Here is a 56,566-nt window from a genome sequence, read left to right as displayed (position 1 = left end):
ACCTGCTGTCCGGACCGTGGCGCGACACCCTCAACGCGGCGACGATGCTCGGGCAGTCGAAGACCGCGATCCAGGCCGAGATCGACGCGGCCTGCGAGCTCATCGACTTCCTGCGGTTCAACGTGTACTTCGGGCAGCGGATCCTGCAGGACCAGCCGAACTCGTCGGCGGGTGTCTGGAACCGGTTCGACCACCGGCCGCTGGAGGGCTTCGTCTACGCGATCACGCCGTTCAACTTCACCGCGATCGCCGGCAACCTGCCCACCGCGCCGGCCCTCATGGGCAACACCGTCGTGTGGAAGCCCTCGCCGACGCAGCAGTTCGCGGCGCACTTCACGATGCGCCTGTTCGAGGCGGCCGGCCTGCCGCCCGGCGTGATCAACCTGGTCACCGGCGACGGCCTGGCCGTGTCCGAGGTCGCCCTGGCCGACGCCGACCTGGCCGGCATCCACTTCACCGGCTCGACCGCGGTGTTCCGCACGCTCAACAAGACCGTCGCCGGGAACCTCGAGCGGTACCGCTCCTACCCGCGCATCGTGGGCGAGACCGGCGGCAAGGACTTCGTCGTCGCGCATCCGTCCGCCGACCCGAAGGCGCTGGTCACGGCCCTGATCCGGGGCGCGTTCGAGTACCAGGGGCAGAAGTGCTCCGCGGCCTCCCGCGCGTACGTGCCGAGCAGCCTGTGGAAGGTGATCAAGGACGACCTCGTCGCCACCGCCGACGGGCTCGCATACGGCGACGTGACCGACCTGTCCAACTTCGGCGGCGCCGTCATCGACCGGCGGGCCTTCGAGCGGATCGCCGGCGCCCTCGACCGGATCAAGAACTCGCCGTCGTGCACGGTCGTCGCCGGCGGCACGACCGACGACGCGGAGGGCTTCTTCGTCCGCCCGACGATCGTCGAGAGCACCGACCCCACGCACGAGGTCTTCACGACGGAGTACTTCGGCCCGGTCCTCGGCGTGCACGTGTACCCCGACGCCGACTACGACGCCGTCGTCGCCCAGGCCGAGTCGGTCGCGCCCTACGCGCTCACCGGCTCGATCTTCGCCACCGACCGGCAGGCGATCGAGCGGGCCGCGCACACGCTGCGCTTCGCCGCCGGCAACTTCTACGTCAACGACAAGCCGACCGGGGCCGTCGTCGGCCAGCAGCCGTTCGGCGGTGCGCGGGCCTCGGGCACCAACGACAAGGCCGGCTCCTGGCACAACCTGCTGCGCTGGACGTCGCCGCGCACGATCAAGGAGACGTTCGTGCCGCCGACCGACCACCGCTACCCGCACATGGGCTAGTCCCCCCGCGGCCGGGCGACCGCGACGATCTTGTCGAGCGTGAAGGCACGATCGTCGCGGCGCAGCCGGCAGAAGGCCTCGATCACCGAGCCGGCGAGCTCGGCGTTCTCGATGACGCGGTCGGACGTGCGCCCGGCCGCGTCGACGTACCGGATCCAGACCGGCGTGCCGTGCTCCACCGCGTCGGCGAGCAGCCGCGCCTGGTCGGACCGCAGCTGGGGCGCCTTCTCCTGGATCTGCTCCAGCGGTGCGGCATTTCGCGGCAGCGGTACCGAGAGCCGGCGCGCCAGCTCGCCCGCGTCCACGACCGGCCGGCTCCGGCGCACGCTGACCGCGTCGTCGCCGATCAGGGCCGCGTAGCCGGCGGACCGCAGCGCCGCGACCGTGTCCACAGTGGACCTCGTCGAGCCGGCCACGGTCGGGGCGAGCCGGACCAGGCGCAGCGCGGCGACGACCTCGTCGAGCAGCGCGGCGTCGTCGCTGAGCACGACGCTGCCGACGGTCCGCACGCGCAGGTCGGCGGCCGGCTCGGGCAGGAGCCGGGCGGCCACCTCGGCGACCCGGCCCTCGGCCAGGGCCCGGCCGAGCGGGCTGATCCCGCCGAGCGCGCCGACGCCCAGCACCTCGGCCTCGGCGAGGACGCCGGCCACGGTGTCGCCGAGGTCGTCCGCCGCGCGGGAGGGCAGCGGCGCGGTCCAGCGCACCAGCGGCGCGAGCGCGGCCGGGTCGGGCACCGCGGTGTCCGGCGGGAGGTCGTTCAGCACCCGGACCACCACCTGCCGCAGCGCCGGGCCGGTCCACCAGGCGTCGAGCAGCCGGGCGAGCCGCTCGGCGGGCGGCGCGCCGCCGAACCCGGCGTAGGCGGCGGTCGGCCGCAGCCGCAGGCCGTCGGGCCCGAGCAGGCCGGCGGCCAGCACCAGCTCGGCGTGCAGCGGGCCGACGCCGAGGCGGGTCAGCTCGCGGGCCGCGACGCCGCCGTCGGACCGCTGCGCGAGGGGGCGCTCGGCGGCCTCGTCGAGCAGCGCCGAGACGCGCTCCAGCAGCCCCTGCGCGGCCTCGGCGGCGGCGGCCCGGATCGCCGTGCGATCGGCGGGTGCCAGCGGTGGACCGGGCGGTACCGGCTCGAACGGCTCCTCGGGCGCCCGCCGCGCGGTGGCGTCGACCATCAGGTGCTCCGGCGTCCACAGCCGGTCGCCGTCCGGCCAGACCAGCGCGCGCTGGGCGAGCACCCGCAGCGTGGCGTCGAGGGCCGTGTCGTCGGGTGCGCGCTCCAGCGCCGCCGCCAGTGCCGTCCGGTCGGCCGGGACGCCCAGCCGGGCCAGGGCCTCGATCACCTGCAGGGCCGGCAGCGGCAGCCGGGCCACCACCTCGTCGAGCCCGGCGCGGGCCGAGAGCCGGGCCGCGAGCTGGGTCAGGTCGGCGGGGGCGGGCGGGGTCAGCGCGTCGGGACGCCGCCGGAGCACCTCCGCGAGCTCGTCCGCGTCCAGTTCCCGCAGCCAGGCAACCAGTGCGCCTCTCGTCACGACAGGTGACCCTATAGCAGCCAGGCCGAGCTGCGGTTCCTCAGGATGACTCCCTTCTTTGTGCCAACGGCCCGGCCCGGGCGGCCGGTCGCATCGACGTGGGCCTAACGTCGCAGCTGAGGGGGAGGGACGGCCATGAAGACGGTCACCGGCGCAAAGACGGTTCTCGGCAACCGCTACCGGCTCGAGTCGGAGGTCGCCCGCGGCGCCATCGGTGCGGTCTGGCGGGCGTTCGACGAGGAGACGAAGGAGTACGTGGCGGTCAAGCTGCTGCGGACGGAGGCGGCCGAGGTGCCCGAGCTCGTCGACGGCTTCCTCGGCGAGGCGGAGCTGCTCGCCGGGCTCGACCATCCGTCCGTGATCAGGGTCAGGAACCTGATCACCGGCAACGGGGTCATGGCCATCGCCATGGAGCTCGTCCCCGGCCCCGACCTGCGCCGCCGGCTGCGCGCCGAGGGCCCGCTGCCCCCGGCCGTCGCCGCCGAGGTCGTCGCCCAGGTGGCCGACGCGCTCGCCTACGTCCACGGCGCCGGGATCGTCCACGGCGACGTCAAGCCCGGCAACCTGCTGGTGCCGCTCGACGGCGGGCCGGTGCGCCTCGCCGACTTCGGCGTCGCCCGGCGCCTCGACAAGCCGGCCGGCCCGACCCACGCGACGCCCGAGTACGTCGCGCCGGAGGTCGTCGCCGGCGGCTCGCCCAGCCCCGCCTCCGACGTGTACGCGCTCGGCGTGGTGCTCTTCGAGCTGATCTGCGGCCGCAGCCCGTACCGTGGGGGCTCCCCGAACGACGTCCTGCGCCGGCACGCCGACTGCGTCCCGGTGCCGCCGCCCGGGATGCCGGCCGCGCTCTGGCCGATCATCGAGGGGTGCATGGAGCTCGACCCGCGCATGCGCCCGGCGGCGGCCGCGATCGTCGGCCGGCTGCGGGTCGCCGAGGGTGCCCTCGACGGGTTCGAGCCGCTGCCCCGCCTGCCCGCGGAGGCCGTGACGTTCTGGCAGCGCTCGGCCGAGCAGACCGCGCCGGTGCAGTTCCCGGTGCGGCGGGTCGACTGGGTGCCGCTGCCGACCGCGCCGACGTCGCCGGCGGCCGCGTCGGTGAACCTGATGATGGCGGTGCCGATCGGGGAGCTGCCGACCGAGCCGCACGGGGTGGCCGACCTGCCTACCGAGCAGTACGCGACGCCGTCGTCGGTTGAGGAGGCGCCGACGCAGGTGCTCTCCTCGGAGCCGGTGGCGTCGGTGGCCGCACAGCCTGTGGCCTCTTCGTTGATGGCTCCTTCGCCGACGGCCGCAGAGCCTGACGCTTCAGAGTCGATGGTCTCAGAGCTGGTGGTCGAGGGGCCGGTCGCTTCCGAGGACGAGCCGCGGCTCCCCGAGCCGGGGCTGCCCCTGTGGGCCGAGCCCCCGGCAGAACACGAGCCCCTTTCGCCTCCGGTCGTCGCCGCACCGGTCATCCCCACCCAGCGGACCGCGTCGCCCGACGAGCCGCCGACCGCGCTGCGGTTCGACAACGCGCCGGTCATGGAGGAGCCGCCGACCGCGGTCGTGGCCGCTCCCGTCGCCGGCCCCGGGTCCGGGCCCGCCGAGCCGACCGCGGTCGTCGCCCTGCCTGTAGTGCCTCCTGTTGCCGACGAACCGGACGAAAAGGACTACCCCGAGTGGTTGACCGCGCCGGGGAGCGGTGAGCCGGCCACCACCGATCACCGGGAGCCTGGCCGGCGGCCGCAGCCGCGCGTGCTCGCCGCCGTCGGTGCCGGCGTGGTGCTGGTGGTGCTGCTGGTGGGCGGGTTGCTGCTGTCCGGCGCGCTGGGCGGCGGCTCGGGGCGCACCCCGGAACAGGTGAACGGGACGTCGCCCGCGCCGGCCCCCGCCGGCTCGGGCGGGCCGAGCGCCGAGCCGACGCCGGGGCCGGGCTCCGCCGAGCCGTCGGACGCGGGAGCGTCGTCGGCGCCGGGGAAGCAGCCGACGAAGCAGCCGTCCTCGGTACCGTCGCCGAACCCGTCCGGAACCGGACTCCCCGGGATCGGTGACCCGATGCCGACCTTCCCGTCGATGCCGGCGTTCCCGACCATGCCGTCGTTCGGTCGGTCCTAACTCGACAGTCGCAGCGCGACAGTTCATTGTGGATTTGCCGAAATCCTGGACTGAGCCCGCGAAAAGTGACAGCGTAGGGTTCATGGCGGATTCTGGAGTCAACGCGACGGCGGCTGCCCTGCTGGGGCTGCTGCACGAGGGGCCGATGACGGGGGGCCAGTTGATGGCGGCGGCGCAGCGCCGCCTCGGCGCCTACTGGTCGATGACGCGCAGCCAGGTCTACCGTGAGCTTCCCGCGCTCGCCGACTCGGGTTATGTCAAGCTCGGCAAGCCGGGCGCGCGCTCCAGCCAGCCCTATGCGATCACGCCGGCCGGCAAGCGGGCGTTCGCCCGGTGGCTGGCCGAGCCGGCCGGCCGGGAGGCGCTGCGCAACCCTGTCGCGCTCCGCGTGGCGTTCGGCGCCCAGCAGTCCGCCCAGCAGCTCCAGGAGGTCTACGCGCAGGCCGCCGAGTACCACACCGCGGCCCTCGCCGAGGCCCGCGAGATGGCCAAGGAGGCGAAGAAGGCGGGCGACGACTTCTCCGCCGCGTCGCTCGAGTTCGCCGTCGGATATCACAAGGCGGCGCTCGGCTGGCTCAAGGGCGCGCCCAGCAAATAACGTTCGGCGATGCGGCGTAGTCTTTGACTGTGACTGCTCTGGACCACGCCGAATCGCTCAAGTCGCTCGATAGCACGCTGCGCAACATCGAGGCGGTGCTCGACCTTGACCGGTTGCGGAAGGAGAAGGCCGACCTCGAGCAGGAGGCCTCCGCTCCCAACCTGTGGGACGACCAGGTGGCGGCCCAGAAGGTCACGTCGCGGCTGTCCTACGTCCAGGGCGAGATCAACCGGCTGGAGCGCCTGCGCGGCCGCCTCGACGACGCCCAGGTGCTCCTCGAGCTGGCCGAGGCCGAGGCCGACGCGTCGTCACTCGCCGAGGTCGGCGAGGAGATCAACGGGCTGCGCAAGTCGATCGAGGAGCTCGAGGTCCGCACGCTGCTCTCCGGTGAGTACGACGCGCGGGAGGCCCTGGTCACCATCCGCGCCGGCGCCGGCGGGGTCGACGCCGCCGACTTCGCCGACATGCTCCTGCGGATGTATCTGCGCTGGGCCGAGCGGCACGGCTACGCGACCGACGTCTACGACACCTCCTATGCGGAGGAGGCCGGCATCAAGTCGGCCACGTTCGCGGTGAAGGCGCCCTATGCCTACGGGACGCTGTCGGTCGAGTCGGGCACCCACCGCCTGGTCCGGATCAGCCCGTTCGACAACCAGGGGCGCCGCCAGACGTCCTTCGCGGCACTCGAGGTGGTGCCCGTCGTCGAGCAGACCGATGAGGTGGAGATCCCCGACGACGATCTGCGCGTGGACGTGTACCGCTCGAGCGGCCCCGGCGGCCAGGGCGTCAACACGACCGACTCGGCCGTGCGGCTCACCCACCTGCCGACCGGCATCGTCGTGTCGTGCCAGAACGAGCGCTCGCAGATCCAGAACAAGGCGACCGCGATGGGCGTGCTGAAGGCGAAGCTGCTGGCCGTGAAGCGGGCCGAGGAGGCGGCGAAGATGGACGCGCTGCGCGGCGACGTGGCCGGCTCCTGGGGCGACCAGATGCGGTCGTACGTGCTCCACCCCTATCAGATGGTGAAGGACCTGCGCACCGAGCACGAGACCGGCAACCCGGTGGCCGTCTTCGACGGCGACCTCGACGCGTTCATCGATGCCGGGATCCGCTGGCGGAAGCAGCGCGAGCTCGACCCCACCGCATGATCGTCTGAGCGGAGTCCGTCAGTCACGGACCGTGATCGATGGCCTCTGTGAAAAAGTGAGGCGTACGTCACACTCGCGGGCGGAATCGAGCGCTGCCTTGCCGTTCGGGTCCCCCCATCGGGTCCGCAATTCCGGCAAACCGCGCGCGACGCACTTCGTGTGTTTGGCGCGGTTGTCACACCGCGTAGACTCACGTCCCGTGATTCGGCTTGACCACGTGACGAAGACGTACCCGAAGGCGTCCCGCCCCTCGCTTGACGATGTTTCCGTCAACATCGAGAAGGGCGAGTTCGTCTTCTTCATCGGACCCTCCGGCTCAGGCAAGTCCACGATCATCAAGCTGCTCCTGCACGAGGTCACGCCCAACAAGGGCAAGGTCGTCGTCAATGAGCGCGACGTGACCTCCATGCGCTCGTGGCGCATCCCGGCGTTCCGCCGGCAGATCGGCTGCGTGTTCCAGGACTTCCGGCTGCTGCCCAACCGCACCGCGTACGAGAACGTTGCCTTCGCCCTCGAGGTGATCGGCAAGTCGAAGGGCGTCGCCCGCCGTGTCGTCCCCGAGGTTCTCGAGCTCGTCGGCCTGGGTGGCAAGGAGCACCGCTACCCCCACGAGCTGTCCGGTGGTGAGCAGCAGCGTGTGGCCGTGGCCCGCGCCTTCGTCAACCGTCCGCTGATCCTTCTGGCCGACGAGCCAACGGGAAACCTCGACCCGGACACGTCGATCGAGATCATGCGTCTGCTGGACCGGATCAACCGGACCGGCACGACGGTGGTCATGGTGACCCACGACTCCAACATCGTGAACCAGATGCGCCGGCGGGTCGTCGAAATCGAAAGTGGCCGGATCGTGCGGGACCAGCCACGCGGCGTCTACGGCTGATTTAGCCCCAGACCGTCCGCACCTGTAGCTTTGCTGGGTCCGCTGGGAAGGAACCCCACCCGATGCGCGTGAGATACGTCCTGTCCGAAGTCCTGACCGGGCTCTGGCGTAACGTCACCATGACCATCGCGATGATCATCACGATGACCGTGTCGCTGACGATGCTGGGCGCCAGCCTCCTGCTCTTCTTCCAGGTCGACAAGATGGAGAACTTCTTTTACCAGCGGGTAGAGGTCTCGGTCTTCCTCAAGGTCGACGTGACCGACGAGCAGCGCACCAACCTCAAGTCTGCGATCGAGTCGAACCCGCTCGTCAAGACCGCCGAGTACGAGAGCAAGAAGCAGGCCTGGGAGAGGTTCCAGACCCAGTTCAAGGACGCTCCCGACCTGGTCAACGCGACCAAGGAGGAGTCCCTTCCGGAGTCCTTCCGGATCAAGCTCAAGGACCCGAACTCGGTCAAGCAGTTCTCCGACGAGATCCGCTCGCAGGAGGGCATCAGCGACATCGTCGACCAGAAGGAGCTGCTGACCCGGGTCTTCGACCTGCTCGGCGCGCTCCAGACGCTCGCGTTGACGGTCGCCATCGTCCAGGGCGCGGCGGCGTTGCTCCTGGTCGCCAATACGATCCAGGTGGCGGCCTACAGCAAACGGCGCGAGGTCGCGGTCATGAAACTCGTCGGCGCCTCGAACTGGTTCATCCAACTCCCGTTCGTCCTCGAAGCGGTCTTCGCCGGCATCATCGGCGCGATCCTGGGCTTCGGCACGCTGGTGGCGGCCAAGGTGTTCATCATCGACGGCTCGCTGAAAGCGTTGACCAACGTGCTGCTCCCGGTGGACTGGGGCAACATCCTGCTGATGCTGCCGCTCCTGGCCGGCGCGGGTGGCCTGGTGAGCGCCGTGACGGCCTGGGTGACGCTGCGCTTCTACGTCCGCGTCTGACACGACAGACACGCAACAGAGGGCGGGCCGGTCGACGGCCCGCCCTCTGGCGTTCCAGGAAGTTCCGGGTTGTCTCTGCTGAAATCCGGGTTGCCGGGCGCGATACGCTTCTGTGCGTCCGTACGAACCTGTGGAGGGGTCGATGCCGCGCGAAAAGGGACGCAAGGTCGTCGCGTCCAACCGGAAGGCGCGCCACGACTACGACATCCTCGAGACGTTCGAGGCGGGCATCGCGCTCACCGGCACCGAGGTGAAGTCGCTGCGGGCCGGCCGGGCGTCGCTCGTCGACGCGTTCGGCCAGCTCTCCGACGGCGAGGTGTTCCTGCACGCGATGCACATCCCGGAGTACACGATGGGGACCTGGACCAACCATCCGCCCCGCCGCATCCGGAAGCTCCTGCTCAAGCGCCAGGAGATCGACCGTGTCGGGGTGAAGGTGCGCGAGAGCGGCCTCACGCTGGTGCCGCTGTCGGTGTACTTCTCGGACGGCTGGGCCAAGGTCGAGCTCGGGCTGGCCCGCGGCAAGAAGTCCTACGACAAGCGCCAGACGCTCGCGAAACGCGACGCGGACCGGGAGATCGCTCGCGTCATGGGCCGCCGGAACAAGGGCCGCGACGAGTAGCGCATCTCCGTCATGCAAACGGTGAGTGAAGGCCATAGAGTCCGTGCGTGACCGAGATTCGGGTCGATATTGACCTGGACCACCCGCCCGCGGCGGTCTGGCGCGCACTCACCGAGGCTCGGCTCGTCACCGACTGGCTGCCCGCAAGGCGGTTCATGGTCCGCGAGAACGGGACGTTCACCTTCCACGCCGAGGGCCTCGAAGGGCTCGAGGACCCGGTCGAGGGCGAGGTCGTCACCGCCGAGGCACCCCACCGCCTGGTCATGCGGTGGGAGGCGCGCAACCTGCACACCGTCGTCGCGCTGACGATCGAGGAGCGCGGCGAGGGGAGCCGGCTGACGCTGACCCAGCGCGGATTCCTGGGCCGGCAGGGGACGCTGCGCCGGCGGGTGCTGCGCGACACGTACACCGCCCTCTTCGAGGGCCCCCTGGTCGCCACGCTGGCGAAGGGCCTGCCGGCGTCACCCCCGGTCCGGCGCAACGAGGGCGGCCCGTTCAGCCGCCTGCCGCGCCGGGCCGGCGGTGCCAGCCGGTCCGCGCCGGGACTGAGCTCGGAGGTACGGGCGACGGCCGGCCCGCGCCCCACGACGTCGATGCCGGGCTTCGCCTCGGCGGCGGTGCGGGCCCGCGGGGTGGCCGCGGTGCCGGCGGCCTCCCCGGCGCGTGGGGTCCGGGCCCGGCTGGCCGGCGTCCGGAACTGGTCCGCCGACCGCCGCAACCAGGCGGTGGCGGCGATCCTGCTACTCATCGCGGTGAGCGCCCTGCTCGTCGGCACGGCGACGCTGCCACACCCCGCCGGCCCGCCGCGCGTGGGCGGCCCGACCGAGGGCCCCGCGCAGGCCGCGATGCCGGCCGCGTCCGCCCCGTCCGTCCGGGTGACCGCCCGGCTGACCGCCGCGTACCGCTCGGAGAACCTCCAGCCCACCTCGTACCGCGTCACGATCACGATCGCCAACCCCGGCCCGGCCCAGGCGACCGACTGGACGCTCGTGGTGACCCTGCCGACCCTGAACCTGACCGTGCGCAACGTGCAGGGCGCCGTGATGACCCGCGCCGACGTGCGCACCGTCTTCACCCCGACGGAGGCGACCCGCACCGTCCCCCCGGGCGGAGCGGTCACGATGTCGTTCGAGGTGGAGGGCCCGGACGCCCGCAACGAGCCGATCAACTGCACGATCGACGACCGCCCGTGCGCCGCAACTCCGTGATCTTTGACGGTTGGGGGTGTAACATGGTGGGGCTGTGTGGTGCAGCACGCCACCACTTCCCGCGCGCGGGGGTGACTGGTTTCGACTTTGTGCGCAGCGTTAGGGGAAGCGAGCCGAGGAAGCCGACGTTGTCTCGAGAATCAGTCGTCGGAAAACAATAAGCGCCAACATGAAGCGCTCCGAGCTTACCCTCGCTGCCTAAGTAAGGGTTAAGCTCTGTCGGCCCGGGATTGCCTTCGGCCCGGTAGCCGGCATCAGCTAGAAGGCTGGCCAACCGAGTCTCGTCACGGGGCTCGCACGGCGAGGTTAATCGTGGCTGGGCCCGTCATACCAACTCGCTCGCGTGATTGGTAGGGCCGAGTAGAGGCACAGCGAGCTGCGCTCGGAGAAGTCCTAACAAAGCGACGAAGGACCCGGGTTCGATTCCCGGCACCTCCACCATGGAGGGTGTAATCGAACCCGCGCCAGCAAGAGCGGCGCGGAGGAGATCGCTCGAAGAGGCGGTGTCACCGGCAACGGTGACGCCGCCTCTTGCTATCTCGGCGAGGGGCTTGACCTGCGGTTGCAGCTCATCGGACGCCACGAACGGCCCTTCCCGGTCGGCGTCCAGGTAGAGGCGGTGGAAGAACGTCCGGTTGAGGGCCTGCCGCGCCTTCTGGGTGGCCTGGCGGTACATCTCCTGCGGATCTTCGAGCAGGTCAAGCAACTCTTGCAGTGTCTCGCGCGCCGCGCCGGTCCTCGGTATGTCGCCGAGTTGGCGTCGTAGCTTGGTCTGTTCGTCGCGGACCTTGCGGAGCGCCTCTGGGCGATCTTGTCCTGTGGCCAGTCCGGGTCACCGACGAGGTCGAGGAAGCGGTCTTCCTGGACGTCCAGCTTGGCGAGCTGCACCCTTGTCCGCTGCTGGACCTCGGCCCTGGTCGTCTCGGAGTGGTTCAGGACCTCGCCGACTCGCGTCGTGATCCTTTCGCGGAGGCCGCTCGACAGCATCACCGTGGCGTAATTGTCGATCACTGCGGTCTCGACCTTGGCGATCGGCAGGTACGGCAGGTCGCAGGTGTGTCGCTGGCGGCCCTGGCAGAAGTAGTAGAAGTACAGGCTCCCGGTGTGGCTCTTGCCCCGCATGATCATGAGCCGGCCCTGGCAACGGTGGCACCAGACGACGCCCTTGAGGTAGTGACTGTGGTTCCGCTCGCGGATGCCTCCGGCGCGCTTCCGTTCGAGCATCCGCTGTACCTCGTTGAACAGTTCCTCGCTCACGAGGGGTTCGTGGCGGCCCTGGTACTCCTGGCCCTTGTAGGACACGAAGCCTCGGTAGAAGCGGTCGCGGAGCAGGTTGCCGAGCGAGTTGATCGAAATCGGCGTCCCGGCCGGGAACCGCTTTGTCGGGCGAGTGCGGAGACCGGCGTTGGTCAGCGCCTCGATCAGCGCGTGAAATCCGTAGTCGCCAGTGGCGTACAGCTCGAACGCCGTCCTGATGAGTGGCCCGCGCTCCGGATCGACCTTCACCGTGCGCACCTCTCGGCCCTCGAACCGCTCGCGGACGTTGAGGTAGCCGATCGGCGCCTTGCTGACCAAGCCTCCGTTGATGATCTTCTGGCCCATCTTGTACGCGATGTCGGCGCCCGCCGCCCGCGACTGGTACTCGTTCACGCCGTCGAGGACCGTGGCGACCAGGTCGCCGATCGCGCTGTCCTCGGTGTAGTCCATGACCGAGATCAGTGTCGCGCCGGCCGTGCGCAGGTCCCGCTTGGTGATCGCCGCGTCGATGCTGTTGCGGTGAAGGCGGGAGCGGGCGTAGACGATCACGTAGTCGACGTCCCGCTCGGCCTTGAGTCGGGCCATCATCGCCTGGAACTCTGGCCGCCGGTCGACCGTCGTCGCCGAACGGCCGGGCTCCACGAACTCGGCGATGATCTCCGCGTCCAGCTCGGCGGCGCGGCGCTGGACCGCCGCCCGCTGCGCCGGGAGCGAGATGCCCTCGGGGTCGTAGTCGGTGTTGACCTGACCGGCCGACGACACGCGCAGGTAGGCGAACGCGCGCTTGCGGGTGGTCGTCGGCCGGTCGTGGTGCCGCGTCATGGGTCAGTCCTCCGTCTTACGTGGGTGTCGGGCTTGGTCTTGGGCCATGAGCACGATGGCTCGGATCAACAGGTCTTCATCTGGGTGCACAAGTCGTCGCCGTCTCGGCTTGCGGTGATGCGCGGGCGCCTCCTCTCCGGTGGGTCGGTGGGGTTGTCCGCGCGAACGTCCGTCCGCCGTCCGTCCGCGCGCTTACGTGCGCAGACGCGCGGGCGGACGTCCGCGCGGACGTTCATGGCGTTGCCTCGTCCGCGCCGCGCCACCGGCCTCGGGTGACCTGTTCGGCGCGGCCGTCGGTGGCTCGGGCTTGGAGCCGGTCGTACACCCACGTCCGGCCCATGCCGGTGAAGTGCATGAGTTCGGGGACGCTCAGTCCGTCGGTTGGGGCGTCGCGGAGCGCCAGGTGCAGCGTGATCTCCGGGTCGCTGACGATTTCGCCTTCGATAACCTCCCCGGCCTGCTCGGAGAGTGGGTCGAGTGCTGGCCGGTGGTCGGCGTAGCGAGCGGCGGTGGTTTGGACGTCGTCGTCGGTGACGAGGTAGCCGCGTGCGCGTCTGGGTTGGGTGTGGCCGTCTGCGAGGAGGTAGAACTTGCCGGGTGCGTCGAGGGTGTGGGCGTGCCAGCCTGTGGTGAGCATGCCTTTGTCGAGGATGAGGTCGACGTCGCGGCGTTCGCGGACTCGGAGGCAGATGCGGACGCTCATCTGCGAACGCAGCGCTCCCCCACCCATGGACTTCTGGGTCGGCCGCTGGTTGGCGGCGAGGAGCGTTGTCGCGGTGGCTCGTCCACGCCGGGCAATGGACTCCGCCGCTTCCACGGCGGTTGGAGCCTGGTCGACCAGTTCGGCGTACTCGTCCACGACGATGACGAGCGCGGGCGTCTGTGGGGTGGGTTCCCAGACGCGGTCGCCGCTGTGGCTCATGGCGTCGGCTCGGGCGTCGAGGATGCGGACGCCGTCGCGGAGCAGGGCGGCGGCTTCGGCGGGTGTGGTGGCGAGTCTGGCGAGGCAGGACGCCCACGGGCGGAGTTCCATGCCGCCTTTGAGGTCGATGCCCCAGAGGACGACGTCGGGGCAGGCGGCGAGGTTGCCGAGGATGACGTTGAGGACGCCGCTCTTGCCTGCGTCGGTGGTGCCGCCGATGAGGATGTGCTTGCGCAGCAGCGGGAGCCGGACCTTGGCGGCGTCCTCGAAGACGCCGAGGTCGATCGGGTCGTTGATCGACTGCATGGTCGGGCCGGGCCAGGGGATGGCGCCTGCGTGTGGGTCGGCGGCAAGTACTCGCATGACGAACCGTCCAGCGTGGGCCGGGTCGGCCTCGACGCGGACGGCGCCGGGGCGGGTGCCGAGGCCGGATTCGATGGCGGGTATGCGGGTGATGACGTCGGCGACGGTTTGGCCGTTGGTGAGGTGGAGGCGGGCTCGCCATCCCCAGACGTCGACCACGGCGGACATGATGCGGGAGCCGGCGAGGCCGATGTGTTCGGCGATGTCGGGCCAGGCTTGGATGATCCGGTCGACGCGGACCCGGGCTCGGCGGCGCCGGTGGGTCCACCAGGGCACGGCGAACGCGACAGTGGCGGCGGCCAGCAGCATCGGCAGCGGGTCGCTGGTCGGCCCGACGACTGTCGCTGCCGCCAGCCAAACGCCGGCCGCTGCCGTCGCGGTTCCCGCGTAGAGGCGTTCCTCGGCGCGGTCGATGTTCCACGGGATGCCGCGGGCGAGGGTCAGCGCCGCAGCGATGGCAGCGGTGAGCAGGATCCACGGCCAGGTGTCCGGGTGGCTGCTGTGCAGGATCGCGGCGCCGACGAACAGCGCGAGTGCGGTGGCGAGCGGTGCGAGTTCGGATCGGTAGCGGAACAGGGCACGCGCCGCCGCCAGGGTCAGGCTCGGCCGGTCGGCGAGCAGGAGGAGGGGCTGGCCGTGGTGGCGCTGCCAGGCGCGGTGTCTGCGGCCGTATGACCTCATCGCCGGACCTCGTCTCGGAGGTAGGTGAGTGGGTCGGGGTCGCCGTTGTGCGCCGCTGTGAGGGTGGCGTTGGCGGCGGCGAGGAGGTTGGCGAACTCGGTGCGGGCGTTGGTGAGGAGGCTTGACTGGCGTTCGATTTCGGCGAGCAGGATGGGGATGTCGGCGATGGCGGTCCAGAGTGCGACGCGGGTGCCGCGCGTGAGGGCGGCGTCCACGTGGGCGCGGACGGCGTCGCGGTCGACGGTGGGCTTGGGTGCCTCGGCCATCAGTTGGTGTGTGCCTCCTCTCGTTCGGCCGCCAGGGTTCGGCGGAGGGCGGTGGCTTTTGGGCCGGAGACGCGCAGCGCTGTTCTGAGTGAGTCGCGGGTGATCGGGCGGCCGTTGTTCGCGGTCCGGTGTTCGGCGTCGGCTTGGCGTGCGGCGGCCAGCAGCTCGTCGTCGGTCCGGGACTGGGTCCGGACCGGTTCCGGCGCTTCGGGTGCCGAGTCCTGGGCGGTCCGGACCGCGTGCAGATGAGCGGTGAGACCCAGGACGGCCGCCGGTACGGCGCCGACGACCACGACGACGGGCCAGGTGACGTCGAGGAGGTCGGCGGCTGCGGCGTGGTAGATGGCGTTGCCGATGATGCTGGTCGTGATGGCGCCGATGGCGTTTGCGCGGGCGAAGCGGATGGCGCGGCGGGGGCTGACCCCGGCCAGCCACACCCTGGCCGAGGTCATCGCGTAGGCGTCGATTGTGACGGGAAGCAGGATGGCGAGCCGTTCAGGCCAGCCGCTCAGCAGCGCCAGGCCACGGAGGCCGGTGAAGCTGGCGACGGCCGCGGACGTCGCGGCGATGAGCATGCCGGCCATGACCCATCCGTCGCGGCGTGCGGTCACAGGCCGAGCCCGGCGACGTAGTGGACCAGGGCGGTGATGACGCGGAGGATCTGCGGGCCGACGGAGGAGGTGGAGAGGAAGTAGCCGAACAGGACGCAGACGGCGATCTGCCAGGTCGAGATGCGGGTGTACCGCCAGAGCAGGTAGACGAACACGCCGAGTAGCAGCACGGCGGAGACCGAGACGGTCAGTGGTTCCTCCTTTCCTAGAGGTTGGTCTGGTTGGAGTCGGGTCCGGGCCGGTGGTGGATGCGTCGGCCGGTGTGGCGACGCTGCCAGCGCACGCGGGCGCGGCACTTGCGGCAGTAATTCGAGGTGTCCCGGTCGAGCTGCGCGCCGCAGGGGCAGCGGTCCTCACCGTCGATCGGGGCGGGCAGTGGCAACGAAGCGTCTCCTTTCGCTCGTCGCCAGACCTCCTCGACAACTCGCGAACATGTTGCACATGTTCGAGTTTAGGTGCCGTCGGGAGGTCGGTGAAGGTTCGTCATCGTTCGATGTATCGAGAATCTGCAAAATGACCGGACGTGGTCAGGGCATGGCTGGACGTGTTGAAGATGTCTCGCCTAAGGTGGTCATCTGCCGGGACGTCCTGCGACGGGGAGCCATGCCGAACGAACGCCTGCGGACCGCGATGCTGGAACGCGGCATCACGCCCACCGGCCTCGCCGACGTCCTCGAAGTCGACCCCAAGAGCGTCGAACGCTGGATCAGCGGCCGGCTCCCGTACCGTCGCCACCGCTATGCCGTCGCGGCCCACCTGGGCGTTGACGAGTCGTATCTGTGGCCGGACGCGCTGACGCGGGACCATGTCGCGAACGCGTCCGAGAGCGAGATCATCAACATCTACCCGGCTCGCTGGACGGTGCCGTCAGACCTGTGGCGGACGTTCTTCGACAACGCCGAGCGTGAGATCGGCATCCTGGCGTACAGCGGCCTGTTCATCCCGGAGGACACCGGCATCCTGCGGATCCTTCGCCGCAAAGCCTCCGACGGCGTACGGATCCGCATCCTGATCGGTGACCCGGACAGCGAAGAGGTCCGCCAGCGCGGGATCGACGAGGGCATCGACATGGACATGGGCGCCCGCTGCCGCAACGCGATCGTGCTTTACCAGCCGCTCCGCGACGTCGACGGGATCGAGTTCCGGCTGCACAGCACGATCCTCTACAACTCGATCTACCGCGCCGACGACCAGGTCCTCGTCAACACCCACATCTACGCCACGCCGGCCTCGAACGCCCCGGTGTTGCACCTGCGGCACGTCGCGGGCGGGGACATGGTCGGGACCTACGTCGAGAGCTTCGACCGGGTCTGGGCCGCCGGCACCCCACTGGATTGAGGTCCCTTTGGCTCGCCGCATCGACTACTACGACGACCCGGCCGCCCCGGCGGTCAACAGCGTTGTCCCGTCCGCGAACGTCGTCGTCGTGAACTCCTCCGGTGAGGTGCTGCTGATCCGGCGGACGGACAACGACAACTGGGCGCTGCCCGGCGGGGCGATGGACCCGGGCGAGTCGATGACCGACTGCGCGGTGCGGGAAACCCTTGAGGAGACCGGGATCCAGGTCGAGGTGACCGGCCTGGTCGGCATCTTCACCGACCCCAAGCACGTCATCCTCTACACCTCGAACGGCGAGGCCCGCCAGGAGTTCTCCATCGTGTACATCGCCCGGCCTGTTGGCGGTGTGCCGACGCCGAGCTCCGAGTCGCGCGAGGTGCACTGGGTGCCGCCCACCGACATCCCAGGGTTGCAGATGGACCGCTCGATGCGCCTGCGCATCACCCACTACCTCACCGGCGGCGAGGCGCTGCACCTTGGATAGCGACGCGATCAACGCCTTCGGCAGCGTCTTCTCCGCCCTCGGCACCGTGGGCGCCTTTCTCGTCGGGTTCGTCCTCCTGCGCCGGGAGCAGAACCGCGAGGCGGAACGCGCCGAGGACATGCGCCGCGGGCAGGCAGCCCGGATCAGCGCCTGGGTCGAGATGCACCGCAAGCCCGACGGCTCCCGGGAACTGGCGTTCCACATCCACAACGCCAGCGACATGCCGATCTACGAGGTCGAACTTCCCATGCCGGAGGGCGGCGACGCCGAGTTCGTCGGCCTGGTCCCACCGGGCCAGACGATCCGCCGCCCAGCGCCGGCGTCGTGGCTGCGCTCGTACGTCGACCCGGAACCCGTCGAGATCGAGTTCCTGGACAGCGCCGGACGCCGGTGGACACGCAACGAGCAGGGCCGACTGACGTCAGCGACCGTCGAGAGCGGCCCGCACGCGCTGAACTGAGCCCTCCAGCAGCGGCCGTGCCTCGGTAAGCGACCGGGTGACGAGGTGGCCGTCGCCGTAGCGCTGGAACGCCTCCTCTAACCGCTGGTCGAGCTTGGTCCTTTGGCCTGTCGGGCTGGTCGTCATGTCGCAGAACGTCAGCGCGTCGAGGACGAAGTCGGCCGGGCTAGGGAACTCACTCGCCAGGTCGCCCGCGAGGTCGCGGTTGCGGGCTTCGATCAGCGCGCATGAGTGGTTGGCGACCAGCCGGATCAGCCGCTCATCGGCCTGCTCGACATCACGCAGGTAGCGGGCACCGTCAAGTGGGTGAAAGCCGGCCTTGTTCAGGTCCGGCGCGTAGCCAATGTCATGCAGCCACGCGGCACAGATCAGCAGTTCAGCATCGTCCCCGACGACGTGGGCGATGTCCTCAGCGGTGTGCCCGACGCCCTGGACGTGCGCCCACCGAACCGGCAGCGGCTCGGCGAGCAGACGACTGGCGAGTTCACGAGCCCACGGCACATGTTCCACATGTCCGAGACTAAGGCCCGTCGATCACCGAGGCTTCACAAAGCGACCCTTGCCCTGCACCGACACCGTCACGTCCTGAAGGGCGGCGAGCGCCTGCCGAGCCGTCCCTCTGGCGACCCCATATAGCGCCACCAGCCCAGACTCACTCGGCAACTTCGCCCCCGCCGCGAGTTCCCCCGACTCGATCTGCGCCCGCAACTCAGCGGCGATGCGTTGATACTGCGGCTGTGCGGGCTCGCTGTGTCGACCCGGTGCGTTGACCAGCCGCCCTCGACCAGGCTGGGTGGTGATCAGCCCTTCCTCGGCGAGCTGGGCAAGCGCTCGACGCATGGTGTTCCGCGCGACGCCGTACTCGGCGACGAAAGCGGCCTCCGACGGCAGCACGTCTCCCGGCTGGAATTCACCACCGACGAGCCGGGCGCGCAGCGCCTCCGCGATGCCCTTGTAGGCACCCCAAGCCGTCGACCGCATGACGCCCTCTCTGCCGTGTCGATCGCTTGTCAGTCTCCCAGGGTGACGCCTCTTCCGGTCGCCTCGGTCAGCAGCCCAGCAAGCTGACCCGCGACGTCTGGTGCCATGGGACCGATCTCGACACGCGCGGAACCCGCCTGGTCCACCGTGGTCCGCAGGTCTGGGAACGCCCGCCCGACGTCGAAGCCAGCTTCCTCCAACGCAACCGCCAACGCATCCGCCGCCCGTTGCGCCGCCTCATGCCCTGCCATGCCGTCTCGCTTCCGTCCACCCGACATCGCACCTGGGCGGGCCGGGTGGCCAAGGCGTGCCGTTCCTCGTCGGCCTTCCCGGTACGCCCTCACCCAGAAACCGCATCCGAGGGACGTCTAGGGACTTCTTGACTAGAATCGTCTGCACTCGATGGCTAGCAGGAGGTCACCATGCGACATCCGCTCACCCGCGCACTCGCCAGCGCTGGCCTCAACGCCCTCGACGTCGCCACCCACCTCCAGGTCGACCCCAAGACCGTCGACCGCTGGTTCAACGGCCGCATCCCATACCCGCGCTACCGCAACGAGTTGTCCCGGATGACAGGCTGGTCAGTCGCCGAACTCTGGCCAGACACCGTCCCTAGAGAACCGCAGACCAGCACGAACGAAGTCCGGATGACCTACGCCAACCGCAGCCTCGTCCCGCTCGACACCTGGCGCTCCGTCTTCCGCCGGGCGACCGAGGCGATCGACATCGTCGCGTACAGCGCGTTGTTCCTGCTGGAAGACCCAGTCATCCTCCGCACCCTCGCCACGAAGGCCAAGGCCGGCGTCCCGATCCGGATCGCCCTGGGCGACGTCAACAGCCAGTACGTAGCGGCCAGAGGCGCCGAGGAGCAGATTGGCGACCTGATGGCCGCCCGCATCCGCAACGCTCTCGTCCTCATCAAGCCGCTCCAACGCCTCCCACACGTGGAAGTCCGCCTTCACGACACCGTCCTCTACGACTCGATCTACCGAGCCGACAACGATGCCCTGGTCAACCTCCACATCCACGGCGTCCCAGCTGCCCATGCCCCAGTCATGCACCTTCGGCATGAGGAGCCGGATGGCTTGACCGACAGCTACATGACCGCCATCGAGCGCGTCTGGTCTGTTGCTACCTTCTACGCCGCCTAGGCCTCTCAGCCCGTCGCGCCTGCCGCAGCTGCCGCTCACCCAAGCGGACCGCGTGGTTCGACCAAACCCGCCGAAACTCGTGCATGTGTTCACTCCCGTGAAGCTTCTCCGGGTCTAGCCCTCGCTCAACTTCTTCCATGTACGCCTCGAAGTACTCGGCGAATGAGGCAACCTCCCTGTTGGTCACCGCCGTAGCGTAGCCAGCTGCCAGATCCTCCAGAACGTGCTCACGAAGCCGTGAACTCACGATGTGCAGAGTCAGGTAGTAGGTCGCCTGCATCGCAACCGTGTACCTGATGGCCCAAGTGATGCAATCACCGCAAGCGGAGCTAGTCTCAAGATCGAGTGCATGATTCGCTTCAGGTTGGACGCCTGCTTGCGTAGTTACAGCGGACGGATTCGGATCTGTCAGCATGGTGAGTTAGCTCCCAGGATCTTGCTGGCCCAATCGTTCTGCTCCGAGGGTGTGAGCGTCTCGGAGTGCAGGCCAGAACCCAACCGCGTTGGTCCGGACGTCCTGGGACGGCCGGTACGTCCAGCGATGGTTGAACTTCGATGCCGACCAACTGGACTGGTCTGGTTGAACTGTTGCATCGGTAGGGTGTTGACCTCTGGGATCGCAGGCCCTGCCGTCGCGGTCGTCATCGAGGTGACACCTCTTATGTTGATCTAGGTGGTCAACTAGACTCAATTGCCGCCCTGCTTACCGCAAGGGAGACCGGGCGCATTGGCTGACTTCCACGCATTTCGGTGATATCGCCAGGGAGCAAATGTGGCGCAGCGGCAGGCAGTTCGTATTATTTGGTGGACTGACGTACTGTCAATTGCTCCCACCCTGGAGTCCGAAATGGGCGAGCTGTTGGTGGAGTTGTCGGAAGCCGCGCACAAAGACAGCGAGGCTGACCACGGATCAAATGGAGATTCTACTCCTTGGTTCATCCAAAATATTGAAGTGAGCGGGCATGCCGGAATTGGCGAAACTGCCGTAAATATTCCTGTTCTTCCCAAGCGGGGCGTCCTGATAGTTTCTGCGCGCAATGGCGTGGGAAAAACCAGTATTGCCGATGCGGTACGTCACGTCATGAGCAACGGGGCGCGTCGCGGATATGAGATTGCCGAAACCAACCTACATTTTCCGTCCAGGCGCATTGTGGTCACCATCTCGAACGGCAAGGACGTGGTGGATCTCGCTTGTAGTGGGGATGGACGAGTCGAATGGCGCCAAGTCGGCGTAGTCAATTCGACGGTCAACGAGAAATGGAATAAGGCATATCAGCTATACAGGCCAGTGCTATTGTATCCTGAAATCTCCCCATTTATCGAAAGGCCTGAGGACCTCCATGATTTCTTGAAAGGCGGACTTCCGCTCGACGTACTGGAGGAGCTGCAAAAAAGGGTTGACGACGTCCGTGCGCAAGGCCGAGATGCGAAGCGGGAAATTGAGGCGGCGTACTCTACAGCCCTTGCGGCGGCCGCTGCGGTTCAAGACTCAACACTATACGAATGTATCGAGACAGCCCGCGCGATACCGGAGCCTGAGGCCATTGCAACTGTTCGGGCGCTCAGCGAGCGGCCCAGTGAGTTGGCGACTAGAGCGGTGCCTATCCCGCCCAAGTGGGAAATTGATCTAGAGATCGTAGAGCAATGCTGCAGTTTGATGGGTCGCCTTCGGGTGGCGCAAGCTAAAATTCCTGATACGGCAGAGTCGCTCCATAGTGCGTTATCCCACCTTCTTTCAAAAAAGCACCCCGAGGGCATCTGTCCAATCTGTGGATCCGAAGGTGTTGAGTGGAGCGACACTGCTAGAGCGAGGCTGAACGCGCTGGACTCGGATCTTGCAGAATACCGCAAAATCAAACTATTGGTAGCGTCTAGCATGAGTAAGGTCCTAGACGTTGTTCCAACGCGCCTATCGCCTGACTTCGAGCGTGCATTCGAGAAAGCCGATCAAAGTGGTCAACTGCTCAAAGCGTGGGAGCATCTTGCTCGATCCCGGTCGAATCTAACTGTCGGCCAGGTGACCGAAGCAGAATTGCGTTCTTGGGTGAGCGAAGCGACAGCTCTAGCGGATGGCCTCGAACCCTATAGGCGGAAAGTGCAGGAAAGCCGTGACCAGTCCGTAGTTCGGCGATCTGAAGCTACTAAGAAGATTGAATCGTGGCTAGATGCCGTGGATCGGAGGGCCGGCGCCGTTAAGCGTGGTGAGACGGCAGATCGGCTAGATAAGCAGGTAGTCAAGTGGACGAAAACGACTCGCGATGAATTGTTTCGCCCAATCGCCGAAAGCGTTCAAGACATCTGGAGTCGCCTAAGCATCGATACCGATCTGGCGGTAACTGACGTGGCTCTTGCGGGCGGAACCCGTAGAGCTGGCAAGGTAAGTATCGGTCTATCAATGGGAGGAATATCGATACCGTCGACTGATCGGCCCACAAATATTCTCAGCACTGGTCAGCGAAATTCCCTGACACTTGCCACGTACTTTCCTCGCGCGATGCAACCCGATAGCCCGTTTGGCTTTCTTGTTCTGGATGATCCGGTTCACAGTTTCGACTTCGGCAGGGTCCAGTACCTGGCGTCATTACTTGCGGATCTCTCGGACGGTCGGCAAATAATTGTCTTCACGCACGATGATCGCCTTTGGCACGAGTTAAGAGCGCTCGGTATATGGGCGGAGCATATCCGGCTTGACCGTGTCTTAGGCGAGGATTCCGTTGTTCGAGTATCGGACGCGACGGCCCCGGGTCTTCGGCATCTCGATGATCTGTTAGAGACTATTAACTCACCTACAGCACGTGACCTTGCAACCAAGGAGGCGCTTTCCTCGCTCGTTCTTGCAATGTGCAGGCAGGCACTGGATGCCGAAGTTTGGACTCAGGTCGAAATTTTGGCACGACGCGCACGTGTGGACCAGCGGACGGTGGATCAACGCCGAGAGCATGCGGGCGATAGCAGGGGTCAGCTAAACCTGCTTAATAGTTATGCTGATCAGCTCGGCATTAGCCCGGTGGACTTGACGGGCTTCGAGAGAACGATCAACGCGTTAAATTCCGGTGCGCATGGGAATGCGGAGAAGTCGAACAACTGGCAAAGGAGAGAATGGATTAAGCAAACGAGGGAACTCATCGCCATGGTCCGCAAAATGAGCGAGCAGTTCTAGTGGTGGGCAGGAAATGGCCGGCGACGCCTATTAATGAAATCGAACAAGCGTGCCTTGGATGGCCGGGGGCCGCCGTAACGCGCGCCCATCTCGGTCTGTTGCTGCTACGAATTAGAATCGAGCGGGTAGCCGCAGGCATTCCCGGCACAGTGTTAAAGGACGGGGTTGGCGGCGGAAACGTAGCCAGGCGGTTGATGATCTGGGTAGGCGAACCGGGCCTTGACGCGAAAGCGCAGGATGAACGATATGGTGTTGTGCGCCGTTCCATTGCAGCCTACAAGCTACTCTCAGATATCTCGCATGGTCGAATGCGCGATCCTTTTCTCCCCGCAGCCAGTCTCGACAATCTTCAGGCGATCGTCCGCGACCTAGAAGACGCGCTAAATCGTGAGAGTGGCAAGTAGTCGAAACTTCTCAAACGTGTCAAATCGGACAAACTTTAGGCATTGCTTGCCGTTGGCGTCGGGCGCGCATACCGTCGATGTCGAGTGTGTTTGTCTACGTACAAAGAGGTGGCGCAGCGGTAAGATACCGACTGCGCCACCACAACAGTTGTCCACGCTCACCAGGGCTCTTCCGGCAAGTCGAACCTGGTGGCACGAACGGCCCGTTAGCCCGGGCCTACATGCAAGATCGCAACCGACGCGCGTGGCGCGCCGGGCGCCTCTTGCATGTACGCAACCACCGTACAGCAGTCTACGAGTCGTCCGCCAGAAGGCGCACGGACGTCTCGGGTCAGTTGCGATGGGGCCGGGCCATACGGGTCAGACCTGAGGGGGTCCTCGTATGGAAGTACCGCAGCGTGACCAGCAAGAGATCCTGAACGCTCTGACGCTCCTGTCGACTGCGTTCCCCGAGGCTCGTCCGATTCTGGCTGAGCTGGCTAGGCGGGCGAACGGCGGCCACACCTGGAGCGGGCAGAAGCTTCTCGCCCGCTCGGTCGTCAAGCAGAGGAAGGCGTGCGCGCACTTCTCTGCGGAAGCAGAGCTTCATGAAGAGACGCCGTGTGACCGGTGCAAGGAGCCGTTCGTGTCGTGGTCTCAGTAAGGAGCTGATCTCGCGCCTTGCCGCTTCCCCCGGCGAGGCACGTACCGCGCGGTCGTAGTTCGTTGCTGTCCACGACGCCTGCGCTAGTTTCAGCTCGGTGGACAGTTCAAGTAGGACAGCGTTAGCTCCACACCATGGCGTAACCGCATCCGCGCCTGCAAGAGCGGCGCGGAGGAGATCGCCATCAGAGGCGGGGTCACCGACATCGGTGGCCCCGCCTCTTGCCATCTCGGGCAGCGGCTTGACCTAGGCTTAAAGGTCGTCGGGGCAACGAACGGTCCTTTGGTCGTCGGCGTTATGTCGACTCGGTCGAAGAAGGTCCGGTTGAGCGCCTGGCGTGCCTTAGCGTCGCTTGGTGGTGCAGCTCCTGCGGATCGCTCAGCAGATCGAGAAGGTCTCGCATCTGCTCCTGCGCGTCGGCGGTGTCGGGAACCTCGTCAAGCTGCCGGGCGAGCCGGCCCGGCTCGTCGCGAATGCCGTGGAGCCGCAAGGCGATCTTGTCCTGTGGCCAGTCGGGCCGCCAAACAGATCGAGGAACCGGTCCTCTCGTGCGCAGAACTTGGCGAGTTGCGCCTTGACCGGCTGCTGGATCGCCACGCCAGTTGGCATCGAGTGACCGAGGATGGCACCAACCACATGTAGCTGGCCCCCGCGATAAGGTGCCCTGGTCAAATTACGGCGGACACGTCCGCTACTTCGACGGCTTCCTGGTCGTCGGTTTGACCGATTGTGATGGAGACGGACTTAACGAAATTTCTTGGCTCGGGCTCAAACCCGAGGTCGGCGGCCCGGAACTCTCCACCACCGGAGGCCGGGCTGGCAGATTCTCATCTTTAGTCTCCGTCCATAGTGCAATGCCCATAGAGACCGGTATAGCAACGACTCCAGCGCAGGCGCCGATGATACCCCACATCAGCATCTTCTTGTTCAGCTTGGTATTTTCCGCAGCGGGCGTCGGATCCTGATCGACCGCTGCGTTTGCGGCATTGGCCATACTGCTCGCTCGTTCAAGCGGGTCTTCGACGCCGTCCAGCAGTGAACTGATGCTGTAGTCGTTGACCAGTCCCTGCGGGACCACGGTCGGGCGGCCTGCCGCCTCTAGGTCGAGAAGATGCCTGTACGGAACCCAGATGTCAGGCTTATCGGGTACAGGGACGAGTTCCGTGCCGGTAAGTCCCGGCATTGTCCGTTCGATTGACCTGATCTGGGACCTGACTGCTGTCAGCAATCCGCGCCGGCCTCCGGCTGATCCGGACACGAGAATCGTAACGATTGCGTCCTCGCGGTCGGCTTTCACAAGGGCCCGATTGAAGTCCATTGCGAGCACGACGCCGTTTCGCCAAACCGTGCCCATGCTAATCGCATCATTCATTCGGACAATGAGTCGGCACATGATGTTGGATGGCAAGACGTCGTACTTGATGTTGAAGGCTAGTGAGTTGCTCCAGTCGCCGGTGTCGGGTTCTTCCTTAGTGAGAAGATCCGGGACAAGGAACATTCCCTCCGCTTCGTAGCAGAGTTCGAATCGCCGCATCATATCGACAATGAATAGTCGCCGATCCGCGGGATATTCTCGGGAATCCAAGATCTTGTCTATGTCATTCCAGCGCAGTAGGCCCTTTCGTTGGGCTGCCAGATGCGAGTTCAGGATCCGGTAAACTCCTCCAGTCACCCAACTTGGATTAAGGATGTGTGTGTCCGCAAGGCGTGGGTCGTCGCGGAAGCATAGTACGGTCCCCAGGTCATGAAGGAATCCGACCAGCGCCTCCTGCGGTCCACGTGACAGGATTCCTTGTTCACGACACAATTGTTCGTAGTCTTCAATTGAAATGTAGTCGCTTTCCATCTCCTCCAGCTGTTCCTTTACCTCAAAGAAGGCGCTAGGCAGGAGGTCTCGCACGTGCGGAAGATCGCGAACTGTATCGGTGAGGAGCCGGCGAAGTTCATTTATGCCGGTCGCACGCATGCATGAAGTCGTGACGATGCCGACGATGTCGGGATACTTATTTTTGAGACCGCGTTGATCAATATCGAGGATTGCTTGGTCGCCCTTATTCGCAACGATAATGATCGGCGATCCGCCCGAGAATGTTTGTATCAGCTTGAGCCAATACTCAACGCGATTCTGCTCTTCACCCTGTCGAACGTCTATAACCAGAAGATATATAGACCTGCGCGTAAGGAAGAACTGATGGGTGGCGTGCATAATCTCCTGCCCGCCAAAGTCCCACGTATTAAGAGTTGTCTCAGTGTCATCGACCATCAGCTTCCAACGTGTGATGTCGATGCCTTCTGTCTTGCTCTCGTGCGGGTCGAAGTCGTCACGTACAAGACGACGAATGAGTGAACTCTTACCAACAGAGCCTTCGCCGACAACCAGCAGCTTCGCCTCGTTCAGTGGTCGTGTATTGGTTGCAACGCGAGCGAGGTAGTCGACGATCGATGGGGCTTCATGAGGCTTCTCGAGAATCTCTGGAGGGACGGGTAGATCATTCTGCCTAAGATCCAAATACCGGAGTGCCGACAAGCGGTCGAGGCCTTGCGGGGCAACCGTAATTCCGTTATCCCGCAGATCCAGATACTGGATTTTCGCTAGTTGCAGAAGTGCGCCGGGGAATCCAACCCTGTTGCCGGCAATGAACAGGCCAACAAGATTGTGGAGCATTGGTAGGGACGGCGGCAATTGATAGAGCGCGTGGTTGCCGAGGTAGAGGTACTCAAGCTGTCTCAGTTTGGAGAAGAGCCAGTTGGGCAGAGTTGTAAGGGGTTTATATTTGTTCTCAGTTTGGCCTGGCGGTCGTCGTAGCGCGCATGCGCCGGCTATCTGAACGACAGAACTTGGCAGACCGGCCTGCCCGGTTCTACTCAAATCGAGAACTCGGAGCGTCCTGGCGGTACGTAGTGCCTCTGGTACGGAGCGAAATGGATTTCCGTTAAGATAGAGGTGCGTTAGCCACGTAAGCTTGTGAAACTCCGGAGGTAAGTCCTCGATCTGATTGTCTCCTAGATCAAGGAAGCGCAGGTTCGGAAGCTCGCATATTTGAAGTGGCATATACAGGATGTTGTTACCCGAGAGGACAAGTGCTTCGAGCTGCCGCAGCTCGACGATCCTGTCTGGCAACTGGACGATACCTGTTCCCGCTAGGCCAAGCTGTTGTAGGTTGTGTAATCCAAGGATGGCGTTGGGAAATCCCTTAAGTGGATTGGCGGCTAGATCGAGTACTTGGATCGACTTTAGGTTTCCGAACCATGGTGGTAGAACACGCAAACCTGTGCCCGCCAAAAAGACGGACCTGAGATGCCTCAGGTCCTGGATCTCCGGCGGAATTTCTCGAAGCGATATGCCTTCGAGGTTCAGTTCGCCAGTGCCTTCGGCTTGTGCGATTCGCTGGGCGATGAGTGTCAGGTCTGCATCCACAGCTCGGTGGGGTCCGGCCATGTCCTACCTCGAAGATTCTTCAGATCTGTTGGTGGGGGTGCTGCTCCAAGGGCTACTAAGGCGCCAACCTTACATGCGGGAGCAACTGCAAGTTGTTCGACAGGCCGCGGGAATCTTCGGGGGTTGCTGATGCGTCAGGGCAGTTTGATCTAGACCCATCGGATCTTCATGATCGCCCTGGCCGCTTTTGGTCGAGCTTGCCTGGCGGTGGGCCTGGACGGCTCTGCAATGTCGGACTGTCGTTGTGTGCGACGAGTCAACGCTTGGTTGTTCGCGGAATTGTCTACGTATTTGGTGTAGGATAACGATGATTGAACGATGATAATAGGGAATGTCCATATTCATGGCACTTCATCACGCTGATGATTTTTCTATTCGGGTTCAAGTAAGCGAGCGTTACCTCCACCACTGAGCGGCCCCTGCTTCGCGGCGGGGGCCGCTTGCCGTTGGTGGTTCCGGATTCCTCGCGCAGGCTTCGCCTGCTCCCCAGTGGGGGGCTTCGCCCACCCACACCCCCCGACCGTGGGTCGCGCTACGGCGGGTTCAAGTACGCAGTCGTCAGGTCCACCACAGGCGCCCCCTGCTCAGCGCGGGGGGCGCTTCGCTTTGTGGTTCCGGATGCTCCGCGCGGCCTTCGGCCGCTCCCGGTGGGGGCTTCGCCCACCCACACCCCCGGACACCCCGGCGTCGTCTACGGCAGGTTCAAGTGCGCGACGATCATCTGGCGACCTTCCCGCCGTCGCCGCTGCCCTCGTGGGTGGCTCGGCGTTGTCCAGTACGCCGTGGTTGCCGGATTGCGACCGAGGTCAGGTGAACGCCTGCCTGGCCCGGTTGGACAGATCGCTGGCGCCGACCAGGTTGCCATGCTCATCGTCGGCCCCAGGGCCGACGCAACTCTGCACATGGATCGCTGCCGCGGTGGGCGCCCCGGCGGGGCAGGCGTTCCCGGTCAGTTGGTCGCGGCGAGGATGGTGTGGCTGTCGCGGAGCAGCGCGAGGTCGAGGACGACCTGTCTGCTGGACCAGCCGTTGAGCGCGGCGCTGTGCCGGAACCGATGCTGCAGTTCAGCGGCGACGAGATCACGCATCGGCCGGGCCGCCGGCCCGATCGCGGCGAGGTGGGTGGTGATCTCCGAGCGGTGTCTCGGCCTGGCGGCCCAGAGCCGCGTGAGGGCGGGGAACGGGGTCTCGGCGTCGCCCGCGACCCGCCACAGGGCCTGGGCCGCGGCGACGTGGATGTCGTCGTTGTCGGCGTCGATGAGGGCGCGCAGCGGTGCCTCGAGGGCGGCCCCGGCCGGGCCGAGCCGGCCCGCCGCGTCGGCGGCGACCGTGGTGGCGTCCCACGGTTCGTCGAGGTGGCGGGCGAGCAACTCGACCGCCTGCCTCGCCTCGCCCGTGATCTGCCACAACGCGACGGCCGCGACGGCCTCGACGACGCCGTCGTCGCGGTCGAGCATGGCCCGCAGCGCCGGGACGGCCGCCGCCGCGTCCGGGCCGATGCGGCCGAGGGTGATGGCGGTCATCAAGTCGATCGGTCCGGCGAGCAGCTCGGGCACGGCCTCGGCGGCGGACGGGCCGAGCGCCGCGGCGACCTGGGTCAGGACCCGGCGGTGTCCGGCTGCGGCACTGTCCGTCGACTCGATGCAGCGGCGGCGGACGGTGAGCAGGAGGTCGGGCGCCGTCGTGGCGTACCGGGCCGCGAGCGGGGCGGCATTGCACGGCGGGACGTCGCGGTCGACGATCGCACGCACGGCGGGCAGTGCCCGATCGTCTTGGAGCGCGGCCAGCGCCCACACGGTCGGGCCGACGGTGGGTTCCCACTCCGGCCAGGTGACGACCCAGGGCGGAGGCCCGTCCCCGTACTGGGACTCCGGCGCGGCCGACATGACGGCGGCGACCAGTGCGTCGGCGGCGGGTGCGGCCAGCGCGTCGAGATGCTCCAGGACGATTGCGGCCCGGCCGGCCAGGCGACCGTCGGCGAGCTGTGCTCCGACGAGCGCGACGAGGTCGGTGTAGTCGCCACGCCAGTACCCCATGAGGCCCAGGGCCGGGCGCAGCGCGGCGGATCGCGCCGCCGGCGCGCCGGCCGACAGCAGGCCCGTGAGCAGCGCGACGCGGTCCTCGATCCGTTCGTCCAGGACCAGGCTGAGGTCTTCGACGAGCGCGTCCCGGCTTCCGGCCGCCGACCGCGGCCCGTCGAGGCGCGCAGGCGACACCGCATCGACCAGGTCCCACTGGCGGGACACGTTCAGGGTCGGCAGTGCCTCCGGCGGTACCGCCTGCAGGTCCGCCCGGAGCAGCTCGGCCACGGCCGGGATCAGGTCACCGGTGAGCGCTTCCGGGGCCGTGTCGATGAGATCGGCGACCGCGGTGAGCCTGCTCCCCACGTCCGCGGCGGCCAGGCCGGGCGCGGCGAGCCAGCCGGCGAACCAGGCGCCGACCGCGGCCGGGTCGACGCCGGAGACCAGACCCGCGGCGGCGAGCCGGCCCAGGCCCGCGACCGCCGCGACGAGCGCGCCGCGGACGTCGGTGTCCGGCTCGACGGCGAGCCGGGCGCGCAGCGCCGCCAGGACCACGCTCACGTCGCCGCGCCGGACGAGCAGCGTGGCCGGCACGGCACGGCGCGCGTCCGGGTCGGCGTCGTCGAGCAGACGCAGCAACAGCGGCGCGGCGTCGGCGACCGCCACCCGAGCGGCGACGAAGTCCGGGCCCGGGTCCTCGCGCCGGGTCGCGCCCCCGATGCCGGCCAGCAGCCGCAGCACGCCGGCCCGGTCCGGCACCCGGGAGTCACCCGCGAGCGCGAGCAGGAACGGGATCGCGGCGACGGTGCTGTCGAACACGTCACCACGGAGGTACACCGTCCCGCGCAGCACGTTCAGCGCGCCCGCACGTGCCTGCGGCTCCGGCCCGATCAGCTGGCGAAGAAGGTCCGGCACATCGTCGGCGGCGCCCCAGGCGTGGCCGAGGGCTCCCCAGTCGACCCCGTCCAGATCGTCCAGCTCCTTGATCACGGCGGCAGTGTGCCAAACCGGCGCAACGCCACAGCGTCGCCTGAAGATGCAGACGGCTACCGCGGGTCCTCTTCGTGCTGGTTTGCTGCCCGCGCGACGACTTCCAGCCATTCGAGCTCTTTGTCGGTCAACTCACCGCGCCCGCACTCGGCAATCATCGCCCGGGGAGCTGGTGTCAACAGCCATCGGCAGAACGTTTTGGCGTAGCTGTCGTCAGGGTTGCTCACGACGCTCGGGACCATGTCGTCGAGTTGCCAGCAGGCGCCGGGCGTGCCGACCGTCTCCCAGTACGTCAGGTATGGGCTGATGTCGAGCCCGATCGCGGCGGTGGCCTCCAGGACCCGGCTGGCGGTGTGACCACGGGTCGGCCGATGGCCCAGGACGTCGGCGAACCAGGCCCGGCAGAACGATTCGACGGCGGCGCGTTCCCGTTCGGTCAGGTCCGGCCAGCGGATGTTCAGGCCGCTGGTGATACTGAAATCCCTGATGCCTTCCAGAGGGTCGCTCGGCATGGCGCGGAGTATCGCCGGCATGAAGTGTGTCGTCAGGTCCCAGTCGTCTGACTCGTTCCACCAGTAGCGGTCGATTAACTGATCGTCCAGGTCGCGGGGAGCGGTCCGGCAGAATGCCTCGTACTCGGCCTGGTTGATGCAGTGTCCGACGCACATCTTCGGGTTGGCCGGCTTCGGCCGATGTCCGAACGCGTCGAACAACTCCTCGAAGGCGGTGCTGAGGTCGACTGACCAGCCGGTGGATGGTCCGGGCGGGTGCGGCACCCGGACACAGTACGGCTCCACCCACCCACGCCCCGAACGTAGCCGCGTTACCCGGCGCCCTGGTGGGTAGGACTACACCCGCTATGTCCCGACGGTCGTGCCTTCGGGCGACGTGGGCCTGGCCGGCCACAGTAAGGGGGTACGAACGTGCAGGAGGATCGTTTGCATCGCGAGTTGGCCGCTGCCGTGGCCGAGCTGCGGACCGCGTTCATCGAGCGGGACCGGGACAAGGTCGCAGCGCTTGTCACGGACAACCATGTCTCGATCATGTCCTATGCGCGCTTCGACGGGCGCGCACAGCTGCTCGACCACTTGGACGACTACGCCTTCCGCAGCTACCTGACGGACGACCTGACCACGACGCCACTCGGCCCCGAGGAAGCGCTCATCAGCTTCCGCAGCACGCTCGATGGCACCTACGCAGACAAGCCCGTGCCCCGCGACGTGCTCGTCGGCGAGGTCTGGCTGCGCCAGGACGGGAACTGGCGCGAGGCGACCTATCAGGAGACTCCGCTCTAGGCACCTCGCGGCCCCGAGACCCTTCGGCGAGGCTCGCGGCGCGGCGCCGACCCGGCGAATGCGGCCGGTCAACCGAGTCGGGACACCTGGTAGTGGTTGATGAGCCAGACGTCGCCGATCCGGCGCACGATCACGCAGAGGTACACCTTCACCATCGGTCGGTCGACGAAGGTGAAGTCGACGTTGAGGTAGCCGAGGACCAGATCATCGCCGAGGCGGCGGGTCTCGCGGATGTCGTACGCGGCGGTCATGCCGATGGGCTGCGATTCGTAGTAATCGGCTACGCCCTGCGGGCCGATGCTGTACGGATGCAAGCCTTGGAAGATCGCGTCGTCGGTGAAACATGACGCGACGCGCTTCGGCTCGTGAGCGTCGACGGCGGACTTCCACTGATCGAGAGCGGCTCGAAGGATCTCAACCTCGGTGCTGGTCATGGCGGTCCCCATTGCTGAGGTGGATCGACGGGCGCGGGTTCACCGCGTAGTTCCCAATGCCGGTGGTGTGAACCCGGCTGGGCAGACCCGTGTACCGGGTTACCGGGACGGCTGGCCCGGGTCATTCGGGTGTGGTGACAACGGCGTGACCGTGTCGTGCCGCCAGGCCCGCAATGGCATCGACGCAAGGACCGTTTCCAGCTGGTCCGCGTCGTCCGCGCTGAAGAGACCCCATGTACGCCACTCGCCCGGCGCCAGCGGTGGCCGCCACAGCCGCAGGAGACTTCCGGACGCCGCCAGCTCGGCCGCCCGCGCCGCCTCAAGCTTGCGCATGTCGGCGACCTCGTCGTCCGACGTGCCACCCGGCACGGTGGTCACCATGTCAACCAGGAACTCCATTGGTCGATCATCCAAGGCTGCCGCGACGGTGCTGATACGGATTCGGGCCGCGGGACATGCTTCGGGAGGGTGAAGTTCCGGCGAGTGAAGCATGCACTGCGGCGCTTTCGGCAGGCCAAGGGATTCGTCTCCGCCGTTGGCGCGGTACCAGCACTGCCTCAGGCGATCGAAGAACCGGCGACGGGCCCGCTCGCTAGGACAGGTCGGGGACGTCTCCGTCGAGCAGATCCTTGAGCGGGGCGGAGCCGTACTCGACGTAGCGGTTGCCGTCGAGGCGGAACTGGATGACGGTGTCGTCGGGCTCGACGCGCCAGAAGAGGGGGATGCCGGCTTCCGCGTACTCGACCGGCTTGAGCCAGCGGTCCATGCGTTCGGAGCCTTTGGAGACGATCTCTATCGCCAGCGCGACCTTGTCCGGGGGGAGCCAGACGATCTCATCAGCGATTGGTTCGGTCGTGACGACCAGGTCCGGGATGCGGCCGTTCAGGTCGTCGGCCGCGGTTCGGACGCCGGGTGCGACGTTGACCTGGTCCGGGTATCCGTGGGTCAGGAACCAGGTGAAGAGCAGGCCGCTGATCTTCTGGTGGCGCCACGTGCCCGGCGGCATGATGAGGAGGTTCCCCTCGCTGAGTTCGAAGCGGTGATCCGGGTCTGCCGCCGCGATACGCGTCACGTCGTCGAGCGTGAGTGGCCGGTTGGGCACTTCCGCCGTAACAACCGTCATGGTCAGCCACCTCCTGCTCTCCTCGTGCGTCATTCTACCGGCGACACCTCGTTCGCAAGCCGTCTCGCGGGGCGGTGGCCGGTTGAGCCCTCAGACCGTGGTGGGGTCCATCGGTGGCAGGGCTTGCAGGCGGGCGGCGTCCCGGCCCGGCGGTGCGCCGAACAGGCGGCGGTACTCCCGGCTGAACTGGCTGGGGCTGTCGTAGCCGACCGCGTGGCCCACCGCCGCGATGTCGTGGGAGTCCACGATCAGGCGGGTGCGCGCCTCCTGGAGGCGGATCTGCTTCTGGAACTGCAGCGGGCTCATCGCGGTGACCGCGCGGAAGTGGCGGTGGAACGAGGTGACGCTCATCCCCGCGGTCCTGGCCAGTTCGTCGATGCGCAGCGGCTCGGCGTAGCCGGTGCGGATGCGCCGGATGGCCCGAGCGACCTGGGACAGGTGACTGTCGGCGACGCCGATCTGGCGGATGGTGCCGCCCTGCGGACCGTTGACCAGGCGCCAGAGGATCTCCCGCTCGATGGGCTTGGCGAGCACGGGGATGTCCTCCGGGCGGTCGAGCAGGCGGAGCAGCCGTACGACGGGGTCCAGCAGGTCGTCCGTGGCGTCGCTGACCGCGATGCCGGACGCGTCGGCGCGGGCGGCGATCGGGGCGTCCAGCAGGAGGGCGGCGATCGCGGCCGGGTCCAGGGTCAGGCCCATGCCGAGGAACGGCCGGTCCGGGCCGGCCCGCAGGACGTGGCCGGTGACCGGGAGGTCGAGGGAGATCACCACGTACTGTCCCGGGCCGTAGTCGAACGTCTGCCCGGCGAGCATCGTGCGCTTCACGCCCTCGGCGACGATGGCGAAGGACGGCTGCGCCACCGCGCTCAGGGGCTCGGTCGGGACGCGCGACTCCATGACCACCACACCGGGCAGCCGGGTCTGCCGGTAGCCGCCGGCGGCGTGCCGGGAGAGGAGGGTCCGGAGTTCGTCGAGATGGTTCATGTCAGCCCGATAGTTCCATCATTGGCAGGATCAGGCAAGAGAAAGGAAGCCTTCGCCTACCGACCCTGCCGGCGGCGGGCTGTACTGGAGACGACGCCGAAAGAGCAGCACAGAAGGGCCAACGGAGCATGTCTCTGGATTCATACGTCAGCCTCGGCCGGTCGGGCCTGCGGGTCAGCCCATTGACGCTGGGCACCATGACCTTCGGGGAGGATCACGGCTGGGGTGCATCGGTCGAGGAGTCCGAGGTGATCCTCGCCGAATATCTGGACCGCGGCGGCAACTGCATCGACACCGCGAACATCTACACCAACGGGCACTCGGAGAAGATCATCGGCGACTGGTTCGCCGCCCGGCCCGAGCTGCGCGATCGGGTGGTCATCGGTACCAAGTTCTTCGCCAACCTGTTCGAGGGCGACCCGAACGGCGGCGGCGCCGGTCGGAAGTCGATCGTGGCCGCCCTGGAGAACTCGCTGCGCCGGCTGCGGACGGACTACATCGACATCTACTGGCTGCACAACTGGGACCGCACGGCGCCGATCGAGGAGACGCTGCGGACCCTCGACGACCTCGTCACGGCCGGGAAGATCCGTTACGTCGGCTTCTCCGACCTGCCGGCCTGGAAGGCCGCCGAGGCGCAGGTGACGGCGCGGCTGCGCGGGTGGGCGCCGGCGATCGGGCTGCAGGTCGAGTACTCCCTGCTGGAGCGCACCAGCGAGGGCGAGTTGATGCCGATGGCGCAGGAGCACGGCCTCGGCGTCATGCCGTGGAGCCCGCTGAAGAGCGGCTTCCTGTCGGGGAAGTACTCGCGCCGCCGCCCCGGCTCGATCGACACCTTGCGCGGCGGGCTGGTCGGCGGGCCGAGCGAGAAGGACTACGACGTCATTGACGTGCTGGAGCACGTTGCGCAGGAGGCTGGTGTCACTCCCGCGGCCGCGGCGCTCGCCTGGGTGCGCCAGCAGCCGGGGGTGACCTCGACGCTGATCGGTGCGCGGCGGGTGGACCAGTTCCGGGCCAACCTCGCCTCGCTGGACGTGCACCTCACCGACGCGCAGCTGGCCACGCTGAACGAGGTGTCGGAGCCGGCGCTCAACTTCCCGGCGGAGAACAACCGGCTGCTGGCGCCGTCGCTCGCCTTCGCCGGCGCGACGGTCGACGGCGTCCGTACCTCTGTGCTGCCTCTGCTGACAGCCAACTCCGCCCGGTACTGACGGATGGTTGCCCGCCTCACCGGGCTGCCCATGGCTCGATGCGGCGGTACAACTGATCGAGGTGCCAGAATGTGTGCGACCAAAGGGAGGCGCCACATGGCCGCACCGGAACCTGCCCGCGTCGACCAGCCGCCGCACGTGCTGGTGGAGTGGTCCGAGTACCTCGCCGTCGTCCGCGGCTCGATCTCCGACCGATATGCGCGGTTCTACGCGCCGCTGGCGATCGGCTCCGTCACGCTCGCGTTCCTGCCGCTGTTCAAGGATGTCGTGGTCGTCAGCGGGACGGGGACGATGTCCGCGAAGTACGGCTCGGTGTTCGACATGGCGGGCCGCTCCGGCGGCGGGCCCGCCGTGATCGGGCTGCTGCTCCTCGCCGGGCTGGTCGCGGCCTTGACGGTCGCCGTCTTCCGGGTCCCGTCGGCCGTGTTGCCGGGGGTGATCGCCGGTCTCGCCGCACTCATCGTGCTCATGCTGCTGACGAAGCCGGGCACCGGCGACCCGACCCCCGACCTCACCGACAGCGGTTTGGCCGGACTCGTACTGGCGGTCTGCACCACACTGCTCGGCCTTACGCACGCCGTCCACCTGAGCTGGTTCAACCGACGCCTCGGGAATGGTCAGGGCGGATGAGTGGCGGATGAGCTCGGCAGCGGGCTGGACACTCTCGGACGTGTGGATCCTGCGGTCGATCGGCGGGGTGGACCGGGTTGGTGGGTCGCCGTTGCGCGGGGTGATCGCCGCCGCCGACTACCTCAACCATGCGATTCCGCAGGAGGACGAGTTCGTCGCGGCGCTCGGCCGGCTGGCCGCGGCCGGGCTGGTCGAGTTCGACGTCACCGCCGACCGCTACTGGCTCACCGCGGCGGGCCAGTCGTCGGCGGCGCAGCGTGGGACGTTCACCGCCGGACTGGCCGCATTGCCCGACCCGCCGTCGGCGAGCCCGCCGCCGGCACTGCCCGCCGGGGTTTTCTCGTCCGCGGTGACCAGGTATCTGCAAGGCTCGTCATGAACCGCGGCAGGGTCGTGCTAAGGGCGCTCCGTGAGCAGCAGCCCGGCCGGTGGTTGGTCGGCGGGGTGGTCGAAGTCCGGCGGGGTTGCGAAATCGGCGCCTCGCAGGTCGACGGTCCCGCCCGTGAAACGCGCGTCGGTGAAGCTGACCGTGGCCAGGAATCGGGCGCGCTCCAGGCGCAGTACCCCGCCGGTGAACTGTGCGCCGGCGAAACTGACCCGGCGGCCCGTGAAGATCGCCTCGTCGAGGTCCCCGCCGTCGAAGACCGCGCCGGTGAAGTCGAAGTTGTGGTCCCGCCAGCTCGCACGCGCCGACGGGCGAAGGTGGTCGCCGATGACTCTGATGATCGACAGGCGGACCTCGCGTTCGCCCGCCTTCCACCCGTCGGCTTCCCGGTCGGGTTCGTAGGGCAGACGCAGGTACGCGCACAGCACGTCGACGCAGGCGTGGAGCTGGTCGGGCCAGTCGTCGGCGAGGCCGGCCATCGCATAGACGCCGGCCAGGCGCACCGCGGCAGCCTCATGGCCGAGTTGTGCGCTGGCGGCGACGAACCGTTCGTTGAACAGCTTCCTGTTCTCGCGTACCTCGGCCCGCTCGTGCAGTCGCTGGCGACGGTAAGCAACGACAAGGGCGACGACGCCGCCGATGCCACCGGTGACGACCAACGCGATGCGGGTCAGGTCGAGCAGGTCACCGGCGGTCAGCGGCACGCGGTTCGCCACGGATGGACGGCCGAGACCGAACCACAGCAACAGCCCGGCGATCGCCGCGACGGCCACACTGATCACGATGACCGCGGCGAGCGCGGCCCAGAACGGCCACAACCCGGTTTCGCCGCGTCGACCAGATCGATTCACACCCATAGTGTCTCGTCTACCGCCCTCCGGCGGCAGCATGGTCGTGTGGTTCCGGTATTCCCGGGTAGGCTCCGCCTGATCCCCGATCAGGGCGGTGGGCAGTCGGTCAGCCGAGATCGGGCGCTGCGCCTTCGAGCAGGGCTTCCAATGGCATAGACCCGTACTCGGCGTAGCGGGTGCCGTCGAGGCGGAACTGTACGACGATGTCGTCGGGCTCGACGCGCCAGAAGAGCGGGATGCCGGCCTCGGCGTATTCGACCGGCTTCAGCCAGCGGTCCATCCGTTCTGATCCCTTGGAGACGATCTCCACAGCGAGCGCGACCGATGCCGGGTCGAGCCAGACCGTCTCGTCCGGCACGGGGCCTTTGGTGACCACGAGGTCCGGGATCCGGCCGTTGAGGTCGTCGGCCGCGGTCCGCACGCCGGGCGCGACATTTACGCGACCTCGATAGCCATGGCTGAGCAGCCACGCGCTCATCAGCAGGCCGATCTCTTGGTGGCGCCACGTGCCTGGCGGCATGACGACGAGGTTCCCTTCGCTCAGCTCGAAGCGGTGGTTGCTGTCGGCTTCGGCGAGGCGGGTGACGTCGTCCAGGGTCAGTGGCCGGTCGGGCAGGTTCGATGCGACGGTCATGTCGTGCCTACCCTTCTACTGTCTCGATCGCCTCATGGTACCGGCCACCAGGTCATCGCCGGCCTGTTGAGACCTGGTCCGGCGGGTGAGCACGAGTCCCTCGATCGGTCAGCCTGGGAGGTCCTCCGGGCGCTTTGCGGCGAGCTTGCCCCGCAGCAGGCCGGTCGACTGGCCGACCTCGATGAGGTACCCGTCGGGGTCGCGCAGGTAGCAGCGGATCTCGGCCTCCCGGTCGATCGGGGGTGTCACGAACTCCGCGCCCCTGGCCTTCCAGTCCTCGTAGCAGGCATGGATGTCGGCGACCCGCAGGTTCATGAAGATCGAGGTGGTGTCGCCGGGCTGGTAGTTGACCACCGAAATGCCTGGTTTGTCGGGTGTAGGTGGGCCGCCGGGGTTCATGATGATCCATGAGTTGGACAGCCGGACAATGCATGGATTCTCAGCCAGGACGACGGTGCCGCCCAGCACCCGCGAGTAGAAGTCGCGGGACCGCGCTATCTCGCGCACGGTGATGAACAACGTCACCAGGATGCCCTCGGTGGGTGCCGGGAGGTTGGCGAAGTCGATGCGAGGCCCAGATTCTGTCACGAGATTGCTCCACTCCGGCGGCGTCTGGAGGAGGCCGGTGCATCGCGCGCCGGTCCTGGTCAGGCCCATACCACTCCGCGCGACCGCCAAACGGACATCACCCCGCAGGACTCCCCGAAGGGCCGCGACCGATCAGGGGGCGTTCGTGCTCGCGGAGGACGACGGTGGATCGCCACGATCCATGGAGGACGTGGGCGAGGCCGGCGCGCCCGGCGTTCGCCAATGCCGCCGTCAGCTCGGCCCGGCCCTCGGTGATCTCGTCGAGTTCGGCGTGCATCGCCAGGTTCGGGCCGGTGCTGTTGATCCAAAGCGGGATCGCCGCGCCGCGCCGGAGCGCGGCGGCCAGCTCGTCGCGCAGCGGCCCGGGCTCCGCGGTCGCGATCGCGTCGTGGAGCCGTTCCTGGGCACCCGGCTGCGTGGGGGCCTCCGCGGCGAGTTCGGCGCAGCGGGCGCACGCCGACTCGTCTTCCGCCGCGAACAGGCTGCGGACCACGGTCACCCGCGCCGTCGGGATGCCGCAGAGCGTGGTGTCTCCGCCGACCGCGTGCTCTGTGGCGTCCCGGTGGGTCGAGCGGTCGGGTGTGCGGCCGGCGGCGAACCGGGCCGGCTCGCGGGCGGCCGCAAAGGACCAGCCGGTGAGTCCGGGTGCGGCCCCACGGCGTCGCGGCCGGCGGACGACCACCGGACGCGAACCCTTGGGCATGATCGCGACGAACCGCCATGAGGTGGTGACCACCTCCGCCATGCCGAACGGACCCTCGGTCTGCAGGGCCGCCCGAGCCTCCTGGGCGCCCTCGATCGCGTCGTGCAGCCTGGCCGACGACCGGATGCGATCGGCGGACGCGCCGCGAATCCACGGGTGGACCGGCGCGCCTCGCTTGAGGGCTTCGATCAGCTCGTCGCGCGCCGGCCCGGCGTCCGCGGTGACGATCCTGCTGTACAGCAGCTCCTGCGGCGACGCTCGGGGCGGTGTCGCAGCGGCGCGCTCCACGCAGCGCGCGCACGCCGACCGGGCGTGGGGAGCGAAGAAGCCGGATGCCCGGGCCACCCGGCGCAGGGGAATACCGCACAGCGTCGCCTTGCCGGACACCGCGTGCGTCACCTCGCCCGAGGGACTCGACGTGACGCAGTTCGAGAAGGCAACCGGTACGCGCTCCCAATCGTGCTGACCGACCACGCGGAAAGACTGGCACGCGCTGAGGCGGAAACGACCGGAGGGCCCCCGACGTGTCGGGGACCCTCCGGGGTGCGGCCGGCCTGTTACAGCGCCGGGTACGCGTTCTGCATGAGCTGCTGGAACTGAGCGGAGAACCACGCACCGGAGACCGGGGCGTTGGGCAGCGCGCCGCTCATGCTGTTGCCGTTACGGCCGTTGCCCGTGTACGCCGGGTCGCACATCCCGTCGAAGCCCTTGCCACCCGGGTTGTTCGGGCCGGTCGGGATCAGCGAGCTGGAACCGTCGGACTCGCCCGGAGGCTTGATCCACACGTACGCGTCGATACCGGTGGCCGGGGTCGCCCGCGGCCGCTCACCGAGGCCGGCGCCGCTCTGGTTGCACCAGTTGCCGGCGTGGATGCGCCGGTCGATGCGCGACGCGTTGACCCAGGTGTTCATGTCGGTCGAGGTGCTCGCCGCGGTCGGCCGGGCGGAGCCGCCCCAGCCGTTGCGGGAGGTGTCGATCAGCATGCCGATGTTGGAGTTGAAGCCCAGCGAGACCAGCTGGTTGCGGAACGCCTGGGCGAAGGTGAGCTCGTCGGTGTACTGGTTCCAGTCGACCCACTTGGACTGCCGGACCGACTGGCCACCGACGGTGGCGCCGATGGTGACGTACGGCTCGGTCAGTGCCGAGTAGTTCGCGGTGTTGGTGATGAAGCCGTCGACCGTGCTGAAGCCACCGGTGGCACCGGTCACCGTGCTGGCGAACAGCTGCGCGGCGGGGCCGAAGTTGCTGTCCCAGCCGAGCCAGCCGTGGTGCGCGGCGTCGATGTAGTTGTAGGTGTTGGTGCCGGCCGCGTGCAGCTTGCTCAGGGCGTACTGGATGCCCGTCGTGTAGTTGCCGTTTGCCTTCATGACCGCGCAGGCCGCGGTCGCGCCGGCCTCGCCGCCCGCGTTGGTCACGATGTTGGGCAGCGAGTCGATCTCGATGATGTTGACGATCCGGATCGACGCGTACTTCGGGTCGGCCTCGATCGCGGCGATCGGGTCGATGTACTCGGTCTTGTAACGGCCGATCTCGGTCGGGCCGAGCTCACCGTTGGAGGCCAGCGCCGCGCAGTCCCGGCCGGGCAGGTTGTAGATCACGAACTGGGCGAGCGTCGCGCCCTGGGCGAGCGCGTTGTCGAGGTGCTTGCGCATGCTCGTGGTGTAGCCCGAGCCGGAGGGCGCGGTGATGGCGGCGATCGTGTCGAGCCAGACGCCGGTCGGCTGGTTGGCGATCCGGCTGCCGCCGGTCTCGGCGGAGGCCTTGGCCGACCAGTCCGGGTTCACGTAGACCTTGGCGCCGACGTACGGGTTGTCGACGTGGGTGCCACCGGTGTTGCCGCTGGTGACGGTGATCGGCACCGCGGTGCTGGTGGTGGACAGGTTCGCGGCGTTGTACGCCTTCGCGGTCAGCGAGTACGAGCCCGCCGCGACGTTGGTCCAGCTGAAGCTGTACGGCGAGCTGGTGTCGGTGCCCAGCAGCGTCGTGCCGTTGTAGAACTCGACCTTGCTGACCGTGCTGCCGGGGGCGCTCGCGCTGGCGGCCAGGCCCACCGTGGCGGGTGCGGTGAACGTGGAGCCGGACGACGGGCTCGTCAGCGACACGACCGGCGCGGTCGGGTTCGAGGAGGCCGAGGCGGAGGCCGACGCCGATGCCGATGCCGATGGGGACGAGGTACCGCCGGTGCACGCCGTGCCGTTCACCGTGAAGTTGGTGCCGGCGGGGTTGGCACCGCTCCAGCTGCCCGTGAACCCGAACGAGATCGTCCCGTTGGTGGCGACGGTGCCGTTGTAGCTCAGGTTGGTGGCGTTGACGTGCAGGCCGGTCTGCGTCTTGTTGGCGTTCCAGATCTGCGTGATCGTCTGGGACGCGTTGCCGAAGTCCCAACCGACGTTCCAGGCGGTGAGCGGGTCACCGAGGTTCGTGACGTCGACCTGGCTCTGGAAACCGCCGGGCCACTGGTTCACGATCGTGTACTTGGCAGAGCATCCGGCCGCCGCGAACGCCTGATTGGCGAGCACGACGACACCTCCGGTAGCCGCGAGCGCGGCGGCCGATATGAGGGCGAGCTTGCGCCTCATGGAGTCTCCTTACATTGATGAACTACGGTTGGTGCGTCATCACGGTCCGCACCGGCGCAGCACCCCGTCAAGGCGACCCGTCGCGGTAGGTCGTCTACCTCGTGCGCAATCGGCAGAGTGCTTGAAAGTTTCGCTGCAAACCCCCTGCCGACCAGGGTCTTCATGGTCGGAGGCGGGTCCTGCGGGCGGTCGGTCGAGGCGTCGTACCGGACGCATGCAACCGATACCCCTCAGGTATGGGTGCTTGCTGAATCGATCATTGTTTGCGCAGCTCCCGCGAGATGCACTGGCGAAGCGGGCGGTCAACGGGCCGGCCGATCACGGCAGTGAGTCATGGGAGATCGAAAATGGGTCAGCTCGACGGCAAGGTCGCGGTGGTGACGGGTTCCAGCGAGGGCATCGGGTTCGCCAGCGCGCTGCGCTTCGCCGAGGAGGGTGCGTACGTCTACCTCACCGGACGGCGCAAGCCGGAACTCGACGAGGCGGTGGTACGCGTCGGCGCGGCCCGCGCAAGCGGGGTGCAGGGCGACGTGACGGACCTGGCCGACCTCGACCGGCTCTTCGCCACCATCGGCGCCGACGGGCGCCGGATCGACGTCCTCTTCGCCAACGCCGGCGGCGCGCGCATGTTGCCGCTGGCCCACGTGACCGAGGAGGACTACGCGCACGAAACCCGGCTCAACCTGGGCAGCGCGCTGTTCACCGTGCAGAAGGCGCTGCCGCTGCTCAACGACAACGCGTCGGTCATCCTCTGCTCGTCCACCACCGCCGGACGCGGGACGGCCGGCGTCGGGCTCTACGCCGCGACCAAGGCCGCGGTCCGGTCGTTGACCCGCACCTGGGCCAACGAGCTGAAGGACCGGGGCATCCGGGTCAACGCGCTCGCGCCGCACACGACGGACACGCCGATGTTGCGGGGCAACGCTCCGGCCGGCATCGGCCCGGACGAGTTCCTCGCGATGCTGGCCGCGGGGGTGCCGCTGGGGCGGGTCGCCGACCCGGCCGAGCAGGCCGCCGCGGCCCTCTTCCTCGCCTCCGACCAGAGCAGCTTCATCACCGGCTCCGAACTGCTCGTGGACGGCGGCATCAACCAGATCTGACCGCCGGCTGCCGGCCGGGCCGCGGCCCGGCCGGCGTCGGGGTGCCGGTCCGGGGAGCCGTCAGCTCCGCGCCGCCACCGCGACCGCGGTGTCCACGAACTGGTCACGTGCGGCCGACCGGGTGGCCCGCGGCCAGGCCATGACGATCCGCTTGACCGGCATGCCGAGCATCGGCACGGCGACGACGGACGAGCCGAGCCGGCCGGTCGCGCTCGACCCGGAGATGACCACGAGCTCGCCGAGCGCGACCCGGTCGAGGAGCTCGTCCATGCTCAAGGGCGGCGGCTGCGCACGGAAGCGGTCCTCGCCGTCCAGATCGCCCATGGTCAGGCTGTCGCGCGTGGCGAGCGGGTGCCCGGCCGGGAGGAGCGCCACCGGGGTCTCGTCGACGAGATCGACCGTGTCCAGCCCGTCGAGGTCGTCACTGCTGCACATCAGCGCCGCGTCGGCGGTGCCGGTGCGCACGGCGGCGCCCAGGTCGGCCGTGAAGAGCACCTCCACCGGCGCCGGGTCCTCGCCGCGCCGGTAGGCGTCCAGCATCTCGCCGAGCAGGCCCGCGCCCGTACCGGCCGGGGCGGCGAGCACCAGCCGGCGCGGCCGGGCCGCCTGCTGGGTGCGCCGTACCGCGCCGTCGAGCGCGGCGAGGATCTCGTTGCTCTCCCGCAGGAACACCTCGCCGGCCGCGGTGAGTTCGACCCGCCGGCTGGTGCGCTCGAAGAGCCGGACGTCCATCCGGCGCTCCAGCCTGCTGATCGCGCGGGACAGCGGCGGCTGCGCGATGCCCAACTGCTCGGCGGCGCGGCCGAAGTGCCGGTGCTCGGCCACCGCGGCGAAGTAGACGAGGTCCCGGACCTCCAGCCGATCCATGCCTCAACGGTACCGATTACGCCCGGTCGGGCTGGTCCACCAGGGGTTCGGGGTGGTTCTCGTCGATCATGCTCATGAAGGTGAGCGCGATGGCCCGGATGCCGAAGGCCACCGCGGTGAAGATGCCCAGCTGGATCGGGTCGATGCCGACGGTGCTGTCGACCGGGATGGACGGGTCCGTCGTCACCTCGGCGGCGATCCAGTACTGCGCGATCGTCAGGCAGACCGCCAGCAGCGTGACGGCCGTCGCGATGGCGGAGCGCCGGGTCGCCCCGGTGCCCAGCCACACGGCGACGCCGGTCACCGCGCCGAGTCCGGCGGCGATCAGCGTGGTGCTGACGACGTCGATCGACATGGCCGACCCGCTCCGGCCGGCGAACGCCGCCTGCACGCTCATCGCACCCAGCAGAAGGCCGACCGCCGTCCCGCCCCCGATCGTCCACAGGGGCCGCGGACGGTTGGCGGCCAGCCAGAAGACGCCCGACGTGAACAGCACGGCGAACACGGTCAGCAGCATGCTCGGGGCCAGGAAGAAGTGGACCTGGTAGTCGCTCATGTGGATGGCGGTGGCGGCCACGAAGAGCATGTCGTCGCGCGCGGTCTCGACCAGCGCCCACGCCGCGACCAGCACCAGCAGGAGACGATTGCGCGTCGTGCGCCGCTGGTCGGTCATCCGCACCAGGCAGAACACGGCGAGCATGCTCCCGACACCGTTGCCGAGGAGCGCCGCGAGCACGAACCAGACCTGATAGTCCACAGCGTGCTCGTTCTCCTCACGGACGCGACTCGCGGTGCGGCTGGGGTTCGGGACCTTCCGGTCGGCCAGGTGGCGCGCATACGGTACCCCGCGGCCGCGACGTCGCCGGAGCGTCGATTAGGGCCATGTGGCCACTGGCGGGTACAATGGTGCCTGTCGGCGGGTGTGTGCGTCGCCACCGGGCTGTTGGCATGGCAGGCTGGTGGCAGTGGCCGTCGGGAGGTGGTTGGTCGGTGAGCGTCGCGGTGCTTGAGCACGAAGGACCGTGGACTGAGGAGGAGTACCTTGCCCTCGGCGAAACCACGGACCGCATCGAGCTGCTCGACGGAAGCCTGCTCGTGAGCCCGGCGCCGAGCATGCGGCACCAGCGGCTGTCCTCCTTCCTGTTCGTCGCGCTGGACCAGGCTGCCGCGGCGGCCGGGCTGCTCGCGCTGGAGGCCGTGAACGTGCGGTTGCACACCGGCCGGATCTTCATCCCTGATCTTGTGGTGGCTGACACCGACGACGACGGTGTGGTGCTCGGCGCGCCATGCCACGCCAGGGTTAGCTGGCCCACATCCGCGCCCGTCGGCCGGGAACTAGGGTTTCAGGCGGAACGGGAACCCTGAACGGGGAGGAACAGCGTGCAGTACCGGAAGCTCGGCCGCAACGGGCCGGATGTCTCGGAGATCGGGTACGGGGCCTGGGGGATCGGGGAGTCCGCCTGGATCGGGGCCACCGAGGACGAGTCGATCAAAGCCCTGCACAAGGCCATCGACCTCGGCGTCAACTTCATCGACACCGCGCGGGGCTACGGCGAGAGCGAGCGGATCGTCGGGCGGGTCGTGCGGGAGCGGGCCGGCGAACAGATCTTCGTCGCCACCAAGGTGCCGCCGAAGAACAGGGTCTGGCCGGCGCCGCAGGGGCTCGACCCGGCGGAGACCTTTCCCGGAGCACACATCCGGGAGAGCCTCGAGACCAGCCTGCGGGTCAGCGGGCTCGAGCACTTCGACGTGCTGCAGTTCCACGTCTGGAGCGACGAGTGGGTCGGGCGCGGGGACTGGCTGGAGACCGTCGCGGCGCTCAAGCAGGACGGGAAGATCCGGCTCTTCGGTATCTCGATCAACGACCACCAGCCGGACAACGCGCTCGCGCTGGTGCGCAGCGGGGTCGTCGACACCGTCCAGGTCATCTACAACATCTTCGACCAGGCGCCCGCCGACAACCTGCTCCCCGCCTGCGAGGAGCACGGCGTCGGGGTGATCGTCCGGGTGGCGCTGGACGAGGGCGGGCTGACCGGGAACATCACGAAGGACACGACGTTCCCGGAGGGCGATTTCCGGCAGCGGTACTTCAGGGACGACCGGCCCGCGCAGGTGGAGCAGCACGTCGACGCCATCGTCGCCGACCTCGGCATCGGCCGGGATCAGGTCGCCGAGACCGCGCTGCGGTTCGTGCTCAGTGCGCCGGCGGTGTCCACGGTCATCCCGGGCATGCGCTCCGTGCGCAACGTCGAGCGGAACACGGCGCTCAGCGACGGGCGGGCACTCGGCGCGGACCAGCTCGCGGTGCTGGCCAAGCATCGGTGGCAGCGGAACTTCTACAGCTGACGAACCGGCGAAGGAGGAGTAAGTTCGGGGAACTATGAGACGGATGTCGATGGTTCTCGCGCTTGCGTTCGCCACCGTGCTCGGGGCCGGCGGGTTCGGCCGGCCGCCGGCGCCGTCGTGGCAGGTGCTCGACACCGGCACGACGGCCCGGCTGCGCGGGCTCGCCGCCGTCAGCGAGCGGGTCGCGTGGGCCTCGGGCACCGGCGGTACCGTGCTGCGCACCGTCGACGGCGGGCGCACCTGGCAGCAGGTGGGCCCGCCCGGCACGACGGACCTGCAGTTCCGCGACATCGAGGCGTTCGACGCCTGGCACGCGGTCGTGCTGTCGATCGGCGAGGGCGAGGCCTCGCGGGTGTACGTGACCGACGACGGCGGCAGGAGCTGGACCGAGACGTTCCGCAACACCGACCCGGCCGCCTTCTACGACTGCGTCGCGTTCCTCGACCGGCGGCACGGGCTGGCCCTGTCCGACCCGGTCGGCGGCAGGTTCCGCATCCTGGCCACCCACGACGGCGGCCGGCACTGGACGGTCCAGCCCACCGGCGGCATGCCGGACGCGCTGGCCGGCGAGTTCGCCTTCGCGGCCAGCGGCACCTGCCTGGTGGCCGCCAAGGGCGACGCCTGGTTCGCCACCGGCGGCGGGGCCCAGGCCCGCGTCTTCCACTCGGCGGACGGCGGCCGCCACTGGAGCGTCACCGCCAGCCCGATCCCGAGCGGCGCGGCCGCCGGCATCTTCTCGCTCGCCTTCCAGGACCGCCGGCGCGGCCTCGCGGTCGGCGGCGACTTCCTGGTCCCGGCCGCGGCCCCGGACGGGGCGGCCACCACGCGGGACGGCGGGCGCACCTGGACGGTCGCGAAGACGGTCCCCGGCGAGTACCGCTCCGGCGCCGCGTGGCGTGGCACCCACGGCGACACCGCGTACGCGGTCGGCCCCACCGGCAGCGACGTGACCTACGACGGCGGCCGCACCTGGCACCGCTTCGACACCGGCTCCTTCGACAGCGTCCAGTGCGCCGGCGGCGCCTGCTGGGCCTCCGGCGAGGCGGGACGCATCGGCAGGCTGCGTTAGCGACGACGTAATCGGCGCCACACCAGATACGTGGCGCCCAGCACCACCACCGCGATCGGGATGGTCAGCGCGAGCGGCCACGGCCCGCGGTCCGGCCACGACGCCGGCCGCACGGTCACGTCCGCGAGCAGCCCGGTGGCGAGCTGGAGGTCGAAGACCTGGCAGGTCTGCATGCCCAGCTCGCAGGTCGAGCCGGTGTCGAACAGCGACAGTTGCTCGCGCGCCCCGGTGGTCAGGTCGATCGAGGACAGCCCCATGGGCATCGTGGCCGCCACGAGCGTGGTCGCCGAGCGCCAGCCGAGCAGCTGCACCACCCCGGTCACCGGCGCCGGGGGTGTGGCGCCGTCGGCGACGGCCACGAACGTGACGTCGCCCTCGTTCCACAGGAACGTGGCGTGCAGCACGAAGCCGCTCGGCACCGTCGCCAGGAACCGCCCGTCCGGGGTCCAGCCCACGCCGGCGGCGAGTTCCCGGCCGGCGGGGATCTCTACGGTACCGATGGAGCGCCCACCCAGCTCGAAGAGCCGGACCTGCTGGTCCACCTGCACCGCGAGCCGCCCGCGGTCCGGCGCGAACGCCGCCTGGGCCACCGGATGGACCTCCGGGAACGCCCTGCTCTGGTGGGTCGACAGGTCGAGCAGCCGCAGCTCCCCCGACCGGCGGACCTCGTCGTCGACGAAGTTGCCCAACCGGTCGGGGTTGTCGCCGATGGGGGCGGCGCTGTACGCGACGTACCGCCCGTCGGGGGACCAGGCCAGCAACCGCACGCCGACCGGCTCGCCGATCGGCACGGACCGCCGCCGGCCCGTCGTCAGGTCGACGAGCACCAGGTCGCGGGTGGCGCCGTTGTCGTCGCCGAGCAGCACCTGGGTGCCGTCCGGGGAGAGCAGCGCCGACGGCCGGCCCCGGTCCTCCATCGCGTCGACCCGGCGGTACGTGTTGCGGTCGGCCCCGGCGACCACGGGCTGGAACATGTTGAAGAGCTCGCCGTTGCCGTAGCCGTAGAGCGCGATCGCCCGGCCGGCCGGCGACGCGCCCACGGTGCCGGTGAGGACCGAGTATCCGGCGAACCGCTCGGGAAGGCTCGCTCTGGCGGCGGGAGCCGCCGGCCGCTCGGGCAGCGGCAGCGCGGGCACGGCCAGGCCGGCGACGGCCAGCACCACGACGACCCAGACGGCGGCGGTACCGAGAAACCGGCGCCGGGCCGACCGCCGCCCACGGCGGAGCACGGTGTCCAGGTACCCGGCCGCCAGCGGCGGCGCCGGGTCGTCGGCCAGGGTGGCGAACAGGTCCTTCATGGGATGTCCGTCCCTCCCGGCACGTAGTTGGGCAGCAGCCGGCGCAGCGCGGCGATCGCGTACGACGTCTGGCTCTTGACGGTCCCCACCGAGCAGCCCAAAACGGTCGCGGTCTGGGCGACGTCGAGGTCCTCCCAGTACCGCAGCACGAGCACCGCCCGCTGCCCCCGCGACAGCTTCGCCAGCGCGGCGAGCAGGTCGACGCGGTGCTCGGCGCCGCCGCCCGGCACCGGCGCCGGCGCGTCGGCCAGCTCGGCCACCTCGGCCGTGGGCCGCACCCGCCGGCTCCACGGCCGCTGCCGCTCGGCGAGGTAGGCGTGGACGAGCACTGCCCGTACATAGGCATCCAGAGAGTCGGCGGCGACCGCCTTCCGCCAGTGCCGGTAGAGCGCCACCAGGCACTCCTGCAGCAGGTCGTCGGCGGCGGGCCAGTCCCCGCTCAGCCGATAGGCGAGCCTGCGCAGCGCAGGCATGCGCGCCTGCACATACTCGACGTAGTCCCGTTCGTCCCGCAATCCGGCCTCCCGATCTTCTAGGAGTGGTCCAGGGACCGGATCGGTTGTGGGTCATATCTTGCCCGGCCGCGGCCGGACCCGGAGGCCCGGCAGCGGCGTCATCGGCGTGGCTTGACGGATGACGATGTCCACCGTCACCGTGCGTCGGTCGCGGAGCTGGAACGGGCGTGCGTGGGCCAGGTCAGTGCCCGCCGAGGCCTGGTGTGACGCTGCGGGCCGCTCGTACGCTCCTTCGGGGGAACAAACCGCCCCAAGCCCGAGGAGGATGGACATTGCGTGCAATCACGAGCAACCGGCCGGAGGGCGCCCGGCTCAGGCCGGCGCCCGGAATTCGGTAGGGGCCGGCCATGCGGCACATTCGAACCCTGATCGCTGCGCTCGTCGTGGCTCCGCTGGCCTGGGTGTTGCTGGCGCTGGGACAGGTCCGCTCCGCCGACGCGTTCGGCGGCAACACCCTGCACACGGGTGACTTCGTGCGCCCGGTGGCGTTCCTGGCCGCGGCCGGCCTGCTGCTGGGCCTGCTGGGCACGCTGCGGTTCTCGCCGCTGGGCGCGACGGTGATCGGCGTCCTGTACACCCTGAGCTACACGATGCTGCTGGTCGCGCCGTCCCGGACGATGAAGCTGTTCAACGACGACCTGTGGGTGGCCGGCAAGCACATCGACCTGACCGCACCGATCCGCAGCGGCACCACGATGGTGCTGGGCGTCCTGCTCCTGATCGGCGCGGCCAGCATGCAACGCTGGCGCCGCTGGCCCCAACAACAGCCCGAGCCAGCAGAATCACCGGAGACGACAGCAACCCGCCCCCTGGGCGTGGACGGTTTGGGCCTGACACCAACGTACCGAGACCCAGAACCCGACTCGACCGTCCGCTACCCCGCACCCCCCGAGCCCTACGAAACCGACCGCTGGCCCAACGACCCAGAAGAATCCCCCCAACGCCACCCAACACCAGCAACCCGAGCCCCCTACGGCTGGTAAACCAAAGAAAAGCTGGTAAACCAAAGAAAACGTACAACCGGTCAATAGCGCAGGGCAGGCGAAAGCCGCGCAAGCCCGGACGGACCCAGGGTGAGTGGCCCGTCCGGTCGACTGACCAACCAGAACAGCACAACAGCACAACAGCACAGAGCTAAACCCCGCACGCGGGAGGGAACCCGCGCACGAGGAACCAACACGCGGAGGAAACCCACACGCGGGCAGCACAAGGGGTACAACTCCACCAGAGGGAAGAGCAACCAAGACGGGCAGCAAGCAGGGGACGGAGGCCGACTACCGAGATCGGGGGTGCGGGTGGCGAAGCCCCCGCCGGGGAGCGAGCGAAGCGAGCGCGAAAAACCCGCCGATGAAACGGCGAATGGGCGCTCCCGGAGGGAAGCGCCCATGAGCAGGGTCCACCTACATCGGTGGAGCCGAGGGGACTCGAACCCCTGACCCCCACACTGCCAGTGTGGTGCGCTACCAGCTGCGCCACGGCCCCTTCATGCACTCGCCTCTCGGCGGGCACTCACGGAATAGTACACACACCCGGCCGGGGTCTCACACCGGGTTCCTAGTTCTGGGTCGGGTCGGCCGGGTAGTGAGCCACGGCGGCCATCAGCCCTCCCTGGCGGCGCAGCACCATCTGCCACAGGTCGTCCGGGCGTGGGGCGAACGCGTCGCTCGGCAGGGCGTCGAAGACGAACCAGGAGCCGCCCTCGATCTCGCGTTCCAGCTGGCCCGGGGACCAGCCCGCGTAGCCGGCGAAGACCCGCACGCCGAGGACGCCGGCCACGAGGAGGTCGGGGTCGCCGGAGAGGTCGACCGTGCCGACGGCGCCGGAGACGCGGTTGAAGCCGGCGAGATCCTCGACGCCGGGGCGGGTGCGGGCCAGGCAGATCGCCGCCTCGGGCTGGACCGGGCCGCCCTCGAACACGACCGGGGGTTCACCCGCGAGGGCGCCCCAGTTGCCGAGGACGTCGGCGACCTGTACCTCGGTGGCGCGGTTCAGCACCACGCCCAGGGCGCCGCCCTCCTCGTGCGCGACCACCAGGACGACGGTGCGCTCGAAGTTCGGGTCGCGGAGCGCGGGCGTCGCCACCAGCAGCCGGCCGGTCAACGACTCCATCGCCCTCCCTCGACGCTGCCTCGACGCTCCCCGGCCGGACGCGCCGGGCCGCGGTGAGCCGCGGCCGGTCGGCGTCTGCCCGTGCGGTTGTCCTTCCATCCCACCGAGATCCCCGTGCATGGACATCAGCCCCACCAGCAAACATCATCGGCCGCGCGGCCGATGAGCGGGTGCGACGAGTCGATCATCGCAAAGCGGGGTGCGAGGGTCATGTCTCGCACCATAGCCTGACCCGGGCGTCGCGGTTAGGGTCTGATACGTGACCTCACTCGCCGACGTTGCCGTCATCGGTGGATCCGGGCTCTACGCACTGCTCGACGACGCCGAGGAGCACGTGGTCGACACGCCGTATGGCCCACCCTCGGACCCGATCACGGTGGCGACGGTGCACGGGCGGCGCACGGCGTTTCTTCCGCGGCACGGCCGGGACCACCGGTTCCCGCCGCACCGGATCCCCTATCGGGCGAACCTGTGGGCGCTCCGCGAGCTCGGGGTGCGGCAGGTCCTGGCGCCGTGCGCGGTCGGGGGACTGCGGCCCGAGTTGGGGCCGGGCACGTTCGTCGTGCCGGACCAGCTGATCGACCGCACGTCGGGGCGGGTGCAGACGTTCTACGACGAGGGCGCCGTGCACGTGAACTTCGCCGACCCGTATTGCGCGACCGGGCGCGACATCGTGCGCAAGGTGGCCGCCGAGCACGGCATCGAGGCGGGCGACGGCACGATGGTCGTCGTGGAAGGACCACGGTTCTCCACCCGGGCGGAGTCGCGCTGGTACACCTCGATGGGTGGCGCTGTCGTCAACATGACGGGGCACCCGGAGGCCGTGCTCGCCCGCGAGCTCGCCCTCTGCTACACCTCGATCGCGCTGGTGACCGACCTCGACGCCGGCGTGGAGGGTGACCACGGGGTCACGCAGGAGGAGGTGTTCCGGGTCTTCGGGGAGAACACCGAGCGCCTGCGCGGCATCCTGCTCGACGTCATCCCGCGGTTGCCGGAGCACCCGGACGACCCGTGCCGGCACGCCCTGGACGGCCTGGTCCAGCACTGAGCGGCAGCCGGACGACGAACCGGCAGCCCCCGTCGACGTTCTCGGCGCTCACGAGACCGTGGTGCGCGTCGACCAGGCCCCGGACGATGGCGAGGCCCAGTCCGCCCCCGGCCGAGTCCGAAGGGGTCCGGGCCGGCGTGCCACGGAACGCCACGTCGAACACCCGCGGCAGGTCGCCCTCGGCGATCCCACCGCACGTGTCGGTGACCGCGAGCCAGCCCTCGTCGCCGGAGACGCCACCGGTGACGGTCACGGTGCCGTCCGGCGGCGTGTAGCGGATCGCGTTGCGCAGCAGGTTGTCGACCACCCGGGACAGCTCGGGCATCGAGCCGCGGACCACCGGCCAGCCGGACGGCTCCGAGGAGATCCGGACGTGGGCCGCGGCGGCGAGCGGTGACGCGGACGCCACCGCATCGGAGACGATCTCCCCCAGCGGTACCTCGGCCAGCGTCAGCCGCAGCGCCCCCGCGTTGATCCGGGACAGCTCGAAGAGGTCGTCGACGAGCCCCGCCATGCGATCGGTCTCGGCGCTGATCCGCCGGTGGTACTCGGCGACGGTCTCCGGATCGGCGACGACCCCGTCGTCGAGCGCCTCGGCCATGGCGCGGAGCCCGGCGAGGGGCGTGCGCAGGTCGTGGGAGACCCAGGCGACCAGCTCGCGGCGCCGGGCCTCGGCCTGCCGCTCCTGCTCGCGGGCCTCGGCGGCCCACATGCTGGCCCGGGCGAGCCGCCGGCCGGCCCACAGGCCCGCGCCGAGACTGACCGCGGCGGCGGTGCCGACGACGAGGAGCAGCACGTGCAGGTCGTGGTCGGAGATGAACATCTCCATGGCCGCGCCGAGGATGCCGGCGAGCACCCCGAGCACGGTGACGAGCAGCAGGACGACGATGTGCGCGGTCACCGAGCGGCCGCGCAGCGGGCCGCGCAGCACGAGCAGGCCGGCCCCGGCCACCACCAGGGAGCAGCCGAGCGCCATCAGGAAGGTGAGCAGGACGTCACGCATTGCCGAACTCGTACCGGTAGCCGACGCCCCACACGGTCAGGATGCGCTTCGGCTCGGCCGGGTCGTCCTCGACCTTCTCCCGGAGGCGTCGCATGTGGACGGTGACCGTCGACTGGTCGCCGAACGTCCAGCCCCACACCTGTTGGAGCAGCTCGGCGCGGCGCAGCACCCGCCCGGGGTTGCGCATCAGGAACACCAGCAGGTCGAACTCGCGCACGGTCAGGGCCAGTGCGGCACCGCGCAGGGTGGCGATCCGCCGGGCCACGTCGACCCGCAGCTCACCGTCGGCCAGCTCACCGGAGGGCGCCGGGGGAGCGGTGCGGCGCAGCACCGACTGGACCCGCAGGACGAGCTCGCGGGGTGAGAACGGCTTGGTCACGTAGTCGTCGGCGCCGATCTCCAGGCCGATCACCCGGTCGGACTCCTCGCCGAGGGCGGTCAGCATGATGACCGGCAGGTCGCGGTCCTGTTCGCGCAGCCGCCGGCAGACCTCCAGCCCGTCGATCCCGGGCAGCATGAGGTCGAGGACGAGCAGGTCCGGCCGCTGCGCCGCGTAGGCGTCGAGGGCGCCCGGCCCGTCGGCGGCCAGGCGCACGGCGAAGCCCGCGCGCTCCAGATACCTCCGGACGACGTCGCTCACGGTCGGATCGTCGTCCACGACCAGCACGCTCTGTCCCACGCTCCGAGCCTAGAGCGCGGCCGGCCGCCTGCCACGCGAGGCGGCGGACGGTAATGAGTCCGTCAGGTTTCCCCGCCAAGGTCCGTCTCGTAGGCCTCGTACAGCAGGTCGGCGCCCCGCTGGCGGTGGTCCCACACCGCCTGGATGAGCTGGGCCGCCTCCCAGCGCAGCGCGTTCGCCTCGCCGTGGTCGAGCCGGCCGGAGAGCTCGTCGAGCGCCGAGCGGACCGTCTCGTGGTCGTCGACCAGGCCGGAGAAGCGCCGCGCGAGCCGCGGGGCGTCGCCGAGCACGCCCGCGTAGAGGCCGCCGGGCCCCTCGGTGAGGTCCACGTGTTCCGCGAATGCCGCCCTGAGCTGAGCCACCGCCCGGCTCACGCGGGGCCGCCACGCCGGGTCCCACGCCGGCGTCTGGATGGCATGTTCAACGTGTCTGATGCCGCCGAGCAGTTCCATGAACGCACCTCCGCCGCGAGTACGTTCCCCCTGTCCATAATGTGACCCGCGACACACTCTTGTAAAGAGTCTGCAGCTCAGGACATGGGTGATGACGCGGCGGCCATGCGGGCCAGCCAGGTGCGCACCACGGTGAGGTCGTCGGCGCTGAAGCCGGCCGACAGCCGCTCCTCGACCTGCCGGACGGTCGGCCGCGCGGCGGCGAGCCGCTCCCGGCCCGCGTCGGTGAGGTAGATCTGCTGTGCGCGGCGGTCGTTCGGGTGCGGGCGGCGCTCGACCAGCCCGGCCCGCTCCAGGCCGCCGAGCATCTCGTTGGCCGACTGGCGCGCGGAGGAGACCTTGCGGGCCACGTCGGCGACGGACAGCCCGGGGGAGGCCTCCAGCATCATCAGCGACGCGAACTGGGCGACCGAGAGGTCGTGCTGCACCAGGGCGTCGGCCACCACGCCGCGCAGGCTCAGCCAGGCGTGGCGGACCAGGAACGTCGAGCAGTCGTCCTCAAGGCTCACCCGTTCATTGTGCAGCGTGAGACTATTGACAGGTACCTGACGTTCTTGCCAGTGTGAGCACATGACCGTCAGGGACCTGTCAATCAGCGTACAGCGGCGCGTGCTCTCGGTCCTCGTCTTCGCCGCGGTGCTGATCTGGATCGACACCACCATCCTGGGCATCGCCCTGGAGCGCATCGCCGACCCGCGGACCGGGCTCGGCGCCACCCCCGGCGAGCTGCAGTGGGCCGTCGGCTCGTACGCGCTGCTGTTCGCCACCGCGCTGTTCGCCGCCGGCGCGCTCGGCGACCGGTACGGCCACCGCACGATCCTCGTCCTCGGCCTCGCCTGCTTCGGGGCCGCCTCGATCTGGGCCGCCTGGGCCGGCGACGCGACCGGCCTGATCCTCGCCCGCGGCCTCATGGGCCTCGGCGGCGCGATGATGATGCCGACGTCGATGGCGATCATCGGCGCGACCTTCCCGGCGGAGCGGCGGGCCGGCGCGATCGCCGCCTGGTCGGCGTCGAGCGGGGTCGGCGTCGCCCTGGGCCCGCTGCTCGGCGGCGTGCTCGTCGACCACTTCTGGTGGGGGTCGGTCTTCCTGGTGAACCTGCCCGTGGTGGCGATCGCGCTGGTGGGCATCCTGACCGTGGTACCGAATCCGCGGCTGGCCATGCGCCGGCGCCCGGACCCGCTCGGGCTCGTGCTCTCCACCGCCGGCCTCGCCCTGCTCGCCTACGGCCTGATCGAGGCCGGCCAGGACACCGACTGGGCCCGCTGGCAGGTGTGGGCCCCGGTGCTCGGCGGCCTCGTCGTCATCGGGCTGTTCCTCGCCGTCGAGTGGCGCTCGCCCGAGCCGTCGTTCGACCCGCGGCTGTTCCGCAACAGCCGGTTCAGCGCCGGCAACCTGGCCCTGGCCGCGCTGTTCTTCGGCATCACCGGGCAGATGTTCTACGGCAACTTCTACCTCCAGGGCGCCCGCGGCTTCGGCGCGCTGGAGACCGGCCTCTACTTCCTGCCGGGCGCGATCGGCGTCGCCGTCGGCTCCGGCCTCGGCGCCCGGCTGGCCAGGCGGCACGGCGTCGCCGCGGTGAGCGGCTCCGCGCTGCTGGTCGTGGCGCTGGGCTTCCTGGCCAACCTGTGGTTCGACCTGGACACGCCGATGCTGTGGTTCTGCCTGGTCGGGCTCGTCTCCGGCATCGGCATGGGCATGGTCATCGCGCCGACCGTGGCCGCGGTCATCGCGGTGCTGCCGCTGGACCGGATGGGCGCCGGCTCCGCGGTGAACAACACGGTGCGCCAGGTCGGCAGCGTGCTCGGCATCGCGCTGCTCGGCACGATCCTGAGCACCGCATACCGGGACCGCATCACGCCGTTGCTGGCCGGACTGCCGGGCCCGGCCCGCGACGCGGCCGCCCCGTCGGCCGAGCACACCCGGGCGGTCGCCGAGTCGCTGCAGCGCCCGGACCTGACGGCCGCGGCGAACGACGCCTTCGTCGCCTCGATGCACGTCACGGCGGCGTCGGCCGCGCTGGTGGCGTTTCTGGCGGCGGTACTGCTGGCGCTCGCGTTCCGGACCCGGAAGTCCACATCGGACGCCGCCGAGCCGGACCGGTCCATACTGGTGGGGTGATCGCGCTCACGATGGCCGTCGCCGGCGGGCTCACCCTCGCCGGCACGGCCACCACCGCGCGCAGCGGCCGCTCGATCGATGTCGTTGAACGTGCCGGGTAGGTTGGGTGCGTGACCGGTCCGGAGCGAAGCGGAGGGGCCGGTCACCATGGGCTCAGTCCGGTGGGAGCGTGGCCGGAGCGGAGCGGAGGTCGCGTGACCGGTCCGGAGCGAAGCGGAGGGGCCGGTCACCATGGGCTCAGTCCGGT

Annotated in this window: 55 protein-coding genes, 1 tRNA gene and 1 other RNA gene (1 of these 57 cut by a window edge); 26 read left to right on the top strand and 31 right to left on the bottom strand. The window is 68.8% G+C overall.

All coding sequences use genetic code 11. From position 1 onward, the window contains the following. A protein-coding gene (gene pruA / locus ABZS66_RS08625) for an L-glutamate gamma-semialdehyde dehydrogenase (RefSeq protein ID WP_354756469.1) crosses the window boundary here: on the top strand, positions 1-1,292 show its 3' portion. Its footprint begins 334 nt before the window's first position; only the last 1,292 of its 1,626 coding nucleotides appear in the window; its start codon lies beyond the left edge, outside the window; the stop codon is at positions 1,290-1,292. On the opposite strand, the gene ABZS66_RS08620 is transcribed toward pruA, so the two are convergent. Beyond that, positions 1,289-2,815 (bottom strand): hypothetical protein, encoded by a 1,527-nt coding sequence (locus ABZS66_RS08620; protein ID WP_354756468.1) that lies wholly within the window; start codon positions 2,813-2,815, stop codon positions 1,289-1,291. The genes pruA and ABZS66_RS08620 overlap by 4 nt on opposite strands. Before the next feature lie 135 nt (positions 2,816-2,950). On the opposite strand from ABZS66_RS08620, the gene ABZS66_RS08615 reads away from it, so the two are divergent. From ABZS66_RS08615 to ssrA, 8 genes are all read left to right on the top strand, one after another. Further along, positions 2,951-4,909 carry a protein kinase gene (locus tag ABZS66_RS08615; RefSeq protein ID WP_354756466.1) on the top strand — a complete coding sequence of 653 codons (1,959 nt, stop codon included), beginning with the start codon at positions 2,951-2,953 and terminating at the stop codon, positions 4,907-4,909. Positions 4,910-4,991: 82 nt separating this feature from the next. Then, complete coding sequence (locus ABZS66_RS08610; RefSeq protein WP_354756464.1) at positions 4,992-5,507, top strand: PadR family transcriptional regulator; 516 nt, start codon at positions 4,992-4,994, stop codon at positions 5,505-5,507. Between the two features lie 29 nt (positions 5,508-5,536). Continuing rightward, a complete protein-coding gene (gene prfB / locus ABZS66_RS08605; RefSeq protein ID WP_354756462.1) occupies positions 5,537-6,655 on the top strand; it encodes a peptide chain release factor 2 in 1,119 nt (372 codons plus the stop codon). 199 nt (positions 6,656-6,854) lie between these two features. Beyond that, a complete protein-coding gene (gene ftsE, locus ABZS66_RS08600; protein WP_033367409.1) occupies positions 6,855-7,535 on the top strand; it encodes a cell division ATP-binding protein FtsE in 681 nt (226 codons plus the stop codon). Between the two features lie 62 nt (positions 7,536-7,597). Next, positions 7,598-8,473: a permease-like cell division protein FtsX gene (gene ftsX, locus ABZS66_RS08595; protein ID WP_354756460.1), complete on the top strand. Its 876-nt coding sequence runs from the start codon at positions 7,598-7,600 to the stop codon at positions 8,471-8,473. Positions 8,474-8,615: 142 nt separating this feature from the next. Then, positions 8,616-9,095: an SsrA-binding protein SmpB gene (gene smpB, locus ABZS66_RS08590; protein ID WP_354756459.1), complete on the top strand. Its 480-nt coding sequence runs from the start codon at positions 8,616-8,618 to the stop codon at positions 9,093-9,095. Between the two features lie 47 nt (positions 9,096-9,142). After that, the gene (locus tag ABZS66_RS08585; protein WP_354756457.1) at positions 9,143-10,303 is read left to right on the top strand and encodes an SRPBCC domain-containing protein; all 1,161 of its coding nucleotides are present in this window, start codon (positions 9,143-9,145) and stop codon (positions 10,301-10,303) included. A gap of 67 nt (positions 10,304-10,370) precedes the next feature. Further along, positions 10,371-10,744, top strand: a transfer-messenger RNA (tmRNA) gene (gene ssrA / locus ABZS66_RS08580). A gap of 93 nt (positions 10,745-10,837) precedes the next feature. Here the strand turns inward: ssrA and ABZS66_RS08575 are convergent. The 6 genes from ABZS66_RS08575 to ABZS66_RS08550 form a co-directional block, all read right to left on the bottom strand. Next, complete coding sequence (locus tag ABZS66_RS08575) at positions 10,838-12,382, bottom strand: recombinase family protein (protein ID WP_354756455.1); 1,545 nt, start codon at positions 12,380-12,382, stop codon at positions 10,838-10,840. A 232-nt stretch (positions 12,383-12,614) separates the two neighbouring features. After that, a complete protein-coding gene (locus ABZS66_RS08570) occupies positions 12,615-14,348 on the bottom strand; it encodes an FtsK/SpoIIIE domain-containing protein (RefSeq protein ID WP_354756453.1) in 1,734 nt (577 codons plus the stop codon). Further along, on the bottom strand, positions 14,345-14,614 hold the full coding sequence (locus tag ABZS66_RS08565) for a hypothetical protein (protein WP_354756452.1): 270 nt from the start codon (positions 14,612-14,614) through the stop codon (positions 14,345-14,347). Before ABZS66_RS08565 ends, ABZS66_RS08570 begins: the two co-directional genes overlap by 4 nt. After that, positions 14,614-15,198: a DUF2637 domain-containing protein gene (locus ABZS66_RS08560; RefSeq protein WP_354756451.1), complete on the bottom strand. Its 585-nt coding sequence runs from the start codon at positions 15,196-15,198 to the stop codon at positions 14,614-14,616. The genes ABZS66_RS08565 and ABZS66_RS08560 overlap by 1 nt, the downstream gene beginning before the upstream one ends. A gap of 23 nt (positions 15,199-15,221) precedes the next feature. Further along, positions 15,222-15,395 (bottom strand): hypothetical protein, encoded by a 174-nt coding sequence (locus tag ABZS66_RS08555; RefSeq protein ID WP_354756449.1) that lies wholly within the window; start codon positions 15,393-15,395, stop codon positions 15,222-15,224. A 35-nt stretch (positions 15,396-15,430) separates the two neighbouring features. Beyond that, entirely contained in the window at positions 15,431-15,607 is a 177-nt protein-coding gene (locus tag ABZS66_RS08550) for a hypothetical protein (RefSeq protein ID WP_354756447.1), read from the bottom strand. Positions 15,608-15,828: 221 nt separating this feature from the next. Here ABZS66_RS08550 and ABZS66_RS08545 point away from each other — a divergent pair, with 221 nt between their 5' ends. From ABZS66_RS08545 to ABZS66_RS08535, 3 genes are read left to right on the top strand one after another with little or no spacing between them, the layout of a single operon-like run. Further along, positions 15,829-16,563 carry an XRE family transcriptional regulator gene (locus ABZS66_RS08545; protein ID WP_354756445.1) on the top strand — a complete coding sequence of 245 codons (735 nt, stop codon included), beginning with the start codon at positions 15,829-15,831 and terminating at the stop codon, positions 16,561-16,563. Between the two features lie 7 nt (positions 16,564-16,570). Continuing rightward, positions 16,571-17,047 (top strand): NUDIX domain-containing protein, encoded by a 477-nt coding sequence (locus ABZS66_RS08540; protein ID WP_354756443.1) that lies wholly within the window; start codon positions 16,571-16,573, stop codon positions 17,045-17,047. Continuing rightward, entirely contained in the window at positions 17,040-17,507 is a 468-nt protein-coding gene (locus ABZS66_RS08535) for a hypothetical protein (RefSeq protein ID WP_354756441.1), read from the top strand. Before ABZS66_RS08540 ends, ABZS66_RS08535 begins: the two co-directional genes overlap by 8 nt. On the opposite strand, the gene ABZS66_RS08530 is transcribed toward ABZS66_RS08535, so the two are convergent. After that, on the bottom strand, positions 17,469-18,017 hold the full coding sequence (locus tag ABZS66_RS08530) for an HD domain-containing protein (RefSeq protein ID WP_354756439.1): 549 nt from the start codon (positions 18,015-18,017) through the stop codon (positions 17,469-17,471). The genes ABZS66_RS08535 and ABZS66_RS08530 overlap by 39 nt on opposite strands. Before the next feature lie 24 nt (positions 18,018-18,041). Continuing rightward, positions 18,042-18,488, bottom strand: a complete 447-nt coding sequence (locus tag ABZS66_RS08525) for a GntR family transcriptional regulator (RefSeq protein WP_354756438.1) — start codon at positions 18,486-18,488, stop codon at positions 18,042-18,044. Between the two features lie 422 nt (positions 18,489-18,910). On the opposite strand from ABZS66_RS08525, the gene ABZS66_RS08520 reads away from it, so the two are divergent. The 3 genes from ABZS66_RS08520 (at position 18,911) to ABZS66_RS08510 (ending at position 24,462) form a co-directional block, all read left to right on the top strand. Then, positions 18,911-19,639 (top strand): XRE family transcriptional regulator, encoded by a 729-nt coding sequence (locus tag ABZS66_RS08520; RefSeq protein WP_354756436.1) that lies wholly within the window; start codon positions 18,911-18,913, stop codon positions 19,637-19,639. 847 nt (positions 19,640-20,486) lie between these two features. Then, positions 20,487-22,799, top strand: a complete 2,313-nt coding sequence (locus tag ABZS66_RS08515; protein WP_354756434.1) for a hypothetical protein — start codon at positions 20,487-20,489, stop codon at positions 22,797-22,799. Between the two features lie 1,402 nt (positions 22,800-24,201). Further along, a complete protein-coding gene (locus tag ABZS66_RS08510; RefSeq protein WP_354756433.1) occupies positions 24,202-24,462 on the top strand; it encodes a hypothetical protein in 261 nt (86 codons plus the stop codon). A gap of 75 nt (positions 24,463-24,537) precedes the next feature. On the opposite strand, the gene ABZS66_RS08505 is transcribed toward ABZS66_RS08510, so the two are convergent. From ABZS66_RS08505 to ABZS66_RS08495, 3 genes are all read right to left on the bottom strand, one after another. Beyond that, entirely contained in the window at positions 24,538-27,264 is a 2,727-nt protein-coding gene (locus ABZS66_RS08505) for a COR domain-containing protein (RefSeq protein ID WP_354756431.1), read from the bottom strand. A 970-nt stretch (positions 27,265-28,234) separates the two neighbouring features. Further along, positions 28,235-30,295, bottom strand: a complete 2,061-nt coding sequence (locus ABZS66_RS08500; RefSeq protein ID WP_354756429.1) for a hypothetical protein — start codon at positions 30,293-30,295, stop codon at positions 28,235-28,237. Between the two features lie 56 nt (positions 30,296-30,351). Beyond that, entirely contained in the window at positions 30,352-31,071 is a 720-nt protein-coding gene (locus tag ABZS66_RS08495) for a hypothetical protein (RefSeq protein ID WP_354756427.1), read from the bottom strand. Positions 31,072-31,218: 147 nt separating this feature from the next. On the opposite strand from ABZS66_RS08495, the gene ABZS66_RS08490 reads away from it, so the two are divergent. Beyond that, on the top strand, positions 31,219-31,590 hold the full coding sequence (locus tag ABZS66_RS08490) for a nuclear transport factor 2 family protein (protein WP_354756425.1): 372 nt from the start codon (positions 31,219-31,221) through the stop codon (positions 31,588-31,590). A gap of 68 nt (positions 31,591-31,658) precedes the next feature. Here the strand turns inward: ABZS66_RS08490 and ABZS66_RS08485 are convergent, their stop codons facing one another. From ABZS66_RS08485 to ABZS66_RS08470, 4 genes are all read right to left on the bottom strand, one after another. After that, positions 31,659-32,024, bottom strand: a complete 366-nt coding sequence (locus tag ABZS66_RS08485; RefSeq protein ID WP_354756424.1) for a hypothetical protein — start codon at positions 32,022-32,024, stop codon at positions 31,659-31,661. A gap of 99 nt (positions 32,025-32,123) precedes the next feature. Continuing rightward, positions 32,124-32,423: a muconolactone Delta-isomerase family protein gene (locus tag ABZS66_RS08480; protein ID WP_354756423.1), complete on the bottom strand. Its 300-nt coding sequence runs from the start codon at positions 32,421-32,423 to the stop codon at positions 32,124-32,126. Positions 32,424-32,616: 193 nt separating this feature from the next. Beyond that, positions 32,617-33,147, bottom strand: a complete 531-nt coding sequence (locus tag ABZS66_RS08475) for a Uma2 family endonuclease (RefSeq protein WP_354756422.1) — start codon at positions 33,145-33,147, stop codon at positions 32,617-32,619. A 90-nt stretch (positions 33,148-33,237) separates the two neighbouring features. Beyond that, positions 33,238-34,131, bottom strand: coding sequence for an AraC family transcriptional regulator (locus ABZS66_RS08470; protein WP_354756420.1), 894 nt, complete (start codon positions 34,129-34,131; stop codon positions 33,238-33,240). A gap of 128 nt (positions 34,132-34,259) precedes the next feature. Between ABZS66_RS08470 and ABZS66_RS08465 the strand changes: the two genes are divergently transcribed. From ABZS66_RS08465 to ABZS66_RS08455, 3 genes are all read left to right on the top strand, one after another. After that, positions 34,260-35,342, top strand: coding sequence for an aldo/keto reductase (locus ABZS66_RS08465; protein WP_354756418.1), 1,083 nt, complete (start codon positions 34,260-34,262; stop codon positions 35,340-35,342). A gap of 96 nt (positions 35,343-35,438) precedes the next feature. Next, complete coding sequence (locus ABZS66_RS08460; RefSeq protein ID WP_354756417.1) at positions 35,439-35,972, top strand: hypothetical protein; 534 nt, start codon at positions 35,439-35,441, stop codon at positions 35,970-35,972. A 7-nt stretch (positions 35,973-35,979) separates the two neighbouring features. Beyond that, complete coding sequence (locus ABZS66_RS08455) at positions 35,980-36,351, top strand: hypothetical protein (RefSeq protein WP_354756416.1); 372 nt, start codon at positions 35,980-35,982, stop codon at positions 36,349-36,351. A gap of 17 nt (positions 36,352-36,368) precedes the next feature. On the opposite strand, the gene ABZS66_RS08450 is transcribed toward ABZS66_RS08455, so the two are convergent. From ABZS66_RS08450 to ABZS66_RS08430, 5 genes are all read right to left on the bottom strand, one after another. Continuing rightward, positions 36,369-37,208, bottom strand: coding sequence for a pentapeptide repeat-containing protein (locus tag ABZS66_RS08450; RefSeq protein ID WP_354756414.1), 840 nt, complete (start codon positions 37,206-37,208; stop codon positions 36,369-36,371). A 106-nt stretch (positions 37,209-37,314) separates the two neighbouring features. Beyond that, a complete protein-coding gene (locus ABZS66_RS08445) occupies positions 37,315-37,842 on the bottom strand; it encodes a Uma2 family endonuclease (protein ID WP_354756413.1) in 528 nt (175 codons plus the stop codon). Between the two features lie 108 nt (positions 37,843-37,950). Further along, positions 37,951-38,430 carry a VOC family protein gene (locus ABZS66_RS08440; protein ID WP_354756411.1) on the bottom strand — a complete coding sequence of 160 codons (480 nt, stop codon included), beginning with the start codon at positions 38,428-38,430 and terminating at the stop codon, positions 37,951-37,953. A 97-nt stretch (positions 38,431-38,527) separates the two neighbouring features. Next, positions 38,528-39,520: a hypothetical protein gene (locus ABZS66_RS08435; RefSeq protein ID WP_354756410.1), complete on the bottom strand. Its 993-nt coding sequence runs from the start codon at positions 39,518-39,520 to the stop codon at positions 38,528-38,530. A 170-nt stretch (positions 39,521-39,690) separates the two neighbouring features. Beyond that, positions 39,691-41,712: a glycoside hydrolase family 6 protein gene (locus ABZS66_RS08430; RefSeq protein WP_354756408.1), complete on the bottom strand. Its 2,022-nt coding sequence runs from the start codon at positions 41,710-41,712 to the stop codon at positions 39,691-39,693. A 347-nt stretch (positions 41,713-42,059) separates the two neighbouring features. Here ABZS66_RS08430 and ABZS66_RS08425 point away from each other — a divergent pair, with 347 nt between their 5' ends. Continuing rightward, positions 42,060-42,812, top strand: a complete 753-nt coding sequence (locus ABZS66_RS08425; RefSeq protein ID WP_354756406.1) for an SDR family oxidoreductase — start codon at positions 42,060-42,062, stop codon at positions 42,810-42,812. Positions 42,813-42,872: 60 nt separating this feature from the next. Here the strand turns inward: ABZS66_RS08425 and ABZS66_RS08420 are convergent, their stop codons facing one another. Both ABZS66_RS08420 and ABZS66_RS08415 read right to left on the bottom strand, forming a co-directional pair. Further along, a complete protein-coding gene (locus tag ABZS66_RS08420) occupies positions 42,873-43,679 on the bottom strand; it encodes a LysR family transcriptional regulator (protein ID WP_354756404.1) in 807 nt (268 codons plus the stop codon). Positions 43,680-43,695: 16 nt separating this feature from the next. After that, complete coding sequence (locus ABZS66_RS08415; RefSeq protein ID WP_354756402.1) at positions 43,696-44,436, bottom strand: hypothetical protein; 741 nt, start codon at positions 44,434-44,436, stop codon at positions 43,696-43,698. Positions 44,437-44,669: 233 nt separating this feature from the next. On the opposite strand from ABZS66_RS08415, the gene ABZS66_RS08410 reads away from it, so the two are divergent. The 3 genes from ABZS66_RS08410 to ABZS66_RS08400 are packed head-to-tail and all read left to right on the top strand — an operon-like array spanning position 44,670 to position 47,094. After that, positions 44,670-45,044, top strand: a complete 375-nt coding sequence (locus ABZS66_RS08410; protein WP_354756400.1) for a Uma2 family endonuclease — start codon at positions 44,670-44,672, stop codon at positions 45,042-45,044. A gap of 15 nt (positions 45,045-45,059) precedes the next feature. Next, positions 45,060-46,025, top strand: coding sequence for an aldo/keto reductase (locus ABZS66_RS08405; protein ID WP_354756398.1), 966 nt, complete (start codon positions 45,060-45,062; stop codon positions 46,023-46,025). A 43-nt stretch (positions 46,026-46,068) separates the two neighbouring features. Beyond that, positions 46,069-47,094 (top strand): oxidoreductase, encoded by a 1,026-nt coding sequence (locus tag ABZS66_RS08400; protein ID WP_354756396.1) that lies wholly within the window; start codon positions 46,069-46,071, stop codon positions 47,092-47,094. Here the strand turns inward: ABZS66_RS08400 and ABZS66_RS08395 are convergent. Then, positions 47,091-48,392 carry a WD40 repeat domain-containing protein gene (locus tag ABZS66_RS08395; RefSeq protein ID WP_354756394.1) on the bottom strand — a complete coding sequence of 434 codons (1,302 nt, stop codon included), beginning with the start codon at positions 48,390-48,392 and terminating at the stop codon, positions 47,091-47,093. The two genes, ABZS66_RS08400 and ABZS66_RS08395, sit on opposite strands and share 4 nt — an antisense overlap. Next, on the bottom strand, positions 48,389-48,907 hold the full coding sequence (locus ABZS66_RS08390; RefSeq protein WP_354756392.1) for a SigE family RNA polymerase sigma factor: 519 nt from the start codon (positions 48,905-48,907) through the stop codon (positions 48,389-48,391). The genes ABZS66_RS08395 and ABZS66_RS08390 overlap by 4 nt, the downstream gene beginning before the upstream one ends. Positions 48,908-49,254: 347 nt before the next feature. On the opposite strand from ABZS66_RS08390, the gene ABZS66_RS08385 reads away from it, so the two are divergent. Continuing rightward, positions 49,255-49,890 (top strand): hypothetical protein, encoded by a 636-nt coding sequence (locus tag ABZS66_RS08385; protein ID WP_354756390.1) that lies wholly within the window; start codon positions 49,255-49,257, stop codon positions 49,888-49,890. A 426-nt stretch (positions 49,891-50,316) separates the two neighbouring features. Here the strand turns inward: ABZS66_RS08385 and ABZS66_RS08380 are convergent. Next, positions 50,317-50,389, bottom strand: a tRNA-Ala gene (locus tag ABZS66_RS08380). Positions 50,390-50,461: 72 nt separating this feature from the next. Next, positions 50,462-51,016, bottom strand: a complete 555-nt coding sequence (locus ABZS66_RS08375; RefSeq protein WP_190251455.1) for a YqgE/AlgH family protein — start codon at positions 51,014-51,016, stop codon at positions 50,462-50,464. Positions 51,017-51,275: 259 nt separating this feature from the next. On the opposite strand from ABZS66_RS08375, the gene ABZS66_RS08370 reads away from it, so the two are divergent. Further along, on the top strand, positions 51,276-52,064 hold the full coding sequence (locus ABZS66_RS08370) for an S-methyl-5'-thioadenosine phosphorylase (protein WP_354756388.1): 789 nt from the start codon (positions 51,276-51,278) through the stop codon (positions 52,062-52,064). Here ABZS66_RS08370 and ABZS66_RS08365 read toward each other — a convergent pair. The 4 genes from ABZS66_RS08365 to ABZS66_RS08350 form a co-directional block, all read right to left on the bottom strand. After that, on the bottom strand, positions 51,994-53,067 hold the full coding sequence (locus tag ABZS66_RS08365) for a HAMP domain-containing sensor histidine kinase (protein ID WP_354756386.1): 1,074 nt from the start codon (positions 53,065-53,067) through the stop codon (positions 51,994-51,996). The genes ABZS66_RS08370 and ABZS66_RS08365 overlap by 71 nt on opposite strands. Further along, positions 53,060-53,746, bottom strand: coding sequence for a response regulator transcription factor (locus ABZS66_RS08360; RefSeq protein WP_354756384.1), 687 nt, complete (start codon positions 53,744-53,746; stop codon positions 53,060-53,062). Before ABZS66_RS08360 ends, ABZS66_RS08365 begins: the two co-directional genes overlap by 8 nt. Positions 53,747-53,808: 62 nt before the next feature. After that, the gene (locus tag ABZS66_RS08355) at positions 53,809-54,198 is read right to left on the bottom strand and encodes a hemerythrin domain-containing protein (protein WP_354756383.1); all 390 of its coding nucleotides are present in this window, start codon (positions 54,196-54,198) and stop codon (positions 53,809-53,811) included. Positions 54,199-54,275: 77 nt separating this feature from the next. Next, positions 54,276-54,707 (bottom strand): MarR family transcriptional regulator, encoded by a 432-nt coding sequence (locus tag ABZS66_RS08350; RefSeq protein ID WP_354756381.1) that lies wholly within the window; start codon positions 54,705-54,707, stop codon positions 54,276-54,278. Positions 54,708-54,768: 61 nt separating this feature from the next. On the opposite strand from ABZS66_RS08350, the gene ABZS66_RS08345 reads away from it, so the two are divergent. Further along, entirely contained in the window at positions 54,769-56,319 is a 1,551-nt protein-coding gene (locus tag ABZS66_RS08345; protein WP_354756379.1) for an MFS transporter, read from the top strand. Positions 56,320-56,566 lie beyond the last annotated feature (247 nt).

The sequence above is a fragment of the Dactylosporangium sp. NPDC005572 genome, assembly GCF_040605515.1.
Taxonomy (GTDB): Bacteria; Actinomycetota; Actinomycetes; order Mycobacteriales; family Micromonosporaceae; genus Dactylosporangium.
This window is presented reverse-complemented; position numbering and strand designations above follow the sequence as displayed.

Excerpts from the sequence above, each read along its gene's own strand:
- ABZS66_RS08615 (WP_354756466.1), top strand. The coding sequence starts at position 2,951 with ATGAAGACGGTCACCGGCGCAAAGACGGTTCTCGGCAACCGCTACCGG.
- ABZS66_RS08610 (WP_354756464.1), top strand. The coding sequence starts at position 4,992 with ATGGCGGATTCTGGAGTCAACGCGACGGCGGCTGCCCTGCTGGGGCTG.
- ftsX (WP_354756460.1), top strand. The coding sequence starts at position 7,598 with ATGCGCGTGAGATACGTCCTGTCCGAAGTCCTGACCGGGCTCTGGCGT.
- smpB (WP_354756459.1), top strand. The coding sequence starts at position 8,616 with ATGCCGCGCGAAAAGGGACGCAAGGTCGTCGCGTCCAACCGGAAGGCG.
- ABZS66_RS08575 (WP_354756455.1), bottom strand. The coding sequence starts at position 12,382 with ATGACGCGGCACCACGACCGGCCGACGACCACCCGCAAGCGCGCGTTC.
- ABZS66_RS08570 (WP_354756453.1), bottom strand. The coding sequence starts at position 14,348 with ATGAGGTCATACGGCCGCAGACACCGCGCCTGGCAGCGCCACCACGGC.
- ABZS66_RS08565 (WP_354756452.1), bottom strand. The coding sequence starts at position 14,614 with ATGGCCGAGGCACCCAAGCCCACCGTCGACCGCGACGCCGTCCGCGCC.
- ABZS66_RS08560 (WP_354756451.1), bottom strand. The coding sequence starts at position 15,198 with ATGGCCGGCATGCTCATCGCCGCGACGTCCGCGGCCGTCGCCAGCTTC.
- ABZS66_RS08545 (WP_354756445.1), top strand. The coding sequence starts at position 15,829 with ATGCCGAACGAACGCCTGCGGACCGCGATGCTGGAACGCGGCATCACG.
- ABZS66_RS08525 (WP_354756438.1), bottom strand. The coding sequence starts at position 18,488 with ATGCGGTCGACGGCTTGGGGTGCCTACAAGGGCATCGCGGAGGCGCTG.
- ABZS66_RS08520 (WP_354756436.1), top strand. The coding sequence starts at position 18,911 with ATGCGACATCCGCTCACCCGCGCACTCGCCAGCGCTGGCCTCAACGCC.
- ABZS66_RS08515 (WP_354756434.1), top strand. The coding sequence starts at position 20,487 with ATGGGCGAGCTGTTGGTGGAGTTGTCGGAAGCCGCGCACAAAGACAGC.
- ABZS66_RS08485 (WP_354756424.1), bottom strand. The coding sequence starts at position 32,024 with ATGACCAGCACCGAGGTTGAGATCCTTCGAGCCGCTCTCGATCAGTGG.
- ABZS66_RS08480 (WP_354756423.1), bottom strand. The coding sequence starts at position 32,423 with ATGGAGTTCCTGGTTGACATGGTGACCACCGTGCCGGGTGGCACGTCG.
- ABZS66_RS08475 (WP_354756422.1), bottom strand. The coding sequence starts at position 33,147 with ATGACGGTTGTTACGGCGGAAGTGCCCAACCGGCCACTCACGCTCGAC.
- ABZS66_RS08470 (WP_354756420.1), bottom strand. The coding sequence starts at position 34,131 with ATGAACCATCTCGACGAACTCCGGACCCTCCTCTCCCGGCACGCCGCC.
- ABZS66_RS08465 (WP_354756418.1), top strand. The coding sequence starts at position 34,260 with ATGTCTCTGGATTCATACGTCAGCCTCGGCCGGTCGGGCCTGCGGGTC.
- ABZS66_RS08460 (WP_354756417.1), top strand. The coding sequence starts at position 35,439 with ATGGCCGCACCGGAACCTGCCCGCGTCGACCAGCCGCCGCACGTGCTG.
- ABZS66_RS08455 (WP_354756416.1), top strand. The coding sequence starts at position 35,980 with ATGAGCTCGGCAGCGGGCTGGACACTCTCGGACGTGTGGATCCTGCGG.
- ABZS66_RS08445 (WP_354756413.1), bottom strand. The coding sequence starts at position 37,842 with ATGACCGTCGCATCGAACCTGCCCGACCGGCCACTGACCCTGGACGAC.
- ABZS66_RS08430 (WP_354756408.1), bottom strand. The coding sequence starts at position 41,712 with ATGAGGCGCAAGCTCGCCCTCATATCGGCCGCCGCGCTCGCGGCTACC.
- ABZS66_RS08425 (WP_354756406.1), top strand. The coding sequence starts at position 42,060 with ATGGGTCAGCTCGACGGCAAGGTCGCGGTGGTGACGGGTTCCAGCGAG.
- ABZS66_RS08420 (WP_354756404.1), bottom strand. The coding sequence starts at position 43,679 with ATGGATCGGCTGGAGGTCCGGGACCTCGTCTACTTCGCCGCGGTGGCC.
- ABZS66_RS08400 (WP_354756396.1), top strand. The coding sequence starts at position 46,069 with ATGTCGATGGTTCTCGCGCTTGCGTTCGCCACCGTGCTCGGGGCCGGC.
- ABZS66_RS08395 (WP_354756394.1), bottom strand. The coding sequence starts at position 48,392 with ATGAAGGACCTGTTCGCCACCCTGGCCGACGACCCGGCGCCGCCGCTG.
- ABZS66_RS08385 (WP_354756390.1), top strand. The coding sequence starts at position 49,255 with ATGCGGCACATTCGAACCCTGATCGCTGCGCTCGTCGTGGCTCCGCTG.
- ABZS66_RS08375 (WP_190251455.1), bottom strand. The coding sequence starts at position 51,016 with ATGGAGTCGTTGACCGGCCGGCTGCTGGTGGCGACGCCCGCGCTCCGC.
- ABZS66_RS08365 (WP_354756386.1), bottom strand. The coding sequence starts at position 53,067 with ATGCGTGACGTCCTGCTCACCTTCCTGATGGCGCTCGGCTGCTCCCTG.
- ABZS66_RS08355 (WP_354756383.1), bottom strand. The coding sequence starts at position 54,198 with ATGGAACTGCTCGGCGGCATCAGACACGTTGAACATGCCATCCAGACG.
- ABZS66_RS08345 (WP_354756379.1), top strand. The coding sequence starts at position 54,769 with ATGACCGTCAGGGACCTGTCAATCAGCGTACAGCGGCGCGTGCTCTCG.